We start from the raw sequence: 57,671 nt of genomic DNA, 5'->3' as shown, positions 1-57,671 counted from the left end.
GCCCGGACCATCTTTCCGTTGATCCGCTCGAAGGGCATCAGACCTCACCCCCGAAGGTGACCTTCTCGGACGGCTGCACGTAGACCAGCCCCTCGCCGGTGAACTCGACCTGCATCGCCTCGCCGCCGCCCTCGCCGATCAGGGTGGTCCAGCCGGCGCCGGACTTGAGCGCCCGGTTGAGGTTGCCGGTGTGCGCGACGTACGCACCCGGGTCGACCCGCAGCGGGGTGCCCTGGGAGACCCGGAGCACGATGGCCGGGCCGTTGGAGATCAGGGCGGCCCAGCCGTGGCCCTCCACCTTGGTGGTGAACAGGCCGTTGCCGGAGGCCATGCCGTTCAGGCCGGTGAAGGAGGTGCCGGTGTGCAGGCTCGCCTCGGTGCAGAGCAGGTTGTCCGACTCCACGAAGAGGGTCTCGCCGTTCAGCCGCACGAGGTTGACCTCGGTGGCCTTCTCGGCGAAGAAGCAGGTGCCCTGCCCCTTCACCTCCATGACCGTCATCTGCTCACCGGTGAGGCGCCGGGCCACCATGCCGCGCAGCCCGTCACCGCCGCCGGTGAGCTTCTTGAAACTCATCTGGCCGGTGTACGCGACCATGCTGCCGTTACGGGCCTTGACCGCGTCCCCCGCCAGGTCAACGGCGAGGACCCGGGAGCCCTGGAGTCGAAACTGTGCCACCGGCCGAATGTATCGGCCGGTGGCGGCCCGGCGGGAGAGCCGGACGGGTAACCGGTACCGAGTTGGGACAAATCAGGCCACGGTGACCCGGGCGGACTGCTCGACCTCGAGCAGGGAGGCGGAGTGGCGCTCGGCCTCGAAGGCGACCACGCCGCCGCGCAGGCCGAACAGGCGCTTGGAGAGCAGGATCCAGACCACGGCCGCGATGTTGAGCAGCAGGGTGCAGATCTTCACCGCGCTGACGTGCTCGGAGAGCTCGTACCCCTCCAGCGGGAGGAAGGCGGCGGTGGCGACCACGGTGAGGTACTCGGCCCAGCGGCGGCCGAGCCAGAGGCCGTACGCCTCGACGATCTCGATCAGCGCGTAGGCGAGCAGGGCGACCGCGACGATCAGCAGGGTGTTGTGCTTGTAGTCGAAGGTCTTGCGGATGGTGTCGACGATCGGCGCGTGCTCGAGGTCGTAGTGGAAGTGGTCGGCCACCGGCTTGAAGGTGGTCAGGTTGGTGTCGAAGAAGTCCCGCACCGCGTCCTGGCTGTTGGAGAACTTCCAGACCGCCCAGGCGATCAGCACGATCAGCACCCCGCGCACCAGCCGCTCGAGCGCGAGGAAGCGCAGGACGAAGATGTCGCGCAGCGCCTTGCCGCGGGGCACCAGCGGCGCGTTCTCGGCCGGGCCGGAGCCGTGCGGCTCGCCGAGGGCGAAGTCGCCGCAGCGCAGGCAGCGCCAGGCCTCGCCGAGGGCGGTGTCGGCGCGCAGCCGGGCGTTCAGGGCGGGCTCGGTGGGCGCGTAGGTGGTGTGCCCGCGCCGGGAGCAGGTCCGGCGGTTCCAGTCGATGGCCATGAGTCTTCCCCCGGGGGTCGTTCTGCGGGTGTGGCGGTGAGCAGGATAGTGGCGGGGGACCCCGGCCGGGGTGCGGGTGTTCGATCGGTGATAATGGACGTCGGCTTGTGAGACCGTTCACAAGCCCGTCGAGACGTCTCTTATGAGGTAGCCACCGTGAAGAACAGCAGCGCCGTCCACCGCCTGCGCCTGGTGTCCGGGCCCGAGGGCCTGTCGTTCCTCCTGCTGCTGACTTGCTCGGTGCTCAAGCGCACCACCAGCTTCGACGCGGTCAAGCCGATGGGGTACATCCACGGGGTGCTGTTCGTCTTCTACGTGGTCTTCCTGGCCCTGGCCTGGCAGCAGCAGCGCTGGGACCGCAAGCGCGGCATCCTGCTCTTCGTGCTCGCGGCCCTCCCCACCGGCGGGTTCTTCGCCGAGCGGATGCTGGCCCGCGAGGAGCGCGGCGAGTACCAGGCGCAGCCCGCCGCCTGACCGTACGCACGCCGAAGGCCGGGCCCTCCCCGCGCGGGGAGGGCCCGGCCTTCGGCGTTGGGCGGGGTCAGCCGACGCTGACGGCGCTCCAGGCCGCGGCGACCTGGGCGTACTCGGTGCTGCTCGCACCGTAGAGGCCGGCCGCCGCGTTCAGCGTGGCGGTGCGGGCCGCGTGGTAGTCGGTGGTGGAGGTCATGTAGGTGGTCAGGGCCCGGTACCAGACCTGGAGGGCCTTGTCCCGGCCGATCCCGGCGACGGTGGAGCCGTTGCAGGTCGGCGAGTTGTAGCTGACGCCGTTGACGGTCTTGGCGCCGCTGCCCTCGGACAGCAGGTAGAAGAAGTGGTTGGCGACACCGGACGAGTAGTGCACGTCCAGGTTGCCGACGCCGCTGTACCAGCAGTCCGCCGAGCCGCCGTCCTTGGAGGGCTTGTCCATGTAGCGGAGCGGCGTGCCGTCACCGTTGATGTTGATCAGCTCGCCGATCAGGTAGTCACCCTTGTCGGCGGCCAGGTTGGCGTAGAACTCCACGCCGGTGCCGAGGATGTCCGAGGTGGCCTCGTTGAGGCCGCCGGACTCGCCCGAGTAGTTCAGGTTCGCGGTGTTGGCCGTGACGCCGTGGCTCATCTCGTGGCCCGAGACGTCCAGCTCGGTCAGCGGGTGGGTGTTGCTGGTGCCGTCGCCGTAGGTCATGCAGAAGCAGGAGTCGTCCCAGAAGGCGTTGACGTAGTTCTTGCCGTAGTGGACGCGGCTGTAGGCGCCGACCCCGTTGTTCTTGATGCCGCTGCGGCCGAAGGTGTTCTTGTAGAAGTCCCAGGTCACGGCGGCGCCGTACTGGGCGTCCACGGCGGCGGACTGGTCGCTGGAGACCGTGCCGGTGCCCCAGACGTTGTCGGCGTCGGTGTAGAGGGTGCCCGTGCCGGAGGTCCGGCCCTTCAGGGTGGTGGTGTACTGGCCGCCGCGGGTGGCGTCCTTCAGCTGGTACGTGGAGCCGGTGTAGTTGGTGGTCAGCGGCACGGTGCCGACGAACACGCCCTTGCCGGTGCCGGTCGCGTTGGCGGTCTGGATCTCCTCGTGGGTGGAGAGCACGGCGCCGGTGGTCGCGTCGGTGACGAGCACCTGGCGGCTCGGGGTGCCGTCCGCCCGCATGCCCTCGATGGTGGTGCGGTAGGCCAGGCGCGGGGCGCCCTCGGACGCCCAGACGACGAGGCCGGCCTCGCCGGTCCGGTCGACGGAGGTCAGCGCGGCCGACTCCGAGTCGGCCTTGCCGACCTGGGCCTTGACCGAGCCGTTCGCCTGCGCGGCGGCCTGGGCCGCCGTCAGCTTCGGGGTGAGGCTCGACAGCGCGAGGCTCTGCTTGGTGGCGCGGTCCACCGACTTGATGCTGCCGTTGGCGGCCTCGTGCACCACGAGGTCACCGCCCAGCACCGGGAGGCCGCCGAGCAGGCGCTCGTAGCGCAGGTGACGGGTGCCGTCCGCGTCGACGATCGCGTCCTTGGGGACGAGCTGCTCCTGGGCGCCGAGGCCGAGGGCCTTGGCCGCGGCGCTGGCCTGGGCGCCCGCCTGGGCGATCAGGGCGGCGTGCTGCTGGCCGGCGGCGTTGCCCAGGGCGGGGCTCGGGCTGGCCTGGGCCGCACCGGCGGTGACCTGGATGGCGGCGGCGAGAACGGCAGAGGCAGAGAGAACGGCTCCGACAGTCAGCTTGCGCTTCATGGACGGATTCCTTCCGGTACAACCGCGTGTGCGCGGTCGCATCGCGTTCCGGGGCGCCGGAGTTGGCACCTGCTGGGGCGGAACGGACGCTGACGGGCTGCTCCGTGCGGTCACGCGACAGCCGGCCGGGTGGGGTGGCCGGTCTGTCGAACGGGGCTGGCCAGAAGCATGACAATCGCACCGGTGTAATGACAGGTCTCGGGCAAGAATTGGCAAAGGCCCGCCAAGGAGCTGACGTTGTCGCTCGCCTGAAATGTCATCAGTGAATGTGGTCGAACCCGGGCGAACCGGACAGGCGCTTGAGAGTTTTGACCCGAACCGTGGCTGAATAGCCGTCGAATACGAGTGCGGTCGGTCAGCGGGTTGTACATTGCCGGAACATTGCGTATCGAAGGGATGCCGGGCTGACCGCCTCCGGGCGGTGGCGGGACTCCGCCAATCTCCCCCGCTTGTCCAGCATCGTGGACACCTGGTACTCCGCAGCGGCCGCGCGAGTACGGTGGGGGCGTGGCAAAGCCCCTAGCTCTCGACTTCGACCCGATCGCCCGCGCCGACGAACTGTGGACCAAGCGGTGGGGCGGTGTGCCCTCGATGGGCGCGATCACCTCCGTGATGCGGGCCCACCAGATCCTGCTCTCCCGGGTGGACGCCGTGGTCAAGCCGTACGGGCTCACCTTCGCCCGGTACGAGGCGCTGGTGCTGCTCACCTTCAGCCGGACCGGCCAGCTCTCGCTCTCCAAGATCGGCGAGCGGCTGATGGTGCACCCGACCAGCGTCACCAACACCGTCGACCGCCTGGTGCAGGCCGGCCTGGTCGCCCGCCGCCCGAACCCGCTGGACGGCCGGGGCGTGCTCGCGGCGATCACCGACCGGGGGCGCGAGGTGGTCGAGGCGGCCACCAAGGAACTGATGGCGATCGAGTTCGGCCTGGAGGGCTACGGCCCCGACCAGTGCCGGGAGGTCTTCGACCTGCTGCGCCCGCTGCGGGTCGACGCCGGGGACTTCACGGAGGCCGCGGAGCAGGGGTAGGGGGCGGACAGAACCGCCCGAAGCGGGCGGTTACCCTCAATGGCATGAAGCAGAGTGTGCTGACCCGCTACCGGGCGATGGCGTATGTCACGGGTGTCCTCCTGATCCTGCTCACCCTGGGTGTGATCGCCAAGTACGTGCTCGACATCTCGGGCGCCGCGGGTTTCACCACGGCGGTCGGCATCGCGCACGGCTGGCTGTACGTGGTCTACCTGGTGTTCGCCTTCGACCTGGGCACCAAGGCCAAGTGGCCGATGGGCAAGCTGGCCTGGGTGCTGCTCGCCGGGACCATCCCGACGGCCGCCTTCTTCGTCGAGCGCAAGGTCGCCGCCGAGGTCGCCCCGCTGATCGAGGCCCCCGAGGCCGTCGGCGTCTGACGCCGTCACCCCGGGTCTCCGTCGGGCCGCAGGTCGCCATCGACATTTACTAGGACGTCCGAGTAGTTTGGTAGGACGTCCTAGTAGCTGTGTCGTCCCGCGATCCGGGCCGGCCGTACGGAGTGGAGTTCGGAGTCGATGGACGCCGAGGAGATCGAGGCCGGTCGTCAGCGCTGGCAGCAGCGGTACGACAAGGCCCGCAAGCGTGACGCGGACTTCACCACCCTGAGCGGCGACGACGTCGCCCCCGTCTACGGCCCGCCCGCCGGGCAGCCGGTCGAGGGCTTCGAGCGGATCGGCTGGCCGGGCGAGTACCCGTACACCCGTGGCCTGCACCCGACCGGCTACCGCGGCCGGACGTGGACCATCCGGCAGTTCGCCGGCTTCGGCAACGCCCAGCAGACCAACGAGCGCTACAAGATGATCCTGGAGGCCGGCGGCGGCGGCCTCTCGGTCGCCTTCGACATGCCGACCCTGATGGGCTACGACTCCGACGAGCCCAAGTCGCTCGGCGAGGTCGGCCACTGCGGTGTGGCGATCGACTCGGCGGCCGACATGGAGGTCCTGTTCGACTCCATCCCGCTCGGCGACGTCACCACCTCGATGACGATCAGCGGCCCGGCCGTGCCGATCTTCTGCATGTACCTCGTCGCGGCCGAGCGCCAGGGCGTCGACCCGGCGGTGCTCAACGGCACCCTGCAGACGGACATCTTCAAGGAGTACATCGCGCAGAAGGAGTGGCTCTTCGCCCCCGAGCCGCACCTGCGCCTGATCGGCGACCTGATGGCGTACTGCGCCACGGGCATCCCCGCCTACAAGCCGCTCTCCGTCTCCGGCTACCACATCCGCGAGGCCGGGGCCACGGCCGCGCAGGAGCTCGCCTACACGCTGGCGGACGGCTTCGCCTACGTCGAGCTGGGCCTCTCGCGCGGCCTCGACGTGGACGTCTTCGCGCCGGGCCTGTCCTTCTTCTTCGACGCGCACCTGGACTTCTTCGAGGAGATCGCCAAGTTCCGCGCCGCGCGCCGGATCTGGGCCCGCTGGATGAAGGAGCGCTTCGGCGCCAAGACCGACAAGGCGCAGTGGCTGCGCTTCCACACCCAGACGGCCGGTGTCTCCCTCACCGCGCAGCAGCCGTACAACAACGTGGTGCGCACCGCCGTCGAGGCGCTGTCCGCCGTCCTCGGCGGTACCAACTCGCTGCACACCAACGCGCTCGACGAGACGCTGGCGCTGCCCTCCGAGCAGGCCGCGGAGATCGCGCTGCGGACGCAGCAGGTGCTCATGGAGGAGACCGGCGTCGCCAACGTCGCCGACCCGCTGGGCGGCTCCTGGTACGTCGAGGCGCTCACCGACCGGATCGAGGCGCAGGCCGAGGAGATCTTCGCGAAGATCCTGGCCAAGGGCACCGAGGACCACCCGATCGGGCCGATGACCGCGGGCATCCTGCGGGGCATCGAGGAGGGCTGGTTCACCGGGGAGATCGCGGAGGCGGCCTTCCAGTACCAGCAGTCCCTGGAGAAGGGCGAGAAGCGGGTCGTCGGCGTCAACTGCCACCCGCGGTCGGTCACTCCGGAGCTGGAGATCCTGCGGGTCTCGCACGAGGTGGAGAAGGAGCAGGTCCGCGTCCTGAAGGCCCGCAAGGCCGGGCGGGACGAGGCGGCCGTCCGGGCCGGGCTGGACGCCATGCTCGCTGCCGCTCGCTCGGGCGAGAACATGATCCCGCCGATGCTCGAGGCGGTCCGCGCCGAGGCGACGCTGGGCGAGATCTGCAACACCCTGCGGGACGAGTGGGGGATCTACCGGGAGATCCCCGCTTTCTAGCAGAGAGTCAGTTGCAAACGTCAGGGGCGCGGGGAACTGCGCGCAGCGGTAGGTGGCAGGTCGGTGCCTACCGACTCGCGCAGTTCCCCGCGCCCCTGGGTGTTGCAACTCAAGGAGAGTGCACAAGGCGGAACTCGGTGCCCCCGGTCGGGGCAGGTCCGGCCGTCAGCGTCATGTTGTGGGCCTTGGCGATCTGGCGGGCCATGGCAAGGCCGAGGCCGGAGCCGGGGAGGCGGCGGGCGGCGGTGGAGCGGTAGAAGCGGTCGAAGACGTACGGGAGGTCTTCGGGGGCGATGCCGGGGCCGTGGTCGCGGACGGTCAGGGTAGTGGCGGTCAGGGTGATCTCGACCGGGCCGCCGGGCGGGCTGAACTTGGCGGCGTTGTCGAGCAGGTTGCCCACCAGGCGGGAGAGGCGGGCGGGTACTCCGGACACCGTCGGGTCGTCCAACGCCTGGTAGCTGAAGGTGACTTGAGGCCAGTGGCTGCGGGCGGTGTCGACACAGTGCTCGACCAGCGACGCCAGCCGGACCGACTCGACCAGCTGCTGCGGCTCCTCGTCCCGAGCCAGTTCGATCAGGTCGTTGACCAGGCCGGAGACCTCGCGCAGCTGCCGCTGCAGCCCTGCGGTCGCCCGGGCTCGCTGTTCAGAGGTCAACCGGTCGGCCCGGGCCAGCAGTTCGGCATTGGTGCGCAGCGCCGTGAGCGGCGTGCGCAACTCGTGCGAGGCGTCCGCCACCAGCCGCTTCTGGGCCGTGACGGAGGCCTCCAGGGCATCGAGCATCACGTTGAACGCCCCGGCCAGCCGGGTCAGTTCGTCCTCGCCCCGCCCCGGCGGCAGGCCGATCCGGACGCCCGCGTCCCGCGTCGCGGCGATCCGCTCGGCGGTGGCGGTCAGCCGGGCCACCGGTGCCAGGCCGGTGCGGGCTGCGGCGTAGCCGAGCAGGCCGGCCGCCAGGATGCCGACACCCGCCACCGCCCCCATCAACTCGCCCGCCTGGCGCACCCCTTGCTGCACGGTGTCGGAGCGCAGCGCGACCTGCACCGCCTGCCCGGCGCCGAACGGCGTGGTGAGCATCCGGGCCGGGTGCCCGCTCACCGAGATCTCGCTGTAGTAGCCGGCCCGGCGTCCCGCCGCGACCTCCCGGGTGGCCGGGGTGACCGGCAGCAGGTACGGGGTGCGCGGGTCGGCGGCCGGATCGGCCGGCACGATCTGGGTGCAGGCCGGCGCCGCCAGGTACCCGCACTCGCCGTAGACCACCTGGGGTGGCTCGCCCCGGTGCTGCTGCTGGACCAGGGTGGCGTGCTGAGTCAGGGTGAGATCCAGCTGGTGCACCAACTCGTAGCGGATGATGGTGAATCCGGCCGCGCAGATGCCCAGGGTGACCAGTGCGACGGCCGCCGAGGTGACCAGGGCGAGCCGGGTGCGCAGCGGCCGGCGCCGCCGCCAGGCGGCGTGGGCTCTCATGCGGCGCCCAGCCGGTAGCCGACCCCGTGCACGGTGTGCACCAGCCGCGGTTCGCCGCCCGCCTCCAGCTTGCGGCGCAGGTAACCGACGTACACGGCAAGGGAGTTGGAGTCGGGGCCGAAGTCGGCGCCCCAGACCCGCTCCATGATGAGCTCGCGCGGGAGGGCCTGCTCGGGGTTGAGCAGGAGCAGTTCGAGCAGGGCGAACTCGGTGCGGGAGAAGTCCAGCGCCCGGCCGCCCCGGTGGCCCGTCCGGCCGGCCGGGTCGACGGTGAGGTCGCCGTAGCGCAGCACGTCCGTCTCGGGCGGGGCCGCGCGGCGCAGCAGGGCGCGCAGCCGGGCGGTCAGCTCGTCCAGGGCGAACGGCTTGACCAGGTAGTCGTCGGCGCCCGCGTCCAGCCCGTCCACCCGGTCGCTGACCGAGTCGCGGGCGGTGAGCACCAGGATCGGCACCCCGTCCCCGAGGGCGCGGACCCGGCGGCAGAAGGCCAGGCCGTCGAGGGCGGGCATCATCACGTCGAGCACCACGGCGTCCGGCTGCCAGGCCGTCAGCTCCGCGAGCCCCGCCAGCCCGTCGGCCGCGCCCCTGGTCTCGTACCCCGCCACGGCCAGGCCGTCCTCGACGGCGGCCCGCACCTCGGGGTCGTCGTCCACCACCAGCACCTTCACCTCTGAGGTCATGCGGACAACCTTCTCAAACCGGGTTATTAGAACTCTCTTACCTCGCCTGACGAAGCTCCTCGGCATGACAGAGAACCGCTTGTCCGTGGTGATCGGCGCCGGCGGCACCGGCGGCCACATCTACCCGGGCCTGGCCCTCGCCGAGGCGCTGCGCCGGGCCGACCCGTCGGCCGTGATCTCCTTCGTCGGCACCGAGCGCGGCCTGGAGACCAGGCTCATCCCGGAGGCCGGCCACCGGCTGCACACCGTCGAGATGATCCCCTTCGACTCCTCGCTCGGCCTGCGCCGCTACCTGCTGCCGGCAGCGCTGCTGCGGTCGGGCGCGCGGTGCAGGGAGATCCTGCGGGAGCAGGGTGCCCAGGTCGCGGTGGGCATGGGCGGCTACCCCAGTGCGCCGGTGATCGTCGGCGCCCGGATGGCCGGGCTGCCGAGCGTGGTGCACGAGTCCAACGCCGTGCCCGGCCGGGCCAACCGCTTCGCCGCCCGCCTCACCCCGCACGTGGCGCTGGCCTTCGACCGCACCCGGGCGCACCTCCCTTCAGGCGCACAGGCCGAGACCGTCGGCATGCCGATGGTCGGCGCCGTGGCCGGGCTCGACCGGGCGGCGCTGCGGGGCGAGGCCCGGGCCCGGCTCGGCGTCGGCCCGTACGAGCACCTGGTGGTCTTCAACGGCGGCAGCCTGGGCGCGGCCCGGCTCACCGAGGCGGCGCTCGGCCTGGCCGAGCGCTGGCGGCACCGGCCGGACGTCCGGCTGCTGATCAAGACCGGCCCGGCCGCCCTGCCCGAGGTGCGGGAGCGGCTCGGCCACTCGCCGGTGGCCCGCGCGGTGGCCTACCTGGACCGGATGGACCTGGTGTACGCCGCCGCCGACCTGGTGGTCTGCCGGGCCGGCTCGGCCACCGTCGCCGAGCTGGCCAGCATCGGCGTGCCGTCCGTCCTGGTGCCCTACCCGCACGCGCCGCACGACCACCAGACCCACAACGCCCGGGTGCTCTCCGACGCGGGCGCCGGGCTGCTGCTGCCCGACGGCGAGTGCACCGCTCCGCGGTTGGCCTCACTCGTCGAGCCGCTGCTCGCCGACCCCCGCCGGCTCGACCTGATGAGCCGCGCGGCCGACCCGGGCACCCACGCCCGGGCGGCCGACCTGCTCGCGGCCAAGGTGCTGCGGGTCGCCCTTCCCACCCACCACGCCCTCAGGAGGGCCGCATGAACACGTCTCTGAACGGCACACAGGTCCTGGTCACCGGCGCGGAGGGCTTCATCGGCTCGACGCTGGTCGACCTGCTGGTCGAGCGCGGGGCCCGGGTGCGCGCCCTCGTCCACTACAAGCCGTACGCGGAGCGCGGCCACCTCGCCAAGCACCTGGCCTCCGGCGAGGTCGAGATGCTCGCGGGCGACGTCCGCGACCCGGGGCGGGTGCAGGACGCCGTGGCGGGCTGCGACGTGGTCTTCCACCTCGCCGCACTGATCGGCATCCCGTACTCCTACCTCGCCCCCGAGGCGTACGTGCAGACCAACGTGGTCGGCACCCAGAACGTCGCGGCGGCCTGCCTGCGGGCCGGCGCCACGCTGGTGCACACCTCCACCAGCGAGGTGTACGGCACCGCGATCACCGCCCCGATCAGCGAGGGGCACCCGCTCCAGCCGCAGTCGCCGTACTCGGCCTCGAAGATCGGCGCCGACATGACGGCGCTCTCGTACTGGCACGCCTTCGAGCTGCCGGTGACCGTCGTCCGCCCCTTCAACACCTACGGGCCGCGGCAGTCGGCCCGAGCCGTCATCCCGACGATCCTCTCCCAGCTGCACTCCGGCGCCGAGGAGATCCGGCTCGGCTCGCTCACCCCGACCCGGGACTTCACCTACGTCACCGACACCGCCGAGGGCTTCCTGGCGGCGGCCCTCGCCCCGAAGGCGTACGGCGAGGTGCTCAACCTCGGCACCGGCACCGAGATCTCCATCGGCGACCTCGCCACCTCCCTGATCACCGCCGCCGGCTCCACCGCCCGCGTCGTCCAGGACCCCACCCGCCTGCGCCCCGGCGGCAGCGAGGTCGAACGCCTTCTCTCCGACAACACCAAGGCCCGCACCCTCACCGGCTGGCAGCCCACTGTCTCCCTGACCGAAGGCCTCCAGGCCACCTCCGACTGGGTCGCCGCCAACCTGGACGCCTTCGCCCCGGGCCGCTACCAGGTCTGAGAGCCGTAAACCGCTTCGGGAGTGGGGCGGGCCGTGCCTAGGGTGCGGGCATGGCGATCGAGTTCCTGCGGTACACCGAGGGTGAGGCCGAGCGGCTGGTGGCGTTCCTGGCGGGGGAGGAGTGGCCGTTCCACGGGCGGAGCGCGGTGACGGCGGAGCAGGTGAGTGGATGGCTGGCGGACGGGCTGTTCGAGAGTGCGGAGAGCCGGACGTTCTGGATCGTGGTGGACGGGGAGACGGCCGGGCTGGTCCGGCTCAGTGACCTCGGGGACGAGACGCCGCTGTTCGACCTGCGGCTGGCGGCCGGGCACCGGGGGCGGGGGATCGGGACGCGGGCGGTCGGGTGGCTGACGGCGTACCTGTTCACCGAGTTCCCGGGGGTGGAGCGGATCGAGGGCCACACCCGGCAGGACAACACCGCGATGCGGCGGGCGTTCCGGCGCAACGGCTATCTCAAGGAGGCCCACCACCGCCTCGCCTGGCCGGCTGCCGACGGCAGCCGGCACGACTCGATCGGCTACGGCGTGCTGCGCCGCGACTGGGCGGCGGGGGAGGTCACCCCGCTGGACTGGGAGGACGAGCCGGTCAGCCGGCCAGGGGGCTGAGGAGGAGGGTGGTGAAGCGGTGGATCCAGTCGGTGGTGACGGGTTCGCCGCTGACCAGCATGCGGTGTTCGACGGTGCCGGCGATGGTGTCGAAGATGATGTCGACCTCCTCGCAGGCGGAGTCGTCGTCGAGGTCGGGGCCGAGTTCGCCGCGCTGCTGGGCGAGGGCCCGGCCCTGGCGGACCAGGTGCTTCTGGGGTTCGACGATGCGTTCGCGGATGCGGCGGCGCAGCTCGGGGTCGCGGGTGCCCTCGGCGAAGAGGGCGAGCAGGGCGGCCTGGGTCTCGGGGCGGGCCAGCAGGGCGGCGAACTGGGCGACCACGGCCTCGATGTCGGCCTGCAGGCTGCCCCGGTCGGTCATCTCCAGGGCGTCGAAGAGGCTGGCGACGGCCTCGATGACCAGATCGTTCTTGGAGGGCCAGCGGCGGTAGAGGGTGGTCTTGGCGACCCCGGCGCGGGTGGCGACGTGGCCCATGGTCAGCCCGCCCCAGCCGAGCTCGGCGAGGGCGTCCCGGGTCGCGTCCAGGATGGCGCGGTCAGCGGTGGCGCTGCGCGGCCTGCCCTTGCCTCGCGGGGGGACGGCTGGGGCGGCCGGCTGCCGGGTGGTGGGGGCCACCGAGCCTCCTAGCGATTCATACGGTTCAGACACGGGAAGTTCAGGTTCGGGCGGTTTACTTGCCGGTAACTTCCCCGAGGGTGGCAACGGTAGCGACATGTCGTCCTTCGCGGCAGCCGGAGCGAGCCCGAAAGTGGGGCAGCTCACGTCTTCAGGGGCCGGGGCGGGCTTGCGGCAGGGGGTCCTGGTGCAGATACGCTACGACTCGTAGCGAAAGAGCGACAACCACGCGGTGCGTGCCCAAGGGATCGGGCCCCCGCGAGGCGCGGGTGGGGACCCGCGCCGGAGCTCGGCTGACAGAGTGGGCCGTCGGTGGGTGGGAGAGACCCCCGGACGGCGCTCGTGGGGGAAGTGCAGGGGAAGAAGCGCGCGGCTTTCGAGCCCGGGTACGACCTTTCCCAGTGGTTGGCGCCCGCCAGCCGCGCGGACGGGGGAGGATAGTGCCATGCAGCCACGGAATTCGCGTCTCAACAGCTCCGCCCTGCGCGGTGCGGTCGACCTCGCCGCAGTCAAGGCGGCCGGGGAGGCCGCTCAGAAGGCCGAGCAGGCCCGGGCCGAGCGGGCCCGGCAGGCCGCCGCCGCGGAGGCGGACGGCATCGCCCCGGCCGGGGTCCCGTACCCGCTCGTCATCGATGTCACCGAGGACACCTTCGAGGCCGAGGTCGTGCAGCGCTCGGCCGAGGTGCCGGTCGTGGTGGACTTCTGGGCCGAGTGGTGCGGCCCGTGCAAGCAGCTCAGCCCGGTGCTGGAGAAGCTGGCCGAGGAGTACGCCGGCCGGATCGTGCTCGCCAAGATCGACGTGGACGCCAACCAGCTGATCGCCCAGCAGTTCGGCATCCAGGGCATCCCGGCCGTGATGGCCGTGGTCGCGGGCCAGCTGGTGCCGCTCTTCCAGGGCGCCGAGCGCGAGGACAACGTCCGCAAGATCCTGGACCAGCTGATCGCCGTGGCCGAGCAGCGGTTCGGGATCGTCGGCGGCACCGGCGAGGGAGCCCCGGTGGGCGAGTACGCCCCCGCCGAGCCGGAGGACCCGGCCCTGTCGGCCGCTCACGAGGCGCTGGACCGGGGTGACCTGGGCGGCGCGGTGCAGGCCTACCAGAACGTGCTGGTCGAGCAGCCGGGCAACGCCGAGGCCAAGCTGGGCCTGGCCCAGGCGCAGCTGCTGCACCGGGTCGAGTCCTTCGATCCGCAGGCCGTCCGCACGGCGGCCGCCGCCGACCCGAAGGACGTCGCGGCGCAGCTGGACGCGGCCGACCTGGACTTGGTGGGCGGGCACGTCGAGGACGCCTTCGGGCGCCTGGTCGACACCGTCGGCCGGACGGCGGGGGAGGACCGGGACGCCGCGCGGGTGCGCCTCCTGGAGCTCTTCGAGGTGATCGGCCCGGAGGATCCGCGGGTCACCGCGGCCCGTGGCGCACTGGCCCGGGTGCTGTTCTAGGAAGGGCCCGGCGGGGCGGTTCGTAGGCCCCGTTTGGCACGGCCGATGACCTGCGGTGTCGCTGGAGATTTGGCGACAAAGCGGGCGTAGGCACCGAGGTTTACCAAATCTTGACAAGGCTCCTCGGCGGTCACGGAAGGTGGCCGCCGAGGGGTGTTTCGCCCTTGTTTCCAAGGGATTGCGTCGTCACGAATCCTCCATGAGGTCACGCTGAGTAGGGCGGCCTTCGATTCCATGATCGACGTTATCCGTTGTTGGATTACCCGTCAGTAATGAACCCCTTGTGCTTCGCCCGGGATTCAAGCACGATCGGCGACGCCTGGTCCCCTCGTTTCCGCGAGGGGGTCCCCACCGGGCAGCCGAAGGCTCCGGCCGGAGGCGGCGAGGCGCAGGGGGGTATCCGCAGATCCCACACCGCGGTTCCTGTGTCTCAGAAGCGGTCGCGCAGCCCGCGCGGTCGTTTTGGTTGTCGCTCGGGGGTGATCGCCGGTGTCGTCGGTCGTGCCCGCTGCCGTGGAGGCAGCCGGTGCCGGGAACGGGAGTGCCGCAACCGCGGCCGCTGCCGCGCTCGCCGATGCCCCAAGCGCTCTCCGCTACCGAGGACGTAGCTCTCTCCCATCCCAGGCCAACTCCCGTGCGGGGCGTGGCTGGAGATGTACGTCCTAGAAGGAGGACACGCATGTCCCAGACTTACGGCAAGACCAGCTGGAAGCGCTTCGCCCTGGTGATGGTGCCCAGCATCGCCGCCACCGCCGCGATCGGCGTCGGCCTGGCGAGCAGCGCGCTGGCTGCCTCGTTCAGCGTCTCTGGCCAGGACTTCAAGGTCACCGTCGCCGACCTCGACGGCACCAACTTCGCCCAGTACGGCGGCGTCGACAACGGTCTCGGTGCGAAGCACCCGATCGCCGTCTCGGCCTTCGACACGGCCACGCTCACCAACCTGTGCCAGTCGGTCACCACCGACCTCAGCGCGCTGCACCTGGGGACGTGGACCCTCAAGCTGAAGGCGGGCGGCGACGGCACCCCGGCCACGGCCACCAACATGCTGATCGGCCTGGAGAACCTCAGCGCCGACGCGACCTTCGACAACCCGGACGCCGCCGGCAAGCCGCAGGCGCTCGGCGGCATCAACATCGGCCAGGACGCCTCCACCGTTGGCGGCTTCTCGAAGGGCCAGGTCGGCGGCTTCGGCCAGTACGCCCCGCACGCCCACCTGACCAACGTGAAGCAGACCGCCTGGTCGACCTCGGCCGGTACCTTCAAGCTGCCGGGCCTGCACCTGTCGGTTGCCCAGAAGGACGGCAACGAGCCCGGCAACGAGTGCTACTGAGCCGCTGAGGCCGTCGGCCCGGCCGACGGCCACCAGGGCACCAGGGTCGGGGGCAGTGCAGTCCGCTGCTCCCGGCCCGCACCATCGGAAATCCCCCTCGTACCCATCATCGAGGAGCAGCAACGTGTCCAGCGCAACCGCCAACGAGTGGCCCGACCAGGCCGACGCCCCGGCCAAGCCGATGGGCCGGTTCCGGTCCTGGCGCCGCACCCGTCCGTTCTGGGGTGGTCTGCTGGCCCTGTTCGCGGGCTTCCCGATCATGTACTTCCCGTATGCCAAGCTGCACATCGGCCAGCTGACGATGACCATGGCGACCACCGCGGGGGCGGGCTCCCTGATCATCGGTGTGCTCCTGATCTCGCTCGGGATCACCGCGTGGTTCCAGCCGCTGGTGAGGGTCTTCTGCGGAATCGCGGTCACCGTGCTCTCGCTGGTCTCGGTGCCGGTCTCCAACCTCGGCGGTTTCGGCTTCGGCCTGATCTTCGGGCTGCTCGGTGGCGGCCTGCTGTGTGCCTGGGCGCCGCTGAAGGCGCAGCCGGATGCCGAGCCGGTGGCTGAGACGGCGGCGGCCGAGACCGCGGCACCGATGGCCGAGGAGGGGCAGTGACAGCCGGGGAGGGCAAGGTGCCGGGCCCCCGGCACGCCGTGCCGCGGGTGAGCACCCGCAACCGGCTGCGCGGCAAGGCGATCGCGATAGCCGCGATGCCGACCGCGCTGCTGATGGGCACCATCCCGACCCTGGCGATGGCGGCGGACACGCCGAAGAGCCAGACCTGCGCGACCTCGCCGGACACGGTGCTCGAAGAGATCCCCGTACCCAAGAGCGAGATCACGCCGATCCCGGACACGCACACCCCGGGCACCCCGACCCAGGCGCCGACACCCCTCCCGGGTACGCCCACCCCGGGCCCGGCCACGCCCAGCGCGCCCGTGAGCAGCTCGCCGACCGCCGCTCCGGTGGTCTCCCACCAGCCGCCCGCGCCGCGCGCGGTGACGGCCGCTCAGGCGGCCGACACGGCCGTGCGGCAGGCCGCGCCGAGCCCGAGCCCTAGTGCGAGCGCCGCGCGCGCCGCCGTGAAGGCGGACGACCTCTGGGGCGACATCCTCGACGTCCTGAAGCTAGGCCACCCGACCACGCCGACGCCGACCGCGCCGACCACCAAGGCGCCGGCTCCGCCCGCCCCGCCCGCTCCGCCGGCCCCGGTGCCCGGCACCCCGAGCAGCGCCCCGAGCACCCCCGCGCAGCGGACGGCCGACCCGGCCCCCCGGGCGGCCGAGGTGCCTACGGCGAGCCCGAGCGCCACCGCCTCCGAGCCCGCGGCCCCGGCATCCACCGCCGCCAAGGCGCCGAGCGGCAAGGCGGCCACCCACGCGTCGTCCGCGCCGACGGCCAAGAACCCCAACTGCCAGGTGGACTCCCGCGCGCTCAAGGCGAACAGCGCCGAGCCGGGTGTCGTGGTGCCGGAGCAGAACTGGACGCTGCGCACGACCACGCTGGGCCTGAACCACGCGCAGTTCTACGGTGTGGTGGACGTGCGGACGGCGACCACCACCAAGCGGGTGCTGAAGTTCGTGGTGCAGAACGTCGACATCGAGAACCTCGACATGTCGACTCTCGAGGGCAACGGCATGACCTTCCACGTGAAGAGCCGCCCGGGCTCGACCTCGACCATGCGCCACGGGCCGATCACGATGTACGTGGAGAGCCTCTCCGGCCACCTCAGCAAGGTGCTCGGGCTGCCGATCCTGATCGACCTCGGGCCGATCACGCTGACCCCCGACACCCTGCCGCAGTGGCTGTACGACCTGATCGGCGCGGTGCCGATCCCGCTGGACCTGGAGATGAAGCAGGTCACCGCCGTCCAGGCGGGCCAGTTCGGCGGCGCGCTGACCATCCCGGGCATGCGGATGTTCAACGACGACACGCCGTACTAGCCGTACCTGTCGTACCGCCCCAAGACGCGCCTGTGGGCGCCGCCTCCGTGCCGGGAGGCGGCGCCCACAGGCGTTTGCGCGGATCAGAGACTCAGAGACAGAGACTCAGGGTCAGAGACCGGCGCGGGCGCCCAGGTGGTGGACCTGGACCATGTTGGTGTTGCCCGGGATGCCGGGCGGGGAGCCGGCCGTGACGATCACGGTGTCACCCGTGGCGAGGCGGTTCAGGCGCATCAGCTCGTTGTCGACCTGGACGACCATCTCGTCGGTGGTCTGCACCTGCTCGGTCACGTACGCCTCGACGCCCCAGCTCAGCGAGAGCTGGTTGCGGGTGCAGGCGTCCGGGGTGAAGGCGATCACCGGGATCGGCGAGCGGTACCGGGAGAGCCGGCGGGCGGTGTCGCCGGACTTGGTGAAGGCCACCAGGCCCTTGGCGTTGAGGAAGTCGCCGAGCTCGCAGGCGGCGCGGGCGATCGAGCCGCCCTGGGTGCGCGGCTTGCGGCCCGGGTTGAGCGGCTGCAGGCCCTGGGCGAGCAGCTCCTCCTCGGCCGTCTCGGCGATCCGGCTCATGGTCTTGACCGTCTCGACCGGGTACTTGCCGACGCTGGACTCGGCGGAGAGCATGACCGCGTCCGCGCCGTCCAGGATGGCGTTGGCGACGTCCGAGGCCTCGGCGCGGGTCGGCCGGGAGGCGTGGATCATCGACTCCATCATCTGGGTGGCGACGATGACCGGCTTGGCGTTCCGACGGGCGAGCGTGATCAGCTGCTTCTGCACCAGCGGCACCCGCTCCAGCGGGTACTCCACCGCGAGGTCGCCGCGGGCGACCATGATGGCGTCGAAGGCGAGGACGATCTCCTCCATGGCCTCGACGGCCTGCGGCTTCTCGATCTTGGCGATGACCGGCACCCGGATGCCGACCTCGTCCATGACCTTGTGCACGTCGTTGATGTCGGCCGCGTTGCGGACGAAGGAGAGCGCGACCATGTCGACGCCCAGTTCCAGGGCGAAGCGCAGGTCCTCCTTGTCCTTCTCGGACAGGGCGGGGACGTTGACGGCCGCGCCGGGGAGGTTGATCCCCTTGTTGTTCGAGAGCACGCCGCCCTCGACGACCACGGTCTTCACGCGGGGGCCGTCGACGCTGACGACCTCCAGGGCGATGACACCGTCGTTGATCAGGATCGGGTCGCCGGGCTGCACGTCGCCGGGCAGGCCCTTGTAGGTGGTGCCGCAGATGTACTGGTCACCGGGGACGTCCTCGGTGGTGATGGTGAAGTGGTCGCCGTTGTCCACCGTCACCGGACCGTTGGCGAAGGTCGCCAGACGGATCTTGGGGCCCTGCAGGTCGGCCAGCACACCGATGGTGCGGCCGGTGTCCGCGGACACCTGGCGGACCTTGCGGTACCGCTCCTCGTGCTCCGCGTGGGAGCCGTGGCTCATGTTGAGTCGGGCGACGTTCATGCCCGCTTCGACGATGGCCTTCAGCTGTTCGTAGGAGTCCGTGGCCGGACCCAAGGTGCAGACAATTTTCGCTCGGCGCATATCCGTCAGTCTATCCGTTCGTGTTATAGGTGCATTTGCCGCGAAACGTTAGAAATCGCCAACGAACGATTCCGAGGGATGGGACGCCGGGCTGACATCCGGTCACCCCGCCTCGTGCACCAGGGCGAAGGCCTGCCGGGCGATCTCCAGCTCCTCGTCGGTGGGCACCACCGCGACCGTCACGCGGGAGTACTCCGGGGAGATGACCCGGGGCTCGCCGGAGCGCACCGAGTTCAGCTCCGGGTCCACCGCGATGCCCAGCTCCTCCAGGCCGGCGGTGGCGGCCGCGCGGACCGGTGCCGCGTTCTCGCCCACCCCGGCGGTGAAGGCGATCGCGTCCACCCGGCCGAGGACCGCGTAGTAGGCGCCGATGTACTTGCGCAGCCGGTGGACGTACGAGTCGAAGGCGAGCTTCGCGTCCGCGTCCCCCTCGTCGGCGCGGCGCATGATCTCGCGCATGTCGTTGTCCCCGCACAGGCCGAGCAGGCCGCTGCGGCGGTTGAGCAGGTTGTCGATCTCGTCGATCGACAGGCCGCCGACGCGGTGCAGGTGGAACACCACGCCCGGGTCCACGTCGCCCGAGCGGGTGCCCATCACCAGGCCCTCCAACGGGGTGAGGCCCATCGAGGTGTCCACGCACACCCCGCCGGCCACGGCGGAGGCCGAGCCGCCGTTGCCCAGGTGCAGCACGATCACGTTGACCTCGGCCGGGGCCTTGCCGAGCAGCTCGGCGGTGGCCCGGGAGACGTACTGGTGCGAGGTGCCGTGGAAGCCGTAGCGGCGCACCCGGTGCTCGTCCGCCACCGCCTTGTCGATCGCGTACCGGGCCGCGTACTCGGGCATGGCGGCGTGGAAGGCGGTGTCGAAGACGGCCACCTGGGGGAGGTCCGGGCGCAGTGCGCGGGCGACCTCGATGCCGGTGATGTTGGCGGGGTTGTGCAGCGGGGCGAGGGGCACCAGGCGGCGGACCTCCGCCAGTACCTCCTCGGTGACCAGGGTCGGCGCGGTGAAGCGCTGCCCGCCGTGCACCACCCGGTGGCCGATCGCGGCCAGCTCGGGGGAGTCCAGGCCGACGCCGTCGGCGGTCAGCTCCTCGGCCACCGACTTGAGCGCGGCGCCGTGGTCCGGGAAGACCTCGAGGCGCTCGCGCTTCAGCCCCGCGCGGGTGGTGTGCAGCAGCCGCCCGTTCGGCTCGCCGATCCGCTCGACCAGGCCGGCGGCGAGCCGGGAGCCGGCCAGCATGTCGATCAGCTGGTACTTGACCGACGAGGAGCCGGCGTTGAGGACGAGGACTCGGGTGCCCGCGCTCACGGCTGGGCTCCTTCCGTTGCGGGGGTCTGGGCCTGGATGGCGGTGATCGCCACGGTGTTGACGATGTCCTCCACCAGCGCGCCCCGGGAGAGGTCGTTGACCGGCTTGCGCAGGCCCTGCAGCACGGGGCCGACCGCCACAGCGCCGGCCGAGCGCTGCACGGCCTTGTAGGTGTTGTTGCCGGTGTTGAGGTCGGGGAAGATCAGCACGGTGGCCCGCCCGGCGACCGGCGAGCCCGGCAGCTTGGTGGCGGCCACGTGGGCGTCCACCGCGGCGTCGTACTGGATCGGGCCCTCGACCAGCAGGTCGGGCCGAAGTTCGCGGACGATCTCGGTGGCCTTGCGGACCTTGTCCACGTCCGCGCCGGAGCCGGAGGTGCCGGTCGAGTAGGAGAGCATCGCGACCCGGGGCTCGACGCCGAACCGGGCGGCCGTGGTGGCCGACTGGATCGCGATGTCCGCCAGCTGCTGGGCGTCCGGGTCCGGGTTGACGGCGCAGTCGCCGTAGACCAGCACCTTGTCGGCCAGGCACATGAAGAAGACGCTCGAGACGATCGAGGCACCGGGGGAGGTCTTGATCACCTCGAAGGCCGGGCGGATGGTCGCCGCGGTGGAGTGCACCGCGCCGGAGACCATGCCGTCGGCGATGCCCTCCTGGACCATCAGGGTGCCGAAGTACGAGACGTCGGTGACCACGTCCAGGGCCCGCTCGACCGTCATGCCCTTGTGGGCGCGCAGCTTCGCGTACAGCTCGGCGAACTGGCGGCGCAGCGGGCTGGTGGCCGGGTCGACGATCTGCACCTGGGCGCGGTCGGCGGCCGGGTCGTGCGCGGGGAGGGTGATGCCGAGCGAGGCGGCCTTGCGGCGGACGGCCTCGGGCTCGCCGAGCAGGGTGAGGTCGCAGATGTTGCGGCGCAGCAGCACCTCGGTGGCGCGGAGCACCCGCTCCTCGGCGCCCTCGGGCAGCACGACGTGGCGGCGGGCCGAGCGGGCCTTCTCCAGGAGGTCGTGCTCGAACATCATCGGGGTGACCCGCTCGGAGCGGCTCAGCTCGATCCGGCTGGTCAACTCGGCGGTGTCCACGTGGAGTTCGAAGAGCCCGAGGGCGATCTCAGCCTTCCGGGTGCTGGACGGGCCGAGCTTGCCCTCCAGGTGGGTCAGGACGGCGGCGGTGGGCCAGCTGCCCTCGGGGACCACCGCGACCGGGGTGCCGGGGGCGAGCCGGGCGGCCAGCGCCATGACGTTCGGGCCCGGGTGCTGACCGAGGGTCAGCAGCACGCCGGCTATCGGCGGGGCGCCGGCGGCGTGCGCGGCCAGCGAGCCGATCACCAGGTCGGCGCGGTCGCCCGGGGTCACCACCAGTGCGCCTTCGGTCAGCGCGTCCAGGAAGGTCGGCAGCATGGCGCCGCCGAAGACGAAGCCCCGCACGTCCCGGGCCAGGCCCGCGGCATCGCCCAGCAGCACCTCGGCGCCGGTCGCCTCGACCAGCTGGGCCACGGTCGGCGCGGCGAGCGCGATCTCCTCGGGGATCACGTAGGCGGGGATCGGCAGCTTGGTGGTCAGGCCCCGCAGCACCTGCTGCTTCATCGAGGGGGCGACCCGGTTGGCGATCATCGCCAGCGTCGAGCAGCCCAGGTCGCGGTAGGCGTGGTAGGCGTTGCGCACCTCGGCGGTGACCGCCTGGCCGTCCTCGCCGTGGCCGCCGACCACCGGCAGCACCCAGGCGCCGAACTCGTTGGCCAGGCGGGCGTTGAAGGCCAGCTCGTCGGGGATGTTGGTGTCCGCGAAGTCGGTGCCGAGCACCAGCACGGCCTGGCACTTCTTCTCCAGCGCGCGGAAGCGGTCCACCAGGGCCGAGACCAGCTCGTCCTGCCCCTGGGCGGCCTGCAGCGCGGCGGCCTCCTCGTAGGTGAGCCCGTACAGCTCCTGGGCCGGGAGGTCGAGGCGGTAGCGGGCCCGCAGCAGCTCGACCACGTGGTCCGAGCCCGCCTCCCCGGGGGCGGCGGCGTGCACCAGCGGGCGGAAGACCCCGACCCGGTCCACCTGGCGGGTGAGCAGTTCCATGACCCCGAGTTCGACGGCCTGGCGGCCGTCCCCCCGGTCGATCCCGGTCACGTACACGCTGCGCGCCACCTGGGGTACTCCGTTCCCGTCGCCGTCCTCAGCTCACTGGTCACCTCGACCATACATTCGCACCGGGAACGGGCCGTCGCACTCGGGCGGCGCCGAAAGAAGCAAGGGACGAAAGTCCCGGGGTGACGGGCCTTCGTCCCTTGCTCGCGGCGGCTCAGGAGGCCGGGCGCAGCCAGATCGTGGCGAGCGGCGGGAGGATCAGCTCGGCGCTGCGGGCCTGGCCGTTCCAGGGGGTCGGCTCGGCCTTGACGGGGTGTGAGTTGGCGATGCCGCTGCCGCCGTAGTCGGCGGCGTCGGTGTTGAGCGCCTCCTCCCAGAGCTGCTCGCCGCGGCCGGTCGGCGGCAGGCCGACCCGGAAGCAGTGGCGGACGACGGGGGAGAAGTTGCAGACCGCCACCAGCGGACTGCCGTCGGCCGCGAAGCGGACGAAGGAGATCACGTTGTCCTCGGCCGCGCCGCCGTCCAGCCAGCTGAAGCCGGCCGGTACGGTGTCCTGCTCCCAGAGGGCGGGGGTGGCCCGGTAGACGGTGTTGAGCTCGCGGACCAGCTCGCGCACGCCCCGGTGGTCGGGGGCGGCCGGCCAGTCGTCGGCCAGCACCCACCACTGCGGGCCCTGCTCGTGGTCCCACTCGGCACCCTGTGCGAACTCCTGCCCCATGAAGAGGAGTTGCTTGCCCGGGTGGGCCCACATGAAGCCGAGGTAGGCCCGGTGGTCGGCGCGCTGCTGCCACCAGTCGCCGGGCATCTTGGCGACCAGCGCCTGCTTGCCGTGCACCACTTCGTCGTGCGAGATGGGCAGCACGTAGTTCTCGGAGTAGGCGTACACCATCGAGAAGGTCAGGTCGTTGTGGTGGTACTTGCGGTGCACCGGCTCCTTGGACATGTAGACCAGCGAGTCGTGCATCCAGCCCATGTTCCACTTGAGGCCGAAGCCCAGGCCGCCGCTGTCGGTGGGGCGGGTGACGCCGTCCCAGGCGGTGGACTCCTCGGCGATGGTCACCACGCCCGGGCAGCGGCGGTAGACGGTGGCGTTCATCTCCTGCAGGAAGGCGGCGGCGTCCAGGTTCTCCCGGCCGCCGTGCTGGTTGGGCGTCCAGGCGCCGCCCTCGCGGGAGTAGTCGAGGTAGAGCATCGAGGCCACCGCGTCCACCCGCAGGCCGTCGACGTGGAACTCCTCGCACCAGTAGACCGCGTTCGCCACCAGGAAGTTGCGGACTTCGGTGCGGCCGTAGTCGAACTCCAGGGTGCCCCAGTCCGGGTGCTCGGCGCGCAGCGGGTCGGCCGGCTCGTAGAGCGGCTCGCCGTCGAAGCGGGCCAGCGCGAAGTCGTCCTTGGGGAAGTGCGCGGGCACCCAGTCGACGATCACACCGATGCCGTGCCGGTGCAGGGTGTCGACCAGGTGCTTGAAGTCGTCCGGGGTGCCGAGGCGGGCGGTCGGGGCGTAGAAGCCGGAGACCTGGTAGCCCCAGGAGCCGCCGAAGGGGTGCTCCATCACCGGCATGAACTCGACGTGGGTGAAGCCGAGTTCCTCGAGGTAGGAGGGGAGTTCGGCGGCGATCTCGCGGTAGCTGGTGAGGTCGGGGCGCCAGGAGGCCAGGTGGAGCTCGTAGACGGACATCGGGGCGCGGTGGTGGCGCACGTGCGCCCGGCGGGCCATCCAGTCGGCGTCCTGCCAGACGTACGCGGAGGTGTGGACGACGGAGGCGGTCTCGGGCGGGCACTGGGTGGCGCGGGCCAGTGGGTCGGCCTTCTGGAGGGTGCGGCCGTCGTGGGTGTGGATCTCGTACTTGTACTGCGTGCCCTCGGCCAGGCCGGGGACGAACAGCTCCCAGACGCCGGAGGAGCCGAGCGAGCGCATCGGGTGGCCGGTGCCGTCCCAGTGGTTGAAGTCGCCGACCAGGCGGACGCCGCTGGCGTTCGGGGCCCAGACGGCGAAGGCGGTGCCGAGGGTGCCGTCGAGCTCGCGGACGTGCGATCCGAGCGCCTGCCAGAGCTGCTCGTGGCGGCCCTCGGAGATCAGGTGCAGGTCCAGCTCGCCGAGGGTGGGGGCCGCGCGGTAGCCGTCCTCCTGCCGCAGCGGCTCGCCGCCGGGGTAGGTCACATGGAGGTGGTAGTCGGGCAGCTCGCGGTGGCCCGGGAGCAGGCCGGTGAAGAGGCCCGAGGAGAGGTGGGTCAGCTCGGCCGGGCCCTGCCCGGTCTCCACCACGATCCGTTCGGCGAACGGGCGCAGCACCCGGATCGCCACACCCTCGGCGGTGAGGTGCGCGCCGAGGAGCGCGTGCGGGTCATGGTGGTTCCCGGACAGCAGCCGCTCCACCTCGGCCGGTGGCAGCGGCGCCTCCGGCAGGCGCAGAGCGGCGCCCACGGCTCCCGCCCCGCGCTCGGGGGCGCGCGGGGGCGCGGGGGTGACGGCCTTCGGTGTCGCGGGGGCTGCCGTGGGCTCGGTTCCCGGCCGCGCCGGGCCACCGGGCCGGGGGCCCGCGGCGAGGAAGGTGGCGGGTACGGCGGGGGTGGAGCGGTGCTGCTTCGGGCCGAGCGGGGTCACGGCTAGGTCCTCCTGCGAGGGTCGATTGGGCGTCAGACGGTGAGGGCCAGACGGTTGATGGCGGCGAGCGGGATCGGTAGCCAGCTGGGCCGGTGCCGGGCCTCGTAGACCACCTCGTAGACCGCCTTGTCGATCTCCAGCGCCCGCATCAGCTCGGGGGCGGTGTTCGGGTCGGCGCCGCCCCCGGCGCTGTAGCCCGCGCAGTAGGCGGTGCGGTTGCGCGCCGCCCAGGCCGCCGCGAGGTGGGCCAGCTCCGGGTTGTGCGGGGCCCCGGCGAGCAGGTGGGCGGCGGCGTAGTCGAAGGAGCGCAGCATCGCGGCGACGTCCCGCAGGGCCGGCTGCGGCTGGCGCCGCTCGGCCAGCGGCTTGGCCGGTTCGCCCTCGAAGTCGAGCAGCACCCAGCCGTGCGGGGTCCGCATCGCCTGCCCGAGGTGCAGGTCGCCGTGGATGCGCTGGACCGGGACGGACTCCAGGTGGTCGGCGGTGAGCGCCCGGAAGGCGGTCCGCAGCGCGGAGCGGTAGCGCAGCAGGCCGGGTACGGCCGTCACCGCGCTGTCCAGGCGGTCGGCCATCGCCCCGGCGAGCAGCGAGAGTTGGGCCCGGTCGAGGCGGTCGACCGGCATCGAGCGGGCCAGCACCCGGTGCACCTCGGCGGTGGCCCGGCCGAGCCGGTGCGCCTCGATGGCGAAGTTGCCCGGGGCTGGGTCCGACTTGAGCCGGCCGACCTGGCTCAGGGCGAGCTCCCAGCCGTCCTCGGCGTCCGGCAGGTAGCGCTGGAGCAGGCCGAGAGTGGCCGGTTCCGATCGCTCCATCCGGCTCTCGAACCACGCGGCCACCCGGGGGATGCGGGTGGAGCCGGCCCGGGAGAGGGCCAGTGAGAGCTCCAGGTCCGGGTTGGTGCCGGGACTGATCCGGCGGAAGAGCTTGAGGATGAAGGCGGTGCCGTAGATGACCGAGCTGTTGCTCTGCTCGGCGGTGGAGGCGCGGCCGGGGAGGTTGCTGGGCAGCCCGGGGCCGGGGGTGCGGCGGAAGGAGAGCGAGCCGAAGCGGTCGCCGGTGGCCAGGTGCTCGAGCAGGCGCCCGGTCAGCTCCGGGTCGTGCAGCGCGTCGTAGAGCACGGCGCCGTCGTACGGGCCGCCGCTGAGGCGCCCGAGCACGGTGGCCGGCGGCAGCCCGGCGGGCTGGCCGGAGCGGGAGCCGAGCAGCAGCTGGTAGGTGTCGCTCCCGCCGGAGTGGTCGACCCGCAGCAGCAGGTGGAGCAGTGCCGGGTCACCGACCTGCAGGGGCGTGGCCAGCACCGGCGTGAGGCCGGTGATCGGCCGCCCCTTGCCCGCGTACCAGCGCTGGCCGGGCAGCCAGCTCGCGATCAGCGGCAGCGCGGCCTGCACCAGCTCGCTGACCCCGGGGGCGGTTCTCCGAGCCCCCGTGCCACGGGTGCCGACGGGCGCTGGCGCGTCGTCGGGCGACTCGGGGTGCACACGGGCTTGAGAACGGGAGGTTTCGGACATGACTCCCTTTCCCCGGAAGCGGGCCGACTGCCCGACGGGTCTGGCCGGGTCCGTCAGTCTTCCGGATTTCGGCGGCGCGACGGCGACGGCACGCGAGTCGGGCTCGGGTGTCACGCCTTAGTGTGGGTGGCCGTTGGGCTGTTCTCCGTACGCGGTGGTGCAGAGAGCTTCAGGGGCGCGAGCTTCGGCGCTCGCGCCCCCGGATGTGCCGATCGTGCTGGATCGTTACTTCGCGCGACGGATCACTTCGCGCGCGGGTTGCGCAGCTGGAACCAGTAGAAGCCGTGGCCCGCCAGGGTCAGCAGGTACGGCCACTCGCCGATGGACGGGAAGCGCACGCCCCCGATCAGCTCCACCGGGTACCGCCCTCCGTAGCGCCGCAGGTCGAGCTCGGTCGGCTGCGCGAACCGCGAGAAGTTGTTCACGCACATGACCAGGTCGCCCTCGTACTCGCGCACGAAGGCCAGCACCGCGGGATTGCTGGAGGGCAGTTCGGTGTAGCTGCCGAGGCCGAACGCGGGGTTGAGCTTGCGGATCTCGATCATGCGCCGCGTCCAGTGCAGCAGAGAGCTCGAACTGCTCTGCTGGGCTTCGACGTTGGTCACCTGGTACCCGTACACCGGGTCCATGATGGGCGGCAGACTGAGCCTGCCCGGGTCTGCCGAGGAGAAACCCGCGTTGCGGTCGGGCGTCCACTGCATCGGGGTGCGGACGCCGTCCCGGTCGCCCAGCCAGATGTTGTCGCCCATGCCGATCTCGTCGCCGTAGTAGAGCACCGGCGAGCCGGGCAGGGCGAGCAGCAGGGCGGTGAACAGCTCGATCTGGTTCCGGTCGTTCTCCAGCAGCGGGGCGAGCCGGCGGCGGATGCCCACGTTGGCGCGCATCCGCGGGTCCTTGGCGTACTCCGCGTACATGTAGTCGCGCTCCTCGTCGGTGACCATCTCCAGGGTCAGCTCGTCGTGGTTGCGCAGGAAGACCCCCCACTGGCAGCTGCCGGGGATGGTCGGCGTCTTGGCCAGGATCTCCGAGACCGGGTAGCGGGACTCCCGGCGCACGGCCATGAAGATCCGGGGCATCACCGGGAAGTGGAAGGCCATGTGGCACTCGTCGCCGCCGGAGGCGAAGTCGCCGAAGTAGTCGACCACGTCCTCGGGCCACTGGTTGGCCTCGGCCAGCAGCACGGTGTCCGGGTAGTCAGCGTCGATCTCCTTGCGGACCCGCCGGAGGAACTCGTGCGTCTCGGGGAGGTTCTCGCAGTTGGTGCCCTCGCGGGCGAACAGGTACGGCACGGCGTCGAGCCGGAAGCCGTCGATGCCGAGGTCGAGCCAGAACCGCAGGCCCGCGATCATCTCCTCCTGCACCCGGGGGTTGTCGTAGTTCAGGTCGGGCTGGTGGGAGAAGAACCGGTGCCAGAAGTACTGCTTGCGGACGGGGTCGTACGTCCAGTTGGAGGACTCGGTGTCGACGAAGATGATCCGCGCGTCCGGGTACTGCTTGTCGTCGTCGGCCCACATGTAGAAGTCGCCGTACGGGCCGTCAGGATCCCTGCGGGACTCCTGGAACCACGGGTGCTGGTCACTCGTGTGGTTCATCACGAAGTCGATGATCACCCGCATGCCGCGCTTGTGCGCCGCGTCCACGAACTCCACGAAGTCGGCCAGGTCGCCGAACTCGGGCAGCACCGACTTGTAGTCCGCCACGTCGTAGCCGCCGTCGCGCAGCGGCGAGGCGAAGAACGGCGGCAGCCAGAGGCAGTCCACGCCCAGCCACTGGAGGTAGTCCAGCCGGGCGGTCAGCCCCTTGAGGTCGCCGACCCCGTCCCCGTTGCTGTCCTGGAACGAGCGGACCAGGACTTCGTAGAAGACCGCGCGTTTGAACCACTCGGGGTCGAGGTTCTTCGGCGGCGTCTCGGCGAAGGTGTCGTGGACGGGGTCGTTGACTGTCACAGCGGGTTCCTCCGAACCGTGAGGAGGTGGGCCGGGGCGACCTGCGGGTCGAGCCGGACGTAGTTGTGCCGGCCCCAGGTCCAGACCGCGCCGGTGAGCTCGTCGTGCACGGTGACCGGCCCGTCCGACTCGAGCGTGACGGTGGCTTCCTGGGGGTGGTGCGGGTCTAGGTTGACCACCGTGACGACCTCGTCGGTCAGCCCGTCCTCCGCCGTGGCGGTCTTGACGTAGGCGATGACCTGGTCGTTGTCGGTCGGCAGGAAGCGCAGGTCGCGCAGCTGCTGGAGCGCCGGGTGGCGGCGGCGCAGTCGGTTCAGCGTGGTGAGCAGCGGGGCCAGGCTGTCCTGGGTGGACCAGTCGCGCGGGCGCAGCTCGTACTTCTCGGAGTTCAGGTACTCCTCCGAGCCGGGGTGGGCGGGCTCGCCCTCGTACAGCTCGAAGCCCGCGTAGACGCCGTAGCTGGGCGCCAGGGTGGCCGCGAGCACGGCGCGCAGGGCGAAGGCGGCGGGGCCGCCGGTCTGCAGGTGCTCGGGCAGGATGTCGGGGGTGTTGGCGAAGAAGTTGGGGCGCATGTAGGCGGCGGCCTCGCCGGTCAGCTCGGTGAGGTACTCGGTCAGCTCGGCCTTGGTGACGCGCCAGGTGAAGTAGGTGTAGGACTGGTGGAAGCCGATCTTGCCCAGGGTGTGCATCATCGCAGGGCGGGTGAAGGCCTCGGCGAGGAAGACCACGTCCGGGTCGGTGCGGGCGATGTCGGCGAGCACCTTCTCCCAGAAGAGCACCGGCTTGGTGTGCGGGTTGTCGACCCGGAAGATCCGCACGCCGTGGCCCATCCAGTGCCGCAGGATCCGCAGAGTCTCCTTGACCAGGCCGTCCATGTCCTGGTCGAAGTTGACCGGGTGGATGTCCTGGTACTTCTTCGGCGGGTTCTCGGCGTAGGCGATGGTGCCGTCCGCGCGGTGGGTGAACCACTCCGGGTGCTTGTTCACCCAGGGGTGGTCGGGGGAGCACTGCAGGGCGAAGTCGAGGGCGATCTCCATACCGAGCGAGGCGGCCTCGGCGACGAAGAAGTCGAAGTCCTCGATGGTGCCGAGGTCCGGGTGGATCGCGTCGTGGCCGCCCTCGGGGGAGCCGATCGCCCAGGGGGAGCCGACGTCGTGCGGGCCGGCGGTGAGGGAGTTGTTCGGCCCCTTGCGCCAGGCCCGGCCGATCGGGTGGATCGGCGGCAGGTACAGCACGTCGAAGCCCATCGCGGCGATCGCGGGCAGCCGCTCGGCGGCGGTGCGGAAGGTGCCGGAGACCGGCGGCTCGTTGCCGTCCGGGTCGACGACGGCGCCCTCGGAGCGCGGGAAGAACTCGTACCAGGCGCCGTGCAGCGCCCGGGGGCGGTCGACCTGCAGCGGCAGCGGGCGGGTGGTGGTGACCAACTCGCGCAGCGGGTAGCGCTCGAGAAGGCGGGTCACCTCGGGGTCGAGGGCGGCGGCCAGCCGGCTGAGCGGCGGGAGCTCCTGGTCGCGCAGCGCGTCGGCGGCGGCCAGCACGTGCGCGCGGCCCTCCTTCTTCGGCACCCCGGCGGCGGCCCGCTCCATCAGCTGGGCGCCCTCCTCGAGCACCAGCGCGGTGTCCACCCCGGCCGGGAGCTTCACGGCGGCGGCCGCCAGCCAGGTGGCCACCGGGTCGCTCCAGGCCTCCACCAGGTACGACCAGCGGCCCTCGGCCGGCGGGGTGACGTACGCGCCCCAGCGGTCGGTGCCGGGGGCCAGTTCGCGCATCGGGGTCCACGGGCCGCTGCGGCCGCGGGGGTCGCGCAGCACCAGGTTGGCGTTGACGGCGTCGTGGCCCTCGCGGAAGACGGTGGCGGTGACGAGGAAGCGCTCGCCGGCGACGGCCTTGGCCGGGCGCCGCCCGGCGTCGATCAGGGGGGTCACGTCCAGGACGGGGATGCGGCCGATCACGGTGTCGCTCTCTGTCGTCTTGCGGGCGGCGGCCCTGCGGGGGGCCGTGGCCCCGGCGGGAGCCGCCGTCCGGCGCGGGGTGGTGGCCTTCTCGGCAGCCGCGGCCTTGCGGGGGGTGGTGGTCTTGCGCGCGGCCGTGCTTGCGGCTTTGGTGGCAGTCTGCGGGCTCGCGGTGGCGGCGGCCTTGCGTCCGGCCGTCCGCCGGGGGGCGCGCGGGGCCGGTAGAGGTGGCTCCACTCCTGACGGGGCGTCGGGGCGGTCGACCGCCGAGGTGGACGTGTCCCGCGTGTCGCCGTGCATGCCAAGCTCCTGCCCGAGATCGGCGGCAGCTCCCGAGGCCGTGTGCGGGGGCCGGGGAGTACCGGGAGGACTGCTGGGTGAAGGGGAGGACGTGCGACCGGACTCCCACTCCGCCGCCGCGGCAGCGCGCGTCCCGGCGTGCGGCCCACGGGCGCGCCCCGGAGTGACCCGACCCACCCGAAAAACGACCGGATGAGGGATGTGGACACGCCTGACAGGCACGCTGGGGCCGAATGGGCTAAAGGGACCGCGGAGGTGACGGTGAATCGGTCGGGACCGACGGAGAGAAGTCCGGGCGTGGGGCAGCAGGGGGCGCCATCCGGATCGCACTCCCCGCAGCACCAACGACCTTTGTGCATCCTCGCATCACCGGCAAGCCCTACGGTGCGGTAAGCGAGTGATTTCGGACGGTATCCGGAGGCGTATCGGCCAGTGGAAACGCATTCGCCGTCGGCTGTTCATATGCAGGGAGCGCTCGCGATCAGGCAAATGCGCCCCCCTGCGCCCTGTGCGCCGTGAAGTGCGCCCGCTGTGATCTCATCAATGGCCCGAACGGGTGCCCTGAGGCACATTTGACGCACCATCACCTCCCTCGCCGGGTCTAGGCTGCACGCCGTGAAGGCAATCCGCAGATTCACCGTGCGCACCGTCCTGCCCGAACAACTCCAGCCGCTGCACGAACTCGCCCTGAATCTCCGCTGGTCCTGGCACCCCGAGACGAGGGAGCTGTTCCGCTCCGTCGACCCGGAGGTCTGGGCGGCGGTCGGCGAGGACCCGGTACGGCTGCTCGGCGAGGTACCGGCGGAAAGGCTGGCGGCACTGGCCGCCGACCGCCGCTTCCTCCGCAGACTGGGCGATCTCTCCGACGACCTGCGCGACTACCTGACCGGACCGCGCTGGTACCAGACCGCGCTCCCGCCCGGTGACGGCAGCAGCCCCCTGCCCGCCGCCATCGCCTACTTCTCACCCGAGTACGGCATCGCCGCCGCGCTGCCGCAGTACTCCGGCGGCCTCGGCATCCTCGCCGGGGACCACCTCAAGGCCGCCAGCGACCTCGGCGTGCCGATCATCGGTGTCGGTCTCTTCTACCGGCACGGCTACTTCCGCCAGTCCCTCTCCCGGGACGGCTGGCAGCAGGAGCGCTACCCGCTGCTCGACCCGGACGAGCTGGCCGTCAGCCTGCTCCGCGAGGCGGACTGCACCCCCTGCCGGATCGACCTCGCCCTGCCGGGCGGGCGCACCCTGGCCGCCCACATTTGGAAGGCCCAGGTCGGGCGGGTGCCGCTGCTGCTGCTCGACTCCGACATCGAGTCCAACACGGCGGCCGACCGCAACGTCACCGACCGGCTCTACGGCGGCGGCAGCGAGCACCGGCTGCTGCAGGAGATGCTGCTCGGCATCGGCGGTGTCCGGGCCGTCCGCACCTACTGCCGCCTCACCGGGCACGCCGCCCCCGAGGTCTTCCACACCAACGAGGGCCACGCCGGCTTCCTCGGCGTCGAGCGGATCCGCGAGCTGGCCGCCGAGGGCCTCGGCTTCGCCCCCGCGCTGGAGGCCGTCCGGGCCGGCACGCTCTTCACCACCCACACCCCGGTGCCCGCCGGCATCGACCGCTTCGACCGCGAGCTGGTCGCCCGGCACTTCAGCGGCGACGCGGCGCTGCCCGGCGTACCGGTGGAGGAGGTGCTCGCGCTCGGCGGGGAGAGCTGGGCGGGCGGCGACCCGAAGCTCTTCAACATGGCCGCGATGGGCCTGCGGCTGGCTCAGCGGGCCAACGGGGTCTCAACGCTTCACGGGGAGGTCAGCCGGGGCATGTTCAACGGCCTCTGGCCGGGCTTCGACGCCGCCGAGGTGCCCATCACCTCCGTCACCAACGGCGTGCACGCGCCCACCTGGATCGACCCGGCCGTGGTGCGGCTCGGCGCGGCCGAGCTGGGCCTGGAGCGGGCCGAGCAGGCCATGATGACCGGCGAGGCCAGGCGCTGGACGGGCCTGGAGAAGATCGCCAACGGCGAGATCTGGGAGCTGCGGCGGGCCCTGCGGGCCCAGCTGGTCGAGGAGGCCAGGCGGCGGCTGCGCGAGTCCTGGCGCCAGCGCGGCGCGGGGGAGGCTGAGCTCGGGTGGGTTTCGTCGGTGCTGGACCCGGACGTGCTGACGATCGGCTTCGCGCGGCGGGTGCCCTCGTACAAGCGGCTGACGCTGATGCTGCGGGACCAGGCCCGGCTGCGCTCGCTGCTGCTGCACCCGACACACCCGATCCAGATCGTGGTGGCGGGCAAGGCGCACCCGGCCGACGACGGGGGCAAGCGGCTGATCCAGCAGCTGGTCGCTTTTGCTGACGACCCGGCGGTGCGGCACCGGATCGTGTTCCTGCCGGACTACGACATGGCGATGGCGCAGCACCTGTACCCCGGGTGCGACGTCTGGCTGAACAACCCGCTGCGGCCGCTGGAGGCCTGTGGCACCTCGGGGATGAAGGCCGCGCTGAACGGCTGCCTCAACCTCTCGGTGCTCGACGGGTGGTGGGACGAGTGGTACGACGGGCAGAACGGCTGGGCCATTCCGACCGCCGACGGCGTCGAGTCCACCATGGACCCGGAGAGCAAGGAGGCGGAGCGGCGGGACGACATCGAGTCCGCCGCCCTGTACGACCTGATCGAGCACCAGGTCGCGGCGCGGTTCTACGACCGGGCCTCGGACGGGCTGCCGCACCGGTGGATCGCGATGGTCCGGCACACGCTGGTCACCCTCGGGCCGAAGGTGCTGGCCGGCCGGATGGTCCGGGAGTACGTGGAGCGGCTGTACGCTCCGGCCGCCTCGGCGCAGCGGGAGCTGGCCGGGGGCGGGGCCGGTGCCTTGGCGGAGTGGAAGGCGCGGGTGCGGGCCGCCTGGCCCGCGGTGCGGGTCGAGCACGTCGAGGCGGACGGGCCGTTGGAGGCGCAGGAGCTCGGCAGCACGCTGACGCTGCGGGTCTCGGTCTCGCTGGGAGCCCTTGAGCCTTCGGACGTCGAGGTCCAGGTGGTCTCCGGGCGGGTGGACGAGACGGACAGCCTGTCGGAGGCGGTCGCGCTGGCCCTCAAGCCCGTCGGCGGGCCGGACCTGGACGGGCGCTACCGCTACGAAGGCTCCCTGGAGCTGGGGCGGACGGGGCCGTTCGGGTACACCGTGCGGGTCCTGCCGTCGCACCACCTGCTGGCCTCGACGGCGGAGCTGGGGCTGGTCGCCCTGCCGGCGGAGGCCGGGGGGATGGACACCGGCGTCCTGCGGTAACCACAGCAGGGGCGCGGGGGACGGCGCGCGCAACCGTGCACGGAGGTGCATGGCTGGTCGCGCAGTTCCCAGCGCCCCCCGGGGCGCTGCCCGACTAGACCAAACTGTCCCGCCAGGCCTGGTGCAGGCCGGCGAAGCGGCCCTCGCCGGAGATGAGCTCGGCCGGGGAGCCGTCCTCGACGATCTGGCCCTGGTCCATGACCAGGACGCGGTCGGCGATCTCGACCGTCGAGAGGCGGTGGGCGATGATCACGGCGGTGCGGCCGGCCAGGACGGTCTTCATGGCGTGCTGGACGGCCTGTTCGCCGGGGACGTCCAGCGAGGAGGTGGCCTCGTCCAGGATCAGGACCGCGGGGTCCGCGAGCAGGGCCCGGGCGAAGGCCACCAGCTGGCGCTGGCCGGCGGAGATGCGGCCGCCGCGCTTGCGGACGTCGGTGTCGAAGCCCTCGGGGAGGGCGGCGATGAACTCGTACGCGCCGATCTCGCGCGCGGCGTCCTCGATCTCCTGGCGGGAGGCCCCGGGGCGGCCGACGCCGATGTTCTCGGCCACGGTGCCGGAGAAGAGGAAGGACTCCTGCGTCACCATGACCACGCCGCGCCTCAGGTCGGCCGTGGCCAGCTGCCGCAGGTCCACGCCGTCCAGCAGGACGCGGCCGCTGGTCGGGTCGTAGAACCGGGCGAGCAGCTTGGCCAGGGTGGACTTGCCCGCGCCGGTGGCGCCGACCACGGCGGTGGTCTGCCCGGCCGGGAGGAGGAGGTCGAAGCGGGGCAGGACCTCCTTGCCCGTCCGGTAGGCGAAGCGGACGCCCTCGAAGGAGACCTCGCGGCCCTTGCCGGAGGAGACGGCGGGCAGCTCGGCCGGTGTGGTGGGCTCGGCCACGGTGGGCTCGTGGGCCAGCAGGCCGGCGATCTTCTCCAGGGCGGCGCCCGCCGACTGGTAGCTGTTCAGGAACATCGCCAGGTGGTCGATCGGGTCGAACAGGCGGCGCAGGTAGAGCACGAAGGCGGCGAGCACACCGAGCTGCAGGCCGCCGTCGGTGACCAGCAGGGCGCCGAGCACCACGACGCCGGTGATCCACAGGTTGGCGGTGGCCCGGGAGAGGAAGACGTACCGGGCCATCTCCAGGAAGCCGTCGGCGGTGGCGGTGGCGGAGGTCCGGTTGGCCTCCTCGAAGGCCGCTTCGTTGGCGGCCTCGCGGCGGAAGGCCTGCACCGGCCGGATGCCGTTCATGGTCTCGGTGAAGCGGACGATCACCGAGGCGACGGCGGTGCGCGAGCGGCGGTAGACCGCCAGCGAGCGGCGCCGGAACGAACGGACGATCAGGTACAGCGGCAGGAAGGCGGCCACCGAGGCCAGCCCGAGCCGCCAGTCCATCACCAGCAGGACCACGGTGATGTAACAGACCGACAGGCAGACGGTCAGGATCTCCTGCAGGCCCTCGTTGAGCAGCTCCCGCAGGGCGTCCACGTCGCTGGTGGCGCGGGAGATGATCCGGCCCGAGGTGTAGCGCTCGTGGAAGTCCAGGCTGAGCCGCTGGGCGTGGGCGAAGATCCGGCCGCGCAGGGTCAGCAGGATGTCCTGGTTGATCCGGCCGCTGAGCCGGATGAAGGAGCGCTGGAGCACGGTGGCGATCGCGGCGCAGCCCAGGTAGGCCGCGACCACGGCGATCAGCGGGCCGGCCCGGTGCTCGCGCAGGGCGGGGATGCCCTGGTCCATCGCGAAGGCGACCAGCAGCGGGCCGGACTGCTGGGCGGCCTGCTGGAGCAGGATGACCAGCATCGCGATCGTGATCCGGCGCCGGTGCGGCCCGAGCAGTTCGCCGAGCAGGCGGCGGGGTGCGCCGGGCGGGACGGGGATGTCCTCGTCGTCATGGTCCTTCGTCGCCCCCGCCGGCGGCAGCTCCTCGGTGTCGGCGGGCGGTTCGAGGGTGGTGGTCATCGCGCGGGGCTCCCCTCCAGAGCAGGGGCGGCCTCGCCCGTCATCAGGTGGCGGTAGGTGGCGGAGCTGCGCAGCAGCTCCTGGTGGGTGCCGACGGCGCTGATCCGGCCGTCCTCGAGCACCGCGACGCGGTCGGCCAGCATGACGGTGCTGGGCCGGTGGGCGACCACCAGCGCGGTGGTGGAGCCGAGCACCTGGCGCAGCGCCTGCTCGACCAGGGCCTCGGTCTGCACGTCCAGGGCGGAGAGCGGGTCGTCCAGGACCAGGAAGCCGGGCTCGCCGACCACGGCGCGGGCCAGCGCGAGGCGCTGGCGCTGGCCGCCGGAGAGGCTCAGCCCCTGCTCGCCGACCTCGGTGGCGGCGCCCTCGGGCAGCCGCTCGACGAACTGCGCCTGCGCCGTGCGCAGGGCGGCGGCCAGCCGCTCCTCGCCGGCCTCCGGGGCGCCCATCAGGACGTTCTCCCGGACGGAGGCGGAGAACAGGGTGGGCTCCTCGAAGGCCACCGCGACCAGCTCGCGCAGGCGCGGCTTGGTGATGTCCCGGATGTCGGTGCCGTCCAGGGTGATCGATCCGGCGGTGGCCTCGTAGAGGCGGGGCAGCAGCGCGGTCAGGGTGGTCTTGCCACTGCCGGTCGCGCCGACCAGGGCCATCGTCTCGCCGGGGCGGATGTGCAGGTCTATCCCGCGCAGCAGGTCGGGCGAGTCGGCGGGGGCGTCGGGGTAGCGGAAGCTGACGCCCGAGAAGCGGATGCCGCGGTCCTCGGCGGCGGGCAGGCCGGAGCCGGGCTCGGCGGGCTCGGGCTCGTCCATCACCTCGAAGTAGCGGTCGGTCGCGGTGGCGGCCTCGTTGGCGTACGCGAGCAGCCAGCCGAGCGATTCGACCGGCCAGCGCAGGGCGAGCGCGGTGGAGAGGAAGGCGACCAGTGCGCCCGCCGTCAGCTCGTCGTGCGCGACCCGCACGGCGCCCACGGCCAGCGCGCAGCCGAGCGCGAGCTCCGGCAGGCCGACGATGACGGCCCAGAGGTTGGCCAGCAGGCCGGCCTTGTGGATCTCCGTCTCGCGCAGCGCGGCGCTGCGGTCGCGGAAGTGCTCGGCCATGGTGCGGTGCCGGCCGAAGGCCTTGAGGATGCGGATGCCGAGGACGGACTCCTCGATCAGGGTGGCGAGGTCGCCGTTCTGGTCCTGCGAGCGGCGGGCGGCCAGCGAGTAGCGCGACTCGAAGTAGCGGGTGAGCACCAGCAGCGGCACGGCGGGCAGCAGGGTGATCAGTCCGAGCCGCCAGTCGATGACGAACATCAGCGAGGTGCCGGCCAGGAAGACCGTCGAGTTGACGATCAGGAAGACCAGCGGGAAGGCCAGGAAGAGCCGCATGGTGAACAGGTCGGAGGTGGCCCGGGAGAGCAGCTGGCCGGAGGGCCAGCGGTCGTGGAAGGCGACCGGCAGCCGCTGGAGCTTGGCGAAGAGGTCGCCGCGCAGCGTCGCCTCGACCTTGGACAGCGGGCGGGCCACGATCACCCGGCGGATGCCGAACAGGCAGGCCTCGGCCATGCCGAGCAGCAGGAGCAGCCCGGCCGGCGCCCAGAGCCCTGCGTAGTCGTGGTGGGCGACCGGCCCGTCCACGATCCGCTCCAGCACCAGCGGGACGAGCAGCACGCTGCCGGAGGCCAGGGCGGCCGCCACCGTCGACCCCAGGATGTGCCAGCGCGCCTGCCGCGCGTAGGGCCACAGGCGCAGCAGGGAGCGCACGGTGGACCGGCGCGGGGGCTGGGGTGCGGGTTTCTCGGCCATCGCGGTGAGGGTAGGCCGGGCGGCCGACATTTCTCATCTGGTTTTTCACACCTGACGGAGAGCCGCGCAGCACGCCGTTGGAATCCGGCCAAAACCCGGCGTCGGGAGTGCTTGAGGCGCGTTTGGCAGAAGGGGGGCGCGCGACTGGCGGGATGCATCGGTCAAGGGTTGTGACTCAGCGTCATCACACGCTTGCATGAATCCGTCGGTACGCCAGCCAACGAGAGGTAGAGGAAGCCCATGTCGGTCGAGACGGGTCCAGCTCCGGAGATGTCGCAGGGCGAGCGGACGCAGCTCAGCCTCAGCACGATCGCGGCGCGGAACCTTGCCACCACGACCAAGTCCGAGCCCCAGATGCAGGGCATCAGCTCGCGCTGGGTCAGCCGCTCGCTGCCGTGGGTCCAGGTCAACGGTGGTACCTACCGGGTCAACCGGCGGCTCAGCTACGCGGTGGGCCGGGGCCGGGTGAGCTTCGTCAAGACCGGTGCCGAGGTGCGGGTGGTGCCGCCCTCGCTGCGCGAGGTGCCGGTGCTGCGCGGCTTCGACGACGACGCGGTGCTCGAGGAGCTGGCGAGCCGGTTCGTCCAGCGCGACCTCGCGGCGGGCGAGGTGCTGATCGAGCGCGGCGCCCCGATCCAGGAGGTCTACCTCATCGCCCACGGCAAGGTCGACCGGATCGGGGTGGGCAAGTACGGCGAGACGGCCGTGATCGGCCACCTGGCCGACGGCGACCACCTGGGCGACGAAGCCCTGCTCTCGCCCGAGCCGGTCTGGCCGTACACCGTGAAGGCCGCCACCGCCGCCACCGTCATGACGCTCGCCTGGCCGGCCTTCCAGGAGCTGGAGGAGCGCTCCCCGGCGCTGCGGGACGCGATCCTGCAGTACCTGGCCGGGGCCCAGCAGTCCCAGAACGTGCACGGCGAGGCCGCGATCGAGCTGGCCGCCGGCCACGAGGGCGAGTACGAGCTGCCCGGCACCTTCGTGGACTACGAGCTCAAGCCGCGCGAGTACGAGCTGAGCGTCGCGCAGACGGTGCTGCGGATCCACAGCCGGGTCGCCGACCTCTACAACGACCCGATGAACCAGACCGAGCAGCAGTTGAAGCTCACCATCGAGGCGCTGCGCGAGCGCCAGGAGTTCGAGCTGGTCAACAACCGCGACTTCGGCCTGCTGCACAGCGCCGACTACGACCAGCGGATCCAGACCCACTCCGGCCCGCCCACCCCGGACGACCTGGACGAGCTGCTCTCGATGCGCCGCGACACCACCCACCTGTTCGCGCACCCGCGCGCGATCGCCGCCTTCGGGCGCGAGTGCAACAAGCGCGGCCTCTACTTCAGCGGCATCGAGGTCGGCGGCCACCACCTGCCCGCCTGGCGCGGGGTGCCGCTGCTGCCCTGCGGCAAGATCCCGGTGGTCGGCGGGCACACCAGCTCGATCATCGCGGTGCGCGCCGGCGAGGAGAACCAGGGCGTGGTCGGCCTCTGGCAGACCGGCATCCCCGACGAGTACGAGCCCGGGCTGAACGTGCGCTTCATGGGCATCGACGAGAAGGCGATCATCTCCTACCTGGTCAGCGCCTACTACTCCGCGGCCGTGCTGGTGCCGGACGCGATCGGTCTGCTGGAGAACGTGGAAGTCGCGCTCCCGCGCGACTGACTGAGAGGGAGGTAGGCAGGTGTCGCTGCTGACGCGGGTGCTCGCGCCCGCCGCCGCCGACGAGGTGGCGGGGCTGGTCCGGGCGCTGCTCACCGGGCCGGAGCGCCCGGGCTGGCCGGGGCTCGGCTGGCGTGCCCCCGGCCCCAGCGGCCTGGGCACGGCGGCCTCGGCGCTGCTCACCGGGGCGCCGGAGCGGCCCTGGGCAGGCACCCGGGGGGCACCTGCCGGCCTCCGGGCCCCGGCCGGTCAGGGGCCGGCCGGGTCGGCGACCAGCGCGACCAGGCTGCCCGGTGCCGCCGGGCCGCCGGGGAGCACCGGGGCGGCCGGGCGGCGCGAAGCGGCCGGGGGCGCCCGGCCGTCCGGGGGCCCCGAGCACGGCGGTGCCACCGCGCTGCCCGGGGCGTCCCGGCAGCCTCGGGCCGAGCGCTCGGGCGGGCCGGTGCTGCACTGCCCGCCCGCCCTGCGGGACGATCCGGCGCTGGCCGCGGTGGTCAACGAGCGGCTGGTCGCCTGGGCCGAGCAGGTCGGGATCTACCAGGGCCGCCTCGAGCGCGTCCGGGAGGCCGACTTCGGTCGGCTGCTGATGCTCGCCCACCCCGACACCGACGACCCGGACCGGCTGCTCGCCGCCGCCAAGTGCGCGCTGGCCGAGTGGGCCAGCGACGACTACTACTGCGCCGACGTGGGCAGCGAGGGGGCCGGCCAACTGCTCGGCGCCCGGCTGATGGTGGCCGACGCCGCCGTCGCCCCCGCCAACCTGCCGCCCAGGTACGCCCTGGGGCTGCACGGCGGCATCCAGGAGGACTCGGTGCTGCGCGCCTTCCGCTCGGCCACCGACCACCTGGCCCGGTACGCGAGCCCGGCCCAACTGGCCCGGTTCCGGCAGGAGGTCGCGCTGCTCTTCGTCGGGTACGGCGCCGAGGCCGCCTGGCGGAACTCGGCCTACCGGCCGCCGGTCTGGGAGTACCTGGCGGGCCGCCAAGTCAACAGCTTCCTGCCCTGCATCACGCTGACCGACGTGGTCGGCGGCTACGGCCTCCCGCTCGAGGAGTACGCCGACCCGCGGGTGCGGCGGGCCCTGACCATGGCCGCCACCGCGAGCACCCTGGTCAACGACCTCTACTCGCTGGCCAAGGAGGCCGACCCGTCCGGTCTGGACTACAACCTGCCCGCGCTGATCGCCGTCGAGGAGCGCTGCTCGGCGGCGGAGGCCGTCGAGCGGGCGGTGCAGGTGCACGACGAGCTGGTGGTGACCTTCGAGACGGAGGCGGCGGCGCTGGTGCTCACCGGCTCGCCGGCGCTGAAGCGCTTCCTGCTCGGCGTCTGGGCCTGGCTCGGCGGCAGCCGGGAGTGGCACGCCGGCTCGGCCCGCTACCGGGCCGCCAGCTAGCCGCCGACCCGCAGCAGTTGGAGCGAACGGCCCTGGAGGGTGGTCACCGCCCCGGCGGTGAGCGACTCCTCGGAGGTGGGCGTCGCCGTGTCGACCAGGAGCTGGAACCGGCAGGCCCAGGGCTCGCCGGGCAGGGTGAAGGCGGTCGGCCGCTCGCCGGCGTTGAGCAGCAGCAGGAAGCTGTCGTCCGTCAACGGGCAGCCGTGCTGGTCGCGTTCGGACATCGCGGTGCCGGAGAGCAGCATCCCGAGCGCCGCCGTCGGGGTGAACCAGTCGGCCTCGGTCATCTCCCGCCCCCGGGTGGTGAACCAGGCCAGATCGCGCTGCCCGCCCGGCCCGGCGGCCTGGCCGGAGAAGAAGGCCCGCTGCCGCAGCACCGGGTGCTCCCGCCGCAGCCGGATCAACTTCGCGGTGAGCTCGGCCAGTTCGCGCCACTCGGGCTGCTCCAGGAGTGACCAGTCCAGCCAGCTGACCGGGCTGTCCTGGCAGTAGGCGTTGTTGTTGCCGCCCTGGGTGCGGCCCAGCTCGTCCCCGGCCGTGATCATCGGCACGCCGGTGGAGAGGAGCAGGGTGGCCATCAGGTTGCGGAGTTGACGCACCCTCAGGGCGTGGATCGCGGGATCGGCGGTCTCGCCCTCCGCGCCGCAGTTCCAGGAGCGGTTGTCGTCGGTGCCGTCCCGGTTCTGCTCGCCGTTGGCCTCGTTGTGCTTGCCGTTGTAGGAGACCAGGTCGCGCAGGGTGAAGCCGTCGTGGGCGGTGACGAAGTTGACCGAGGCGTACGGGCGGCGGCCGCCGCGCTGGTAGAGGTCGGAGGAGCCGGAGAGCCGGTAGCCCAGCTCGCGCACGTCCGGCCGGGCGCCGCGCCAGAAGTCCCGGACGGTGTCGCGGTACTTGTCGTTCCACTCGGCCCACAGCGGCGGGAAGCCGCCGACCTGGTACCCGCCGGGGCCGACGTCCCAGGGCTCGGCGATCAGCTTGACCCGGCTGAGCAGCGGGTCCTGCGAGACGGCGCCGAGGAAGGGGTGGTGCATCTCGACGCCGTCGCTGCCCCGGGCCAGGGCGGCGGCCAGGTCGAAGCGGAAGCCGTCCACGCCCATCTCGGTGACCCAGTACCGCAGCGAGTCGGTGATCAGCCGCACCGTGTGCGGCTGGCGGGTGTCCAGGGTGTTGCCGCAGCCGGTGTAGTCGGCGTAACCGCGGCGGCTGCGGTCGAGCCGGTAGTAGCCGGCGTTGTCGATCCCGCGCAGGCTGAGCGCCGGGCCGTCCACCCCGCCCTCGGCGGTGTGGTTGTAGACCACGTCGAGGATCACCTCGATGCCGGCCGCGTGCAGCGCCCGGACCATCCGCTTGAACTCGCCGACCTGCTGGCCCCGGGTGCCGGAGGAGGAGTACCCGGCGTGCGGGGCGAAGAAGCCGAGGGTGTTGTACCCCCAGTAGTTGGCCAGCCCGCGCTGCTGGAGGTGGTCCTCGCTGACGTGGTGGTGCACCGGCAGCAGCTCGACGGCGGTGACGCCGAGGCGGGTGAGGTGTTCGATCGCGGCCGGGTGGGCGAGGCCCGCGTAGGTGCCGCGCAGCTGCTCGGGGATGCCGGGGTGGCGCATGGTGAAGCCGCGCACGTGCAGCTCGTAGAGCACCGTCTCGGCCCAGGGCGTCTTGGGGCGCTGGTCGTCGTACCAGTCGTCGTCATCGTCCACCACCACGGCCTTGGGCACGTACGGCGCCGAGTCCCGGTTGTCCCGGACGGTGTCGGCCGCCTCCCGCTCGGGCCAGGCCCGGACGGAGGCGCAGGTGGCGTCGTGGGTGGTGTAACTTCCGTCCACCGCACGGGCGTAGGGGTCGAGCAGCAGCTTGGCCGGGTTCCACCGGGCGCCCGTCCACGGGTCCCACCGGCCGTGCACGCGGTAGCCGTAGCGGGTGCCGGGCCGCACGCCGGGGAGGAAGCCGTGCCAGGTCTGGAAGGTGCGTTCGGTGAGCGGGTGTCTGCCCTCCTGCCCCTGCTCGTCGAAGAGGCACAGCTCGACGGCCTCGGCCGCCGGGGCCCAGAGCGCGAAGTTGGTGCCCCGCACCCCCTCCCTGGTGGTGTGGCACCGGGCGCCGAGCGGCTGCCAGCTGCCGGGCCAGGGCGCGTCGGGCGCCCGGTGGGCCTGCGCACCGGCACGCGTCTCCCGCTGCAGCTCCTGCCACGCCGTCATCGCCCGCACCCCTCCCAGCGCGGGGAGGCCCGTGCCCCGCTCTCCTCTTGTTCCCTGAACGGCTGCCACTGTCACGTCGGTGACCGAGATGTGACGGGGTGTGAATCATTCTGTACGGCGAATCGGGCCGCTCGGGTGCAATCGCCGGTCGTGTCCTGCCGGGGTCGCGGTCGTTGTTCCCGGCGGTGGCATCGGTGTGGACGAAAGGGCCGGGGGATGGGGAGCTGGGGTCGGCGCACGGCTGGTCTGGGGCTGTGCCTGCTCACCGCCTGCTCCGGGGGCGCGCCGAAGGCGGCCAGCGGGGACGCCGCCGCGTCGTCCTCGCCGCCGGTCTCGCAGGCCGTGATCACGGCCACGCCGAAGGACGCCAGCCAGGACGTGCCGGCCGACGCTCCGGTGAAGGTCGTGGTGGCCCAGGGCAGGCTGGTCTCGGTCAGGCTGGCCGACTCGGCCGGCGCCGCGCTCACCGGGAAGATCGCCCCGGACGGCGCCAGCTGGACCTTCGAGGGCCACCTGGCGCCGGCCACCCCGTACACGCTGGACAGCGTCGCCGAGGACGCCGCCGGGCTGCGGGCCGCCCAGCACACCGCCTTCACCACCGTCGGCCCCGCGCACACCTTCGCCGCCTTCTTCACCCCGGAGGACGGCTCCACGGTCGGCGTCGGCATGCCCGTCTCGCTCCGTTTCACCCGGCCGATCGCCGACCGGGCCACCGTGGAGCAGGCCGTCAGCGTGACCGCCGACCCTCCGGTGCCGGTGGTGGGCCACTGGTTCGGCAGCCAGCGCCTCGACTTCCGCCCCGAGAAGTACTGGGCGGCGGGCACCAAGGTCACCCTCGCACTGCGGCTCAAGGACGTGCAGGGCGCCCCGGGGGAGTACGGCACCCAGGCCAAGGAGGTGCACTTCACCGTCGGCCGGGCCCAGGTGAGCGTGGCCGACCTGGACGCGCACACCATGACCGTCCGGCAGGACGGGCGGGTGCTGCGCACCCTGCGGATCTCCGGCGGCAGCCCGGAGCACAGCACCTACCTCGGCGCGCTGGTGATCTCGGAGAAGTACGAGGTGACCAGGATGAACTCGCAGACGGTGGGGATGGGTGACGAGTACGACATCAAGGACGTGCCGCACGCGATGCGGCTGACCGCGAGCGGCACCTTCGTGCACGGCAACTACTGGGCCGACCGGTCCGTCTTCGGCAGCGCCAACACCAGCCACGGCTGCATCGGCCTGGCCGACGCCAAGGGCGGCTCGACGGACACCCCGGCGGGCTGGTTCTACACCAACTCGATCATCGGGGACGTGATCGAGGTCCGTGGCGAGGACGGGGACACCGTGCCGCCGGACAACGGGCTGAACGACTGGAACCTGCCCTGGGCGCAGTGGGTCAAGGCCGGCCCGGCGGCACCCTCGGCCACCGCCACGGCCGGTCCGTCCGCCTCCGCGAGCCCCTCGGGCAGTGCCTCGGCCACCGCGCCGGGAGTTCACTGACCTTTCACGGCCCTCCCGCCGAAGATCCATCCGAACCGCACGGTTATCCTGGCGACCCGCGCGGTTGAAGCAGGGCCCGGTGCAACTGTTCCGGCGGACGACGCGTGTTACCACCGTGGACAACCGGGAGGGGAGCGGAACTGTGAAGCCCGTCATAGCGGCCGACGTCGCACTGAGGAAGAGCCGGCCTGGGCGCCGTGCGGGCGTGGCCCTGGCCGTGGGCGGCGCGCTGCTGCTGACGGCGGCCTGCGGCGGCTCGGGCGGGGGCGGCACCGCCGCCGCCGGCGGCGGCGGTGGCGACAAGCCCGCGGCCGCGCCGAGCTCGGAGGCGCCCAAGACCTCGGCCGCGGTGCTGACCGTGCTGCCGAAGGACGGCTCCGCGGACGTCTCACCGAAGGACGCGCTCTCGGTGAGCGTGGCCAGCGGCACCCTGACCGCCGTCCAGGTGACGGACAAGAACGGCGCCGCCGTCGCGGGCGACATATCCGCCGACGGCCTCAGCTGGAAGCCCAGCGCCGCTCTCGCGGTCGGCACCTCGTACCACGTGAGCGCGCAGGCCAAGGACTCGGCCGGGCTGGTCTCCGCCGCGACCAGCAGCTTCACCACGCTGACCCCGGCCAAGGTGGCCGCCGCCACGGACAACATCTCCGACAACGGCACCTACGGCGTCGGCATGATCGTCTCGGTCAACTTCACCAAGGCGATCAAGAACAAGGCCGACGTGCTCAAGGGCATCACCATCGAGGCCAGCGACCACACCCAGGTGAAGGGCCACTGGTTCGGCAGCACGCGCCTCGACTTCCGCCCCGAGAAGTACTGGGCGCCGGGCACCAAGGTGACCATCCACTACAAGCTGAAGAGCGTCGAGGTCTCGCCCGGCGTGTACGGTGACGTGGACCGGGACGAGCCGTTCACCATCGGCCGCTCCAAGATCAGCACCGCCGACCTGGCGACCGACATGATGACGGTCAAGAAGGGCGGCTCGACCACCACCATCCCGATCACGGGCGGCAACGACGACAACCCGTCGTGGAACGGCACCATGGTGATCTCCTCCAAGGAGAAGGTCACCCGGATGAACTCCGCGACCGTCGCCAACGTGGTGGGCTCCGAGTACGACGTGCCGGACGTGCCGCACGCGATGCGGCTGACCGCCTCGGGCACCTACGTGCACGGGAACTACTGGAGCAACTTCTTCGGCAAGAGCAACGCCAGCCACGGCTGCATCTCGATGCAGGACGCCAAGGGCGGCGACGACGGCTCGACCGCGGGCAAGTTCTTCGCCGACTCGATGGTCGGCGACGTGGTCAAGATCGTGAACTCCAAGAACGGCAAGACCGTCTCGGCCGACAACGGCCTCAGTGGCTGGACGCTCCCGTGGAGCGCCTGGTAACCGAGCGGAGCCCCCGGCCCGGCCGCTCCCGTGAGGGGGTGGCCGGGCCGTTGCTCGTTCGTGACAGAAACCGCCGGGGCCGGGCGCAACTCGGCGGGCATGTTGAGACGTGTACTACGTGGGAAACGAGATCGGAGAGCGGGGCATGAAGTCCATCGGCAGAGGTGTGACGGCGGCGGTGGTCGGCGGGGCGATAGCCCTCACGGCGGCCTGCAGCTCGAGTGGCGGCGGCTCGGCCTCCGGCGGCGCGGGCAAGACCCCGACGCCCAGCAAGCCGGCCGTCTCGGCGGCCGTGGTGAGCATCTCGCCGGCCAACGGCGCCACCGACGTCAAGCCGAGCGGCGCGCTCAAGGTCTCGGTGGCCAGCGGCAAGCTGAGCACCGTCAAGGTGACCGACAAGGAGGGCCGCCCGGTCGAGGGCAAGGTCTCGGCGGACGGCCTCAGCTGGCTGCCCACCGGCAGCCTCTCGGTCTCCGAGCAGTACTCGGTCGCCGCCCAGGCCACCGACGACAAGGGCCTGGTGGCCGCGGCCACCAGCAGCTTCGCCACGCTCACCCCCGCCAAGGAGGCGAGCGCCCACGACAACATCGACGCCCAGGGCACCTACGGCGTCGGCATGATCGTCTCGCTCACCTTCGACCGGGACGTCAAGGACAAGAAGGCCGTCGAGGCGGGCGTCACCTTCGAGACCTCGAACGGCGCCGTGGTCAAGGGCCACTGGTTCGGTGACCGCCGGGTGGACTTCCGCCCCGAGCAGTACTGGCCCACCGGCGCCAAGGTGACCGTGCACTACCGGCTGAAGAGCGTGGAGATCGCCCCCGGCGTGTACGGCGGGGTGGACAGCGACGAGCCCTTCACCATCGGCCGCTCGCAGATCTCCACGGTGGACGCCTCCACCCACATCATGACGGTGACCCGCAACGGCGCCCCGTACAAGACGATCCCGATCAGCACGGGCCGCACCGAGCCGAAGTCCTGGAACGCCTACAACGGCACCATGGTGATCGAGGCGAAGGAGGGCACGGCGACGATGGACTCCTCCACCGTCCCGGGCCTGGAGGGTGCCGCGTACAAGGAGAAGGTGCCGCACTCGCTGCGCCTGACCGACAGCGGCACCTACGTGCACGGCAACAACTGGTCCGACCCGAGCGTCTTCGGCCGCACCAACGTCAGCCACGGCTGCGTCGGCCTGCAGGACGCCCCCGGTGACGCGGGCAGCGAGGACTCCTCCGCGGGCAAGTACTACGCGGACGCGATGGTGGGGGACGTCGTGACGATCAAGAACTCGGTCGGGGAGCACGTCGACCCCGACAACGGCCTGAGCGGCTGGAACATGAACTGGAGCACGTGGTAGGCCGCAGCGGCCTGCCGGACGGGGAGTGACGACGTGAAGAGCAGCAAGCGCAGGGGGCTGGCCGCCGTGGGCCTGGGCGGCGCGCTGGTGCTGATGACGGCGGCCTGCGGATCGGGCTCGGGATCGGGCGCCGACGCGGCCGCCGCGCGGGCCGGGAGCAAGGCGCCCTCGGCCTCCGCCTCACCCGGGCCCACGGTCTCGGCCGCCGTGGTGAAGATCGAGCCGGCCGACGGGGCCAAGGACGTCAAGCCGGGCGGCGCGCTCAAGGTCTCGGTGGCGAGCGGCAAGCTGAGCACCGTCAAGGTGACCGACCAGCAGGGCCGGGCGGTCGACGGGGCCGTCACCGCCGACGGCTCCGGCTGGGCGCCCAAGGGCGCGCTGTCGGTCGGCCAGAAGTACACCGTGAACGCCACCGCGGCCGACCAGGCCGGGCTCGCCGCCACGGCCACCAGCAGCTTCACCACCCTCACCCCCGAGGACGAGGCCAGCCCGCACGACAACATCGACGCCCAGGGCACCTACGGGGTCGGCATGATCGTCTCGCTGGAGTTCGACCGGGACGTCAAGGACAGGAAGGCCGTCGAGGCCGGCATCACCTTCGACACCTCGGACGGCTCGGTGGTCAAGGGCCACTGGTTCGGCAGCCGCCGGGTGGACTTCCGGCCCGAGTCGTACTGGAAGCCGGACACCAAGGTGACGGTGCACTACCGGCTGAAGGGCGTGGAGATCGCGCCGGACGTCTACGGCGGGGTCGACGCCGACGAGCCGTTCACGATCGGGCGGTCCCAGATCTCGACGGTTGACGCCTCGTCGGACGAGATGAAGGTCGAGCGCGGCGGGCAGGTCACGGCGACGTACCCCATCACCGCGGGCAAGCCCGGCTTCGCCAGCTGGAACGGCACCATGGTGATCGGGGAGAAGTCCGGGACGACCCGGATGACCTCGCAGGGCATCACCTCCGCGAAGGGGGAGGAGTACGACCTGCAGGTGCCGCACGCGATGCGGCTGACCACCTCGGGCACCTACGTGCACGGCAACTACTGGAGCGACGCCTTCGGCTCCTACAACGCCAGCCACGGCTGCATCGGCCTCTCCGACACCCAAGCGGGCAGCGGGAGTTCGGACGCCGGTAAGTTCTTCGACAGTTCACTCGTCGGCGACGTGGTGAAGGTGGTCAACTCCAAGGGCGGCCAGGTGGAGCCCGACAACGGTCTGAGCGGCTGGAACGTCCCCTGGGGCAACTGGTGACAGCACGGTAACCACCAGCCTTGCTGGTGGCATATGCCAGCAGAATAGTGATCGTTTGGTCATTGTCCGTACGCGGCTGCTCGCGTTCCGCGATGATGGGCTCATGGCGGGCTGGGGCGAAGCAGAGTGGGCATCACTTCCCGGAGCGGGGAGTGGTGGTGACGTGGTGTCACGCGGCGGCTCGCTGCTGCTGGAGTCGCTGGAGCAGCTCCCGCCGGACGAGCTGGAGCGGCTGCACTTCGCCCGCTTCTGCGCCGAGCTGGCGGCGGAGGAGGAGGTCTTCCTCCCCGCCCGGCCCGAACTGGTCGGGGTGGCCCGCCGGGTCGTCCTGCACGCCCTGCAGGCCCTCCAGCTGCACCCGCAGCTGGAGGCCGGCGAGCTGCTGAGCGGCGAGCTGCTCTCCAACGCCGTCCGGCACGCCGGCGGCCGCACCATCGGCCTGCGGCTGACCAGGGCCCCCGGCAAGCTGCGGATCGAGGTCCGCGACTCCTCCCGGGCGCTGCCCTGCCGGATCGTCGCCGAGCCGGGCAACGAGAACGGCTACGGGTTGGTGCTGGTGGAGGCGCTCTCCGAGCGCTGGGGGGCGGATCTGCTGCCCCGGGGCAAGGGCGTCTGGTGCGAGCTCAAGATCCGCGAGCGTGTCACGGCCTGACAGGCGACGCGGAGCCCCCGTCCGCCGTGAAACCACGAAGCGGAGTCCACCACCCCCGTGGGCGGTGGACTCCCCCGAGGATCCACCGACCTGAGCGGCGGGGCGGTGGCCTCCGTCGCGATGGACCCAATCCTTCCGCTTCCGGCTAACCGCCTGCTAGCCGCCGGCTCACCGCTCGCTCACCGCCGGTGGGTCCGGCCGGTCAGCACTCGATGACGTTGACCGCGAGGCCGCCGCGCGAGGTCTCCTTGTACTTGATCTTCATGTCCGCGCCGGTCTCCTTCATGGTCTTGATGGCCTTGTCGAGGGAGACGTGGTGGCGGCCGTCGCCGCGCAGGGCCATCCGGGCGGCGGTGACGGCCTTGACGGAGGCCATGCCGTTGCGCTCGATGCACGGGATCTGGACCAGGCCGCCGACCGGGTCGCAGGTGAGGCCGAGGTTGTGCTCGATGCCGATCTCGGCGGCGTTCTCGACCTGCTCGGGGGTGCCGCCGAGGACCTCGGCGAGGCCGCCGGCGGCCATCGAGCAGGCGGAGCCGACCTCCCCCTGGCAGCCGACCTCGGCGCCGGAGATGGAGGCGTTCTCCTTGAAGAGCATGCCGATCGCGCCCGCGGCGAGCAGGAAGCGGACGATGCCGTCGTCGTCGGCGCCCGGGATGAAGTTGAGGAAGTAGTGCAGGACGGCCGGGATGATGCCGGCCGCGCCGTTGGTGGGAGCGGTGACCACGCGCTGCCCGGAGGCGTTCTCCTCGTTGACGGCCATCGCGTAGAGCGTGACCCACTCCATGGCGTTGGCCGGGCCGATGCCCTCGGCGCGCAGGGCACGGGCCCCGGCGGCGGCGCGGCGGCGGACCTTCAGCCCGCCCGGCAGGATGCCCTCGCGGGACATGCCGGCCGCGACGCACTCCTGCATCACGCCCCAGATCTCCAGCAGACCGGCCCGGATCTCGGCCTCGCTGCGCCAGGCCTTCTCGTTCTCCAGCATCAGGCCGGAGATGGAGAGCCCGGTCTCGCGGGTGAGGCGCAGCAGCTCCTCGCCGGTGCGGAAGGGGTAGCGCAGCTGGGCGTCGTCGGGCACCACGCGGTCGGCGCCGATCGCGTCCTCGTCGACCACGAAGCCGCCGCCGACCGAGTAGTAGGTCTTCTCCAGGACGGGCACCCCGGCCGCGTCGTAGGCGAAGAGGGTCATGCCGTTGGCGTGGTACGGCAGGGAGCGGCGGCGGTGCAGGATCAGCTGGCTGTCCGCGTCGAAGGCGATCTCGTGGGTGCCGAGCAGCTTCAGGCGCTTCTCGGCCTTGATCCGCTCGACGTCCAGGTCGGCCTGGTCGACGTCGACGGTGCGGGGGGAGTGGCCCTCCAGGCCGAGCAGGACGGCCTTCGGGGTGCCGTGGCCGTGGCCGGTGGCGCCGAGGGAGCCGAAGAGTTCGGCGCGGACGGCCGTGACCTCGGCGATCAGCCCCTCCGACTTCAGGCGGCGGGCGAACATCCGGGCCGCACGCATCGGGCCGACGGTGTGGGAGCTGGAGGGCCCGATGCCGATGGAGAAGAGGTCGAAAACGCTGAGCGCCACGGGGGACGTCCTTGTCTGGTCTCGTGGGAAGGACTAAGGGGGAGCATGGGACGGGGCACCGCGCTCCACCTTCCAGTGTGCGCGGTGCCCCGAGGTTTCGGAAGGCGAGGCGGGGGTAGGGGCCGCGCCTTCCGGGGGAAGACCTGGTTACAGGTTCGGGTACAGCGGGTGCTTGTCGGCCAGCGCGGTGACGCGGGCCTTCAGCGCGGCGGCCTTGGCCTCGTCGAAGCCCGGGAGCAGGGCCTCGGCGATGACGTCGGCGACCTCGCGGAAGTCCTCGGCCTGGAAGCCGCGGGTGGCCAGGGCCGGGGTGCCGATGCGCAGGCCGGAGGTGACCATCGGCGGGCGCGGGTCGTTCGGGACGGCGTTGCGGTTGACCGTGATGCCGACCTCGTGCAGGCGGTCCTCGGCCTGCTGGCCGTCCAGCTCGCTGTTGCGCAGGTCGACCAGGACCAGGTGCACGTCGGTGCCGCCGGAGAGGACGGAGACGCCGGCGGCGGTGCAGTCGTCGGCGAGCAGGCGGGCGGCGAGCGCCTTCGCGCCCTCCAGGGTGCGCTGCTGGCGGTCCTTGAAGTCCGCCGAGGCGGCGACCTTGAAGGAGACGGCCTTGGCCGCGATCACGTGCTCCAGCGGGCCGCCCTGGAAGCCGGGGAAGACCGAGGAGTTGAGCTTCTTGGCGAACTCCTGCTTGGCCAGGATGATGCCGCCGCGCGGGCCGCCCAGGGTCTTGTGCGTAGTGGAGGTGACCACGTCCGCGTACTGGACCGGGTTCGGGTGCAGACCGGCGGCGACCAGGCCGGCGAAGTGGGCCATGTCGACCCAGAGGTACGCCTCGACCTCGTCGGCGATCCGGCGGAACTCGGCGAAGTCCAGCTGGCGCGGGTAGGCGGACCAGCCCGCGATGATGACCTTGGGGCGGTGCTCCTTGGCGAGGCGCTCGACCTCGGCCATGTCGACCAGGCCGGCCTCGTCGACGTGGTACGCGACCACGTTGAACTGCTTGCCGGAGAAGTTCAGCCGCATGCCGTGGGTCAGGTGGCCGCCGTGCGCCAGGTCCAGGCCCAGGATGGTGTCGCCGGGCTGGGCGATGGCGAACAGGGCGGCCTGGTTGGCGGAGGCGCCGGAGTGCGGCTGGACGTTGGCGTACTCGGCCCCGAACAGCTCCTTGACCCGGTCGATCGCGATCTGCTCGGCCACGTCGACGTGCTCGCAGCCGCCGTAGTAGCGACGGCCGGGGTAGCCCTCGGCGTACTTGTTGGTCAGCACCGAGCCCTGGGCCTCCATGACCGCCACGGGGGCGAAGTTCTCGGAGGCGATCATCTCGAGGGTGGTCTGCTGGCGGTGCAGCTCGGCGTCGACCGCGGCGGCGATCTCGGGGTCGAGCGCGTGCAGGGACTGGTTCAGAACCGTCATGGTGGGTCTTCCCGTCGTGTGGACCGTGGGGAGGCAGGGGCGGCCGCCGCGCTGCGGCCGCCCCGGTTCGAGCGGGAGGCTCAGGCGCCGATGAAGGCGTCGTACTCGGCGGAGGTGAGCAGCTCGTCCTGCTCGGCGGTGACCTCGACCTTGAACAGCCAGGCGTCGCCGAACGGGTCGTTGTTCACCGAGGCCGGGTCGTCCACGACGGAGTCGTTGATCTCGACGACCTTGCCGGAGACCGGCGAGAACAGGTCGCTGACGGACTTGGTGGACTCCAGCTCGCCACAGGTCTCACCGGCGGTGACCTCGTCACCGACGGCCGGGAGCTGGACGTAGACGATGTCACCGAGCGCGTCGGCCGCGTGCTTGGTGATGCCGATGGTCGACACACCGCCCTCGGCGGCCGTCAGCCACTCGTGCTCCTTGCTGTACTTCAGGTCGGTGGGGTTGCTCATGGCGTCATTCTCCAGGATCGCAAGAGGGTAGGGCGAAGCCGTCCGCTGAGCGGACCGGACATACAGGGGACGTGGTCAGGTTCAGCGGGCGCGCTTGTAGAACGGGAGCGCGACGACCTCGACCGGCTCGTGCTTGCCACGGACGTCCACGGCCACGGCGGTGCCGGGCTCGGCGTGGGCGGCGTCCACGTACGCGATGGCGATCGGCTTGCCCAGGGTGGGGGAGGGGGCGCCGGAGGTGATCCGCCCGATCGGGGTGCCATCGGTGCTGACCACGCCGTACTCGGCGCGCGGGACGCGCTTGCCCTCGGAGACCAGGCCGACCAGCTTGCGCGGGGGGTTGGTCTCGGCCTGGGCGGCGGCCGCCTCCAGGGCCTTGCGGCCGACGAACTCACCGTTGTTGGTGGTCTTGTCGAAGCGGACCACTCGGCCGAGGCCCGCGTCGAACGGGGTGAGGTCGGTGTTCAGCTCATGCCCGTACAGCGGCATGCCCGCCTCCAGGCGCAGCGTGTCGCGGCAGGAGAGGCCGCAGGGGACGAGACCCGCACCGGCGCCCGCCTCGGTCAGCGCCTGCCACAGGTGCTCGGCGTCCTCGGGGCGGCAGAAGATCTCGAAGCCGTCCTCGCCGGTGTAGCCGGTGCGGGCCAGCCAGACGGACTTGCCCGAGACGGTGGCGGGCAGCAGGGCGTAGTACTTGAGGCCGGGCAGGTCGGCGTCGGTCTGCGAGGCGAGGATGCCGTTGGCCTCCGGGCCCTGGACGGCGAGCAGGGCGTAGGCGTCGCGGTCGTCGCGCACCACGGCGTCGAAGCCGGCCGCGCGCTCGGTCAGCGCGTCGAGCACGACCTGGGCGTTGGAGGCGTTGGCGACGACCATGTACTCGGTCTCACCGGTGCGGTAGACGATCAGGTCGTCCAGGATGCCGCCGTCCTCGCGGCAGATCATGGTGTAGCGGGCGCGCAGCTCGCCGAGGGCGGAGATGAAGCCGACCAGCGCGTGGTCGAGCAGCTCGCCGGCCTGCGGGCCGGTCACGGTGATCTCGCCCATGTGCGAGAGGTCGAAGAGGCCAGCCTTGGTACGGACGGCCAGGTGCTCCTCGCGCTCGCTGCCGTAGCGCAGCGGCATGTCCCAGCCCGCGAAGTCGGTCATCGTCGCACCGAGCGAGCGGTGCAGGGCGTCGAGCGCGGTCAGACGGGGTGCAGACATGGCGGGATGGCTCCTTGGCTGGGCACTCAGGGGCGCCACGCTGTGGGCGTGGACCTGCGTACGGGCATGCGGGGGCGGCTTCTCCCCATCTGTCGTCGCAACCTGAGAGCTTCACCGCCCACACTTGCCCGCAAGGACAAGGATGGCGGCTTGCACCGTGGGTGGGCGCACGGCGCGGCCGTGTCCACTTTCCAGATGTGCCTAGCCCGTGCGGTAGGGGGGCCTGAGAGATTCCGGGGAGGACTTGCTCCTTCGGCGCCGGCCGTGCCCTGGGGGCACTCCGGACTCTCCCGCGCGGGTTCGAGCGGCCAATATGGAGTTGACATCCCCCGGGGAGGACGCGCCCATCATGGCATGCCCGGAGCTGGGGAGGGGAGAGGGGCCCGGCGCCGCTGTCAGGTCACACTCCCGCCACGGCCCCGTCACAGCCCCGGCGCCGCCACGGCTCGGGCCGATAGGCTCTCCCCGAGGCACGGACGGGCAGAGGGGCGGTGGCATGGGACACCCGGCGGGTGAGACCCAGGCGCAGGGCTGGACGACCGAGGGCGGCGGCTGGCCCGCGAACGAGCTCGAGCAGGTGCTCACGGCTGCGCTCGGTGACCCCGGTGCCACGCCCCGGGTGATCGAGGTGCTGGCGCGCAGCCAGATCTGGATCCCGCTGCCGGCCGGCGCCGACCCCCACGGCCACGCGCTCGACCTGCCCACCATCGAGCTGGCGGGCGCACCGTACGTACCCGTCTTCTCCTCCCAGGAGCTCTTCCTGCGGCACGCCCCCGGCATGCCCTTCGCCATCGCCCCGGCCTGGGAGTTCGCCCGCGGACTGCCGCTCGGGGTGGGCATCGCCGTCAACCCCGAGGCCCCGGTGGGCATCCCGGTGCCACCCGAGGGGGTCGGCGAACTGCGCCGGGGCCCGCAGGGGGACCGCTGGCAGCAGCAGCCGGACGGGGCCCGGGTCGCCCTGCGCGAGCCGGCTCCGCACGAGGAGCCGTACGCCTTCCTGGCCGCCGCCATCACCGAACTGACCCAGCAGCCGGGCGTGCTGACCGCGCGCCGGGCGCTGGCCAGCGTCGAGGGCGAGAGCGCCGTGCTGTACGTCGGCGTCCAGCTGGACGCGGCGGCCGACCCGGCGCAGGTCAACGACGCGCTCGGGCGCGCGCTCGGAACCGCGGGGGCGCCCTGGGGCGTCAACCTGGTGCTGCTCGACGCGGTCGCCGACCCGGTGGTGGAGTGGTTGCTGACCCGGGTGAGACCCTTCTACGCGCGCGGTTAGCCGCGCGGTCGTTGAGCGAAAGGCATCAGGGTGAGTGCGACGGGCGGCGGTGCGCTGGAGCGCGCCATGCGTGAGGTCGCGCCAGAGCGGTACGAGGCGTACGAACAGCTGCTCCGCGCGCTCGCCGAGGGCGAGGTGTGGATGCTGCTGTGGCACGGACAGCCCGGCAGCCCCGACGCGCAGTACGGGAACATGGAGATCGGCGGGCTCGGCTACGCCCCCGCCGTCACCTCCGCCGAGCAGCTGGCCGCCTCCGGCTGGGCCCGGGCGCACGAGGTGATCCCCGGCACCGAGATCGCCAGTGCCCTCTACCGCACCCGCTGGGGCCTGTGGCTCAACCCGCACGCGCCCGGCGGCGGGGTCGGTATCCCCTGGGCCGACCTGCGCCGGGTGGCCGCCGGGCTCGACCGGCTGCCGGCCGGCCCGCTGCAGCTGAGCGAGCCGCAGCTGAACGCGCCGCAGTTCTACGCCGTGCTGGCCCAGCAGGGGGCCGAGCTGTCGTGCCTGCGGGCGCTGCGGGCCGCCTGGGTGCGCCCGGTGCTCGGCGGGGAGTACCTGGCGATCGGCCTCGACCTCTACGACGCCTCACCCCCCGCGGTGGAGGCCGTCCGGGCGCTGGTGCAGCGTGCGCTCGGGCACGCTCCGGAGGGCCTCTCGGTCTCGACCGTGCTGCTGGCCGACGACTACGACCCGGTGGCGCTGTGGATGCGCGCCCAGGCCCGCCCGTTCTACGACCGCGAGGCCGCGCCGCGCCCGGGCTACGGCTGGCCTCCGCCCCAGCACTGAACTCCCTTCGCATGCGATGGAGCTGAGCCGCAGTCATCTCGGTCGTAGGCGCCCGGCCCCGCCGGTAACAGCTGTGTGAAGAGCGTTATGCGGCAAGATCACCGATGCATGCCGACAGATCACAGTTGGGCATCCTTCGGCAGCCAGGTCTGGCGGAACGCTGCTCCGATGACGGAGAGTCTCCGCAGTGCAGTGCGCGGGACCAGCCCCACGAGGGCCCAACGCGCAGCCTGAACTACAGAAATTCTGTGACGCTCCACCTCTTCACTGCCTTGCACCACCCCCCGCCCCGACCGCCGCGCCCCCACAACGCGCGCCGGCACCGCGGGGACCCCTGACATCGATCTGCACCGCCGCAGCCACCTGGCGACGGCACCACCGCACCGACGCACCGCACCGCACAGTCGCGAACAACCGGACCGTCCTCGGCACCGGGCCCGGACCGGGTCCGGCCCTCCGCGCACGTCCAGGACACCGTGGGCCGGCCACCGTCGGCGAGGGGAACGAACTGACTCATGACCACACCCACCGAGACCACCGGCTCCGCCGCCGAGGCCGGGCCTGAGGCCGCCTCCGTAGCCGCGCCGAAGAAGATCGAGGGCCGCTCGCCCGGCAAGATCGCCTGGGCCCGCCTGAAGCGCGACAAGGTCGCGCTCTTCGGCGGCGCCGTGGTGGTCCTGCTGATTCTGGTGGCGATCTTCGCGCCGGTGATCATCTCGCTGTTCGGCCACCCGGTGGACGAACCGCACCCGGACCAGATCAACCCGGACCTCGGTCTGCCCAACGGCGCCTACGGCGGCATCAGCGGCGACTTCTGGCTCGGCGTCGACCCGAAGTTCGGCCGCGACGTCTTCAGCCGGGTCGTCTACGGCGCCCGGGTCTCGCTCGGCGTGGCCTTCTCCGCCGCCGCCCTCTCCACCGTGATCGGTGTCCTCCTCGGCATGGCCGCCGGCTTCTTCGGCGGCTGGATCGACTCCGTCATCAGCCGGGTCATGGACGTGCTGCTGGCCTTCCCGCAGCTGCTCTTCTCCATCGCGCTGATCTCGGTGATGCCCAACGACCTGATCGGTCTCAGCGGTTCGTTCCTGCGGATGGTCATCCTGGTCGTCGTCATCGGCTTCTTCGGCTGGCCGTACATCGGCCGCATCGTGCGCGGGCAGGTGATGTCGCTGCGCGAGCGCGAGTACATCGACGCCGCCCGCAGCCTCGGTGCCGGCAGCGGCCACATCCTGCTCAAGGAACTGCTGCCCAACCTGGTCGCTCCGATCCTCGTCTACATGACGCTGATCATCCCGACCAACATCCTCAGCGAGGCCGCGCTCAGCTTCCTCGGTGCCGGTGTCAAGCCGCCGACCCCCTCCTGGGGCCAGATGCTCAACGACGCCATCGGGATCTACCAGTCCGACCCGACCTACATGGTCATCCCGGGTCTGGCGATCTTCGTCACCGTGCTCGCCTTCAACCTCTTCGGTGACGGCCTGCGCGACGCGCTCGACCCCAAGGGCAACTGAGCCCGCTTCACAGCCCCTCGATCGGCCCCGCCCGATCCCACTGTTCTCGGGGGTTTCACCCACCCCCGGCGGACCGCTCAGGCCCGCACTTCTCCAGGAGGAATCAGTACCCATGACGCGTAACCGGACGCTTGCCGCCGCCGCCCTCGCGGCGACGCTGGCTCTCACCATCTCGGCCTGTGGCGGCTCCAAGAGCGGCGGCACCAGCCCGTCGGCCGGTGCTTCGGCGCAGGGCGGCTTCAACGCCGCCGTCGACAAGGTGCTGAACCCCTCCGACAAGAAGGGCGGCACGCTCAACCTCTGGACGAGCACCGACGCCGACTCGATGGACCCGGGCCGTGCCTACTACGCCTCGGTGTGGAACTTCGAGCGCTACTACGCCCGCACCCTGCTCGCCTTCGACGGCAAGCCGGGCAAGGACGGCCTGAAGCTCGTCCCCGACCTGGCCGCCGCGCAGCCGACCATCTCGGACGACAAGAAGACCTACACCTTCAAGCTGAAGAGCGGCCTGAAGTTCGAGGACGGCTCGCCGATCACCTCGAAGGACATCAAGTACGGCATCGAGCGCATCTTCGCGCAGGACGTCATCTCCGGCGGCCCGGTCTACCTGGTCAGCTCCCTCGACCAGGGCCAGAACTACCCCGGCCCGTACAAGG

The 57,671-nt window shown here is 71.9% G+C and carries 44 protein-coding genes and 1 riboswitch (2 of these 45 cut by a window edge); of the genes, 23 read left to right on the top strand and 21 right to left on the bottom strand.

The features are described from left to right. The 3 genes from ABT095_RS11895 to ABT095_RS11885 all read right to left on the bottom strand — a co-directional run. Positions 1 to 38: the 5' end (the start) of an AIM24 family protein gene (locus tag ABT095_RS11895; protein WP_350529209.1), read on the bottom strand. Its footprint begins 613 nt before the window's first position; the window shows 38 of its 651 coding nt (coding positions 1-38); it begins with the start codon at positions 36 to 38; its stop codon lies off the left edge, out of view. Continuing rightward, positions 38 to 676, bottom strand: coding sequence for an AIM24 family protein (locus ABT095_RS11890; RefSeq protein WP_350529208.1), 639 nt, complete (start codon positions 674 to 676; stop codon positions 38 to 40). The genes ABT095_RS11895 and ABT095_RS11890 overlap by 1 nt, the downstream gene beginning before the upstream one ends. 72 nt (positions 677 to 748) lie before the next feature. Further along, entirely contained in the window at positions 749 to 1,516 is a 768-nt protein-coding gene (locus ABT095_RS11885; RefSeq protein WP_350529207.1) for a DUF2127 domain-containing protein, read from the bottom strand. Between the two features lie 156 nt (positions 1,517 to 1,672). Here ABT095_RS11885 and ABT095_RS11880 point away from each other — a divergent pair, with 156 nt between their 5' ends. After that, on the top strand, positions 1,673 to 1,990 hold the full coding sequence (locus ABT095_RS11880; protein ID WP_350529206.1) for a DUF3817 domain-containing protein: 318 nt from the start codon (positions 1,673 to 1,675) through the stop codon (positions 1,988 to 1,990). Between the two features lie 67 nt (positions 1,991 to 2,057). Here the strand turns inward: ABT095_RS11880 and ABT095_RS11875 are convergent, their stop codons facing one another. After that, entirely contained in the window at positions 2,058 to 3,701 is a 1,644-nt protein-coding gene (locus ABT095_RS11875; RefSeq protein ID WP_350529205.1) for a M4 family metallopeptidase, read from the bottom strand. 507 nt (positions 3,702 to 4,208) lie between these two features. Here ABT095_RS11875 and ABT095_RS11870 point away from each other — a divergent pair. The 3 genes from ABT095_RS11870 (at position 4,209) to icmA (ending at position 6,931) form a co-directional block, all read left to right on the top strand. Then, a complete protein-coding gene (locus tag ABT095_RS11870) occupies positions 4,209 to 4,730 on the top strand; it encodes a MarR family winged helix-turn-helix transcriptional regulator (RefSeq protein ID WP_350529204.1) in 522 nt (173 codons plus the stop codon). 44 nt (positions 4,731 to 4,774) lie between these two features. Next, positions 4,775 to 5,107 carry a DUF3817 domain-containing protein gene (locus ABT095_RS11865; protein WP_350529203.1) on the top strand — a complete coding sequence of 111 codons (333 nt, stop codon included), beginning with the start codon at positions 4,775 to 4,777 and terminating at the stop codon, positions 5,105 to 5,107. Positions 5,108 to 5,245: 138 nt separating this feature from the next. After that, positions 5,246 to 6,931, top strand: a complete 1,686-nt coding sequence (icmA, locus tag ABT095_RS11860) for a coenzyme B12-dependent isobutyryl-CoA mutase large subunit (RefSeq protein WP_350529202.1) — start codon at positions 5,246 to 5,248, stop codon at positions 6,929 to 6,931. 109 nt (positions 6,932 to 7,040) lie between these two features. Here icmA and ABT095_RS11855 read toward each other — a convergent pair whose 3' ends face one another. Beyond that, positions 7,041 to 8,396 carry a sensor histidine kinase gene (locus ABT095_RS11855; protein WP_350529201.1) on the bottom strand — a complete coding sequence of 452 codons (1,356 nt, stop codon included), beginning with the start codon at positions 8,394 to 8,396 and terminating at the stop codon, positions 7,041 to 7,043. Next, positions 8,393 to 9,076: a response regulator transcription factor gene (locus ABT095_RS11850; RefSeq protein WP_350529200.1), complete on the bottom strand. Its 684-nt coding sequence runs from the start codon at positions 9,074 to 9,076 to the stop codon at positions 8,393 to 8,395. Before ABT095_RS11850 ends, ABT095_RS11855 begins: the two co-directional genes overlap by 4 nt. A 64-nt stretch (positions 9,077 to 9,140) precedes the next feature. On the opposite strand from ABT095_RS11850, the gene ABT095_RS11845 reads away from it, so the two are divergent. The 3 genes from ABT095_RS11845 to ABT095_RS11835 are packed head-to-tail and all read left to right on the top strand — an operon-like array spanning position 9,141 to position 11,877. Further along, positions 9,141 to 10,286: a UDP-N-acetylglucosamine--N-acetylmuramyl-(pentapeptide) pyrophosphoryl-undecaprenol N-acetylglucosamine transferase gene (locus tag ABT095_RS11845; protein ID WP_350529199.1), complete on the top strand. Its 1,146-nt coding sequence runs from the start codon at positions 9,141 to 9,143 to the stop codon at positions 10,284 to 10,286. Then, the gene (locus tag ABT095_RS11840; RefSeq protein ID WP_350529198.1) at positions 10,283 to 11,272 is read left to right on the top strand and encodes an SDR family NAD(P)-dependent oxidoreductase; all 990 of its coding nucleotides are present in this window, start codon (positions 10,283 to 10,285) and stop codon (positions 11,270 to 11,272) included. Before ABT095_RS11845 ends, ABT095_RS11840 begins: the two co-directional genes overlap by 4 nt. A 50-nt stretch (positions 11,273 to 11,322) precedes the next feature. After that, a complete protein-coding gene (locus tag ABT095_RS11835; RefSeq protein WP_350529197.1) occupies positions 11,323 to 11,877 on the top strand; it encodes a GNAT family N-acetyltransferase in 555 nt (184 codons plus the stop codon). On the opposite strand, the gene ABT095_RS11830 is transcribed toward ABT095_RS11835, so the two are convergent. Further along, positions 11,858 to 12,493 (bottom strand): TetR/AcrR family transcriptional regulator, encoded by a 636-nt coding sequence (locus ABT095_RS11830; protein ID WP_350529196.1) that lies wholly within the window; start codon positions 12,491 to 12,493, stop codon positions 11,858 to 11,860. The two genes, ABT095_RS11835 and ABT095_RS11830, sit on opposite strands and share 20 nt — an antisense overlap. A gap of 445 nt (positions 12,494 to 12,938) precedes the next feature. Between ABT095_RS11830 and trxA the strand changes: the two genes are divergently transcribed. From trxA to ABT095_RS11810, 4 genes are all read left to right on the top strand, one after another. Next, positions 12,939 to 13,931, top strand: a complete 993-nt coding sequence (gene trxA / locus ABT095_RS11825) for a thioredoxin (protein ID WP_350529195.1) — start codon at positions 12,939 to 12,941, stop codon at positions 13,929 to 13,931. Between the two features lie 679 nt (positions 13,932 to 14,610). Continuing rightward, positions 14,611 to 15,261, top strand: coding sequence for a DUF6230 family protein (locus ABT095_RS11820; protein ID WP_350529194.1), 651 nt, complete (start codon positions 14,611 to 14,613; stop codon positions 15,259 to 15,261). Between the two features lie 124 nt (positions 15,262 to 15,385). After that, the gene (locus tag ABT095_RS11815) at positions 15,386 to 15,868 is read left to right on the top strand and encodes a DUF6114 domain-containing protein (protein WP_350529193.1); all 483 of its coding nucleotides are present in this window, start codon (positions 15,386 to 15,388) and stop codon (positions 15,866 to 15,868) included. Next, positions 15,865 to 17,196, top strand: coding sequence for a hypothetical protein (locus ABT095_RS11810; protein WP_350529192.1), 1,332 nt, complete (start codon positions 15,865 to 15,867; stop codon positions 17,194 to 17,196). The genes ABT095_RS11815 and ABT095_RS11810 overlap by 4 nt, the downstream gene beginning before the upstream one ends. A 111-nt stretch (positions 17,197 to 17,307) precedes the next feature. Here the strand turns inward: ABT095_RS11810 and pyk are convergent, their stop codons facing one another. The 7 genes from pyk to ABT095_RS11775 form a co-directional block, all read right to left on the bottom strand. Further along, the gene (pyk, locus tag ABT095_RS11805) at positions 17,308 to 18,738 is read right to left on the bottom strand and encodes a pyruvate kinase (protein WP_350529191.1); all 1,431 of its coding nucleotides are present in this window, start codon (positions 18,736 to 18,738) and stop codon (positions 17,308 to 17,310) included. 102 nt (positions 18,739 to 18,840) lie between these two features. Next, the gene (locus tag ABT095_RS11800) at positions 18,841 to 20,049 is read right to left on the bottom strand and encodes an acetate kinase (RefSeq protein WP_350529190.1); all 1,209 of its coding nucleotides are present in this window, start codon (positions 20,047 to 20,049) and stop codon (positions 18,841 to 18,843) included. After that, positions 20,046 to 22,181, bottom strand: coding sequence for a phosphate acetyltransferase (pta, locus tag ABT095_RS11795; RefSeq protein ID WP_350529189.1), 2,136 nt, complete (start codon positions 22,179 to 22,181; stop codon positions 20,046 to 20,048). The genes ABT095_RS11800 and pta overlap by 4 nt, the downstream gene beginning before the upstream one ends. Positions 22,182 to 22,335: 154 nt before the next feature. Then, on the bottom strand, positions 22,336 to 24,726 hold the full coding sequence (glgB, locus tag ABT095_RS11790; RefSeq protein WP_350529188.1) for a 1,4-alpha-glucan branching protein GlgB: 2,391 nt from the start codon (positions 24,724 to 24,726) through the stop codon (positions 22,336 to 22,338). A 32-nt stretch (positions 24,727 to 24,758) separates the two neighbouring features. Then, on the bottom strand, positions 24,759 to 26,234 hold the full coding sequence (locus ABT095_RS11785; protein ID WP_350529187.1) for a maltokinase N-terminal cap-like domain-containing protein: 1,476 nt from the start codon (positions 26,232 to 26,234) through the stop codon (positions 24,759 to 24,761). Between the two features lie 242 nt (positions 26,235 to 26,476). Continuing rightward, positions 26,477 to 28,180, bottom strand: a complete 1,704-nt coding sequence (gene treS / locus ABT095_RS11780) for a maltose alpha-D-glucosyltransferase (RefSeq protein ID WP_350529186.1) — start codon at positions 28,178 to 28,180, stop codon at positions 26,477 to 26,479. Then, complete coding sequence (locus ABT095_RS11775) at positions 28,177 to 30,132, bottom strand: alpha-1,4-glucan--maltose-1-phosphate maltosyltransferase (protein ID WP_350529284.1); 1,956 nt, start codon at positions 30,130 to 30,132, stop codon at positions 28,177 to 28,179. Before ABT095_RS11775 ends, treS begins: the two co-directional genes overlap by 4 nt. 915 nt (positions 30,133 to 31,047) lie before the next feature. On the opposite strand from ABT095_RS11775, the gene glgP reads away from it, so the two are divergent. Continuing rightward, positions 31,048 to 33,702, top strand: coding sequence for an alpha-glucan family phosphorylase (glgP, locus tag ABT095_RS11770; RefSeq protein ID WP_350529185.1), 2,655 nt, complete (start codon positions 31,048 to 31,050; stop codon positions 33,700 to 33,702). 94 nt (positions 33,703 to 33,796) lie between these two features. Here the strand turns inward: glgP and ABT095_RS11765 are convergent, their stop codons facing one another. Next, on the bottom strand, positions 33,797 to 35,641 hold the full coding sequence (locus tag ABT095_RS11765; RefSeq protein ID WP_350529184.1) for an ABC transporter ATP-binding protein: 1,845 nt from the start codon (positions 35,639 to 35,641) through the stop codon (positions 33,797 to 33,799). Beyond that, positions 35,638 to 37,428 carry an ABC transporter ATP-binding protein gene (locus ABT095_RS11760; protein ID WP_350529183.1) on the bottom strand — a complete coding sequence of 597 codons (1,791 nt, stop codon included), beginning with the start codon at positions 37,426 to 37,428 and terminating at the stop codon, positions 35,638 to 35,640. The genes ABT095_RS11765 and ABT095_RS11760 overlap by 4 nt, the downstream gene beginning before the upstream one ends. A 240-nt stretch (positions 37,429 to 37,668) precedes the next feature. Between ABT095_RS11760 and ABT095_RS11755 the strand changes: the two genes are divergently transcribed. Beyond that, a complete protein-coding gene (locus ABT095_RS11755) occupies positions 37,669 to 39,087 on the top strand; it encodes a family 2B encapsulin nanocompartment shell protein (protein ID WP_350529182.1) in 1,419 nt (472 codons plus the stop codon). Positions 39,088 to 39,106: 19 nt separating this feature from the next. Continuing rightward, entirely contained in the window at positions 39,107 to 40,477 is a 1,371-nt protein-coding gene (locus tag ABT095_RS11750; protein ID WP_350529181.1) for a family 2 encapsulin nanocompartment cargo protein terpene cyclase, read from the top strand. Here the strand turns inward: ABT095_RS11750 and glgX are convergent. Continuing rightward, positions 40,474 to 42,669 carry a glycogen debranching protein GlgX gene (gene glgX, locus ABT095_RS11745; protein ID WP_350529180.1) on the bottom strand — a complete coding sequence of 732 codons (2,196 nt, stop codon included), beginning with the start codon at positions 42,667 to 42,669 and terminating at the stop codon, positions 40,474 to 40,476. The genes ABT095_RS11750 and glgX overlap by 4 nt on opposite strands. Positions 42,670 to 42,885: 216 nt before the next feature. Between glgX and ABT095_RS11740 the strand changes: the two genes are divergently transcribed. The 5 genes from ABT095_RS11740 to ABT095_RS11720 all read left to right on the top strand — a co-directional run bounded on the left by ABT095_RS11740 (position 42,886) and on the right by ABT095_RS11720 (position 48,804). Next, positions 42,886 to 44,157 carry a L,D-transpeptidase gene (locus ABT095_RS11740; RefSeq protein WP_350529179.1) on the top strand — a complete coding sequence of 424 codons (1,272 nt, stop codon included), beginning with the start codon at positions 42,886 to 42,888 and terminating at the stop codon, positions 44,155 to 44,157. 142 nt (positions 44,158 to 44,299) lie between these two features. Further along, entirely contained in the window at positions 44,300 to 45,550 is a 1,251-nt protein-coding gene (locus tag ABT095_RS11735; RefSeq protein ID WP_350529178.1) for a L,D-transpeptidase, read from the top strand. 145 nt (positions 45,551 to 45,695) lie between these two features. Next, positions 45,696 to 46,904: a L,D-transpeptidase gene (locus tag ABT095_RS11730; protein WP_350529177.1), complete on the top strand. Its 1,209-nt coding sequence runs from the start codon at positions 45,696 to 45,698 to the stop codon at positions 46,902 to 46,904. Between the two features lie 33 nt (positions 46,905 to 46,937). Beyond that, positions 46,938 to 48,152: a L,D-transpeptidase gene (locus tag ABT095_RS11725; RefSeq protein ID WP_350529176.1), complete on the top strand. Its 1,215-nt coding sequence runs from the start codon at positions 46,938 to 46,940 to the stop codon at positions 48,150 to 48,152. Positions 48,153 to 48,315: 163 nt separating this feature from the next. Beyond that, complete coding sequence (locus tag ABT095_RS11720; RefSeq protein WP_350529175.1) at positions 48,316 to 48,804, top strand: ATP-binding protein; 489 nt, start codon at positions 48,316 to 48,318, stop codon at positions 48,802 to 48,804. A 202-nt stretch (positions 48,805 to 49,006) separates the two neighbouring features. Here ABT095_RS11720 and ABT095_RS11715 read toward each other — a convergent pair whose 3' ends face one another. The 4 genes from ABT095_RS11715 to gcvT all read right to left on the bottom strand — a co-directional run bounded on the left by ABT095_RS11715 (position 49,007) and on the right by gcvT (position 53,448). Continuing rightward, positions 49,007 to 50,374 (bottom strand): L-serine ammonia-lyase, encoded by a 1,368-nt coding sequence (locus ABT095_RS11715; RefSeq protein WP_350529174.1) that lies wholly within the window; start codon positions 50,372 to 50,374, stop codon positions 49,007 to 49,009. Positions 50,375 to 50,521: 147 nt separating this feature from the next. After that, positions 50,522 to 51,787 (bottom strand): serine hydroxymethyltransferase, encoded by a 1,266-nt coding sequence (gene glyA, locus ABT095_RS11710; protein WP_350529173.1) that lies wholly within the window; start codon positions 51,785 to 51,787, stop codon positions 50,522 to 50,524. A gap of 80 nt (positions 51,788 to 51,867) precedes the next feature. Beyond that, the gene (gcvH, locus tag ABT095_RS11705; protein ID WP_350529172.1) at positions 51,868 to 52,245 is read right to left on the bottom strand and encodes a glycine cleavage system protein GcvH; all 378 of its coding nucleotides are present in this window, start codon (positions 52,243 to 52,245) and stop codon (positions 51,868 to 51,870) included. Positions 52,246 to 52,326: 81 nt separating this feature from the next. Further along, positions 52,327 to 53,448 carry a glycine cleavage system aminomethyltransferase GcvT gene (gene gcvT / locus ABT095_RS11700; protein WP_350529171.1) on the bottom strand — a complete coding sequence of 374 codons (1,122 nt, stop codon included), beginning with the start codon at positions 53,446 to 53,448 and terminating at the stop codon, positions 52,327 to 52,329. A gap of 201 nt (positions 53,449 to 53,649) precedes the next feature. Further along, a riboswitch (glycine riboswitch) is annotated at positions 53,650 to 53,751 on the bottom strand. 193 nt (positions 53,752 to 53,944) lie between these two features. Between gcvT and ABT095_RS11695 the strand changes: the two genes are divergently transcribed. From ABT095_RS11695 to ABT095_RS11680, 4 genes are all read left to right on the top strand, one after another. Further along, positions 53,945 to 54,718 (top strand): enhanced serine sensitivity protein SseB, encoded by a 774-nt coding sequence (locus ABT095_RS11695; protein WP_350529170.1) that lies wholly within the window; start codon positions 53,945 to 53,947, stop codon positions 54,716 to 54,718. 66 nt (positions 54,719 to 54,784) lie between these two features. Further along, positions 54,785 to 55,504 (top strand): enhanced serine sensitivity protein SseB C-terminal domain-containing protein, encoded by a 720-nt coding sequence (locus ABT095_RS11690; protein ID WP_350529169.1) that lies wholly within the window; start codon positions 54,785 to 54,787, stop codon positions 55,502 to 55,504. Between the two features lie 515 nt (positions 55,505 to 56,019). Next, complete coding sequence (locus ABT095_RS11685; protein WP_350529168.1) at positions 56,020 to 57,015, top strand: ABC transporter permease; 996 nt, start codon at positions 56,020 to 56,022, stop codon at positions 57,013 to 57,015. Positions 57,016 to 57,127: 112 nt separating this feature from the next. After that, a protein-coding gene (locus ABT095_RS11680) for an ABC transporter substrate-binding protein (protein ID WP_350529167.1) crosses the window boundary here: on the top strand, positions 57,128 to 57,671 show its start. 1,226 nt of this gene lie beyond the right edge of the window; the window shows 544 of its 1,770 coding nt (coding positions 1-544); its start codon is at positions 57,128 to 57,130; its stop codon lies off the right edge, out of view.

Origin of the sequence: Kitasatospora sp. NPDC002227 (genome assembly GCF_040296285.1) — a bacterium.
GTDB lineage: Bacteria > Actinomycetota > Actinomycetes > Streptomycetales > Streptomycetaceae > Kitasatospora.
The sequence above is the reverse complement of the archived record's forward strand: the minus strand, read 5'-3'. Positions and strand labels throughout refer to the sequence as shown.

Bases quoted from the DNA above. Each gene is read 5' to 3' on its own strand.
- ABT095_RS11820 (WP_350529194.1), top strand. From the start codon at position 14,611: ATGTCCCAGACTTACGGCAAGACCAGCTGGAAGCGCTTCGCCCTGGTG.
- gcvT (WP_350529171.1), bottom strand. From the start codon at position 53,448: ATGTCTGCACCCCGTCTGACCGCGCTCGACGCCCTGCACCGCTCGCTC.
- icmA (WP_350529202.1), top strand. From the start codon at position 5,246: ATGGACGCCGAGGAGATCGAGGCCGGTCGTCAGCGCTGGCAGCAGCGG.
- ABT095_RS11875 (WP_350529205.1), bottom strand. From the start codon at position 3,701: ATGAAGCGCAAGCTGACTGTCGGAGCCGTTCTCTCTGCCTCTGCCGTT.
- ABT095_RS11840 (WP_350529198.1), top strand. From the start codon at position 10,283: ATGAACACGTCTCTGAACGGCACACAGGTCCTGGTCACCGGCGCGGAG.
- ABT095_RS11760 (WP_350529183.1), bottom strand. From the start codon at position 37,428: ATGGCCGAGAAACCCGCACCCCAGCCCCCGCGCCGGTCCACCGTGCGC.
- trxA (WP_350529195.1), top strand. From the start codon at position 12,939: ATGCAGCCACGGAATTCGCGTCTCAACAGCTCCGCCCTGCGCGGTGCG.
- ABT095_RS11785 (WP_350529187.1), bottom strand. From the start codon at position 26,234: ATGTCCGAAACCTCCCGTTCTCAAGCCCGTGTGCACCCCGAGTCGCCC.
- ABT095_RS11740 (WP_350529179.1), top strand. From the start codon at position 42,886: ATGGGGAGCTGGGGTCGGCGCACGGCTGGTCTGGGGCTGTGCCTGCTC.
- ABT095_RS11835 (WP_350529197.1), top strand. From the start codon at position 11,323: ATGGCGATCGAGTTCCTGCGGTACACCGAGGGTGAGGCCGAGCGGCTG.
- glyA (WP_350529173.1), bottom strand. From the start codon at position 51,787: ATGACGGTTCTGAACCAGTCCCTGCACGCGCTCGACCCCGAGATCGCC.
- ABT095_RS11695 (WP_350529170.1), top strand. From the start codon at position 53,945: ATGGGACACCCGGCGGGTGAGACCCAGGCGCAGGGCTGGACGACCGAG.
- glgX (WP_350529180.1), bottom strand. From the start codon at position 42,669: ATGACGGCGTGGCAGGAGCTGCAGCGGGAGACGCGTGCCGGTGCGCAG.
- ABT095_RS11855 (WP_350529201.1), bottom strand. From the start codon at position 8,396: ATGAGAGCCCACGCCGCCTGGCGGCGGCGCCGGCCGCTGCGCACCCGG.
- ABT095_RS11845 (WP_350529199.1), top strand. From the start codon at position 9,141: ATGACAGAGAACCGCTTGTCCGTGGTGATCGGCGCCGGCGGCACCGGC.
- ABT095_RS11685 (WP_350529168.1), top strand. From the start codon at position 56,020: ATGACCACACCCACCGAGACCACCGGCTCCGCCGCCGAGGCCGGGCCT.
- pyk (WP_350529191.1), bottom strand. From the start codon at position 18,738: ATGCGCCGAGCGAAAATTGTCTGCACCTTGGGTCCGGCCACGGACTCC.
- ABT095_RS11865 (WP_350529203.1), top strand. From the start codon at position 4,775: ATGAAGCAGAGTGTGCTGACCCGCTACCGGGCGATGGCGTATGTCACG.
- ABT095_RS11730 (WP_350529177.1), top strand. From the start codon at position 45,696: ATGAAGTCCATCGGCAGAGGTGTGACGGCGGCGGTGGTCGGCGGGGCG.
- ABT095_RS11755 (WP_350529182.1), top strand. From the start codon at position 37,669: ATGTCGGTCGAGACGGGTCCAGCTCCGGAGATGTCGCAGGGCGAGCGG.
- ABT095_RS11690 (WP_350529169.1), top strand. From the start codon at position 54,785: ATGCGTGAGGTCGCGCCAGAGCGGTACGAGGCGTACGAACAGCTGCTC.
- ABT095_RS11765 (WP_350529184.1), bottom strand. From the start codon at position 35,641: ATGACCACCACCCTCGAACCGCCCGCCGACACCGAGGAGCTGCCGCCG.
- gcvH (WP_350529172.1), bottom strand. From the start codon at position 52,245: ATGAGCAACCCCACCGACCTGAAGTACAGCAAGGAGCACGAGTGGCTG.
- ABT095_RS11850 (WP_350529200.1), bottom strand. From the start codon at position 9,076: ATGACCTCAGAGGTGAAGGTGCTGGTGGTGGACGACGACCCCGAGGTG.
- ABT095_RS11885 (WP_350529207.1), bottom strand. From the start codon at position 1,516: ATGGCCATCGACTGGAACCGCCGGACCTGCTCCCGGCGCGGGCACACC.